We start from the raw sequence: 55881 nt of genomic DNA on the forward strand, positions 1-55881 counted from the left end.
CGGCAGACGGCATTCATTCGGGGGTAGCTGACCCAACCCGTTTCCGGGTCACAGGAGACTGCACGCATTTTGATAAGCCTTCCCGGCCCGGTCTGCGTCAATGTTCTCGTGCTCCTCTGCTACCTGCATCGCTGCATCATCAAGACGCATCGCCTATGTCATTCAATCCTGCGTCTTGCTTCCTTGCAATGAAGTGAGACTCTTGTCAAGGCGAATCATAATTCGTTTGCTCGATGATGTTAAGAAAAAAGTGCAAAAAAACTTGCACGCGAAGACCAGGCAATCTATCTCGCCTTCGCTTCGATACGACGCACGCATCGAGGCACGCAAGCGAGACGAAGTGCCGATGGAAATCCGCATCGCAACCACGCGCTCGCCGATGCCGGAGCACGTCGATGCAGCCTCCTGCTCGACGTGCATCGAGAGGCAAAGCCACACCGCTCACGACGTCATCGCGCATCGCGCGCGCGCCTGCGGAAGAGCGCTCCGCCGACTTGGCCTGTGCGCCGGAAACCCGCATGAATAAAGGCTTTGCGGCTGGCGATGGAATTCGCTCGACGCGCTCGCGTCGATGCCTGCGGCACCGTTCTCGCACGTCGTCGCAGCGCGCACACCGCGTGTGTCGGCACACACAGCGCACGGCTTTCGTCCCGTGCGCGATGCCACGAGGCGGAGCACGCCGGCCTGATGCCGGACCTGGCGCGAGCAAGCGACGCGCGTCGATGAGAGTGATGCATCCACGCAACGGTTTGCACCTCGTCGAACGAGACAGACACGACCGCGCGAGCATGCTCGCGCTCGCTGCCGATCGAGCGCGAGACAATTGGCAAGCTGCGACCCCGCGACAAGGGCAAGCGACAGGGCAAGCGACAGGGCAGGCGACAGAGCGGGCAACGCAGTCGCGATGTACCGGAACCGCGACGAGTCGATGCGCATGCCATCGCTTCGCTGCGATGGCGCGACGCGGATCACGGCGACGGGCGTGGCGCGCAGATGCCGTGCGCGGACTCCGGGTTTCGCCTGACAAGAGACACGGCAGCCCGCCCCCTCCTCTCCCTCCTCTCCCTCCTCTCCCTCCTCTCCCTCCTCTCCCTCCTCTCCCTCCTCTCCTCGCTCTCTTGCCAAGCTCGCGTCGTGCCGTGGGTGCCGCCGCTCGTGCGGTACCGATGCCCCGGCCGGCAGTCAACTCGCATCTGGGCGAAGCCATGCGACGCGCGCGAAGCCGCCACGGGTGAGCTCCGACGCGGGCGGGGACGCACCGGCGCAACAGCGGCCCCTCGCTTAGAGGGATGCCTCCAGTGCGCAACCGGCTCGGCTTTGCTGCACCACGAGAAGCCCGGAAGCCGCGCCGCACGGCCGTTCCGGGCCAGCGGGTGAAGACCGGGCAGTGCGTTTGCATACGGCGGCCCAGATTGCAGTCCTGCGCCCCCGCCAGTAGATTGGCGAGCGCACCCCTTCCCGCGCGCCTTGCCAGGCAGGCGAGGCCCGATGGAACGCGGCGCCGGGCCGCGCGCCGGCCATGCAACCAGAACAGGAGATCCCGATGCGTCATCACCCTTCCCATGGCATCACCCGCGGCATGCGCGCCGCGATGTTCGTCGCAGCGCTGCTCGGCAGCGCCGCCGCCTTTGCACAGTCCAACCCGGCCGGGATCTGGAAGACCATCGACGACAGCACCGGCAAGCCGCGTGGGCTGGTGGAGATCAGCGAGAAGGAAGGCGTCTACAGCGGCAAGGTGATCAAGAGCTTCGTCGAGGACGAGGTGAAGTCGAAGGTGTGCGACAAGTGCACCGACGCGCGCAAGGACCAGCCCATCATCGGCATGACGATCCTGACCGGCCTGCGCAAGTCCGGAGACAACGAATGGAGCGGCGGCGAGATCCTCGACCCGGAGAACGGCAAGGTCTACAAGAGCAAGATGTCGCTCGCCGACAATGGCAGCAAGCTGAACGTGCGCGGCTTCATCGGCATCAGCCTGCTCGGCCGCACCCAGACCTGGGTGCGCGAACGCTGAACGGGGCGCGGCCCGCCGATGCGCCCGCACGCCGCCGCATCGGCAGCGCCGGCCGGTCCGGCCTGGCCGTCCGGGCATTCAGCGGATTGACAGCTTCGCTGGGTAAGATCCCTCGGTCCCGCGCGCGAGCCGCTTCCTGCCCCTCCGGCAATCCTCGCGCGCGGTCATCCCAGAACAGTCCAAGGAGACCCTGATGCGCCTTTCCGCCACCGGCCGTGCCCTGGCCCTCGCCACCCCCATCTTCGCCGCCGCCTTCGTGCCGGGCACCACCGCCCACGCCAGCGATGCCTGGCCGGCGCACGTCGTGAAGTTCGTCGTGCCGTTCACACCCGGTGGCGCCAACGACCTGGTCGCACGCGCGGCGGCGGACGCGGTCAGCAAACGCCTCGGCCAGACCGTGATCATCGAGAACCGTCCGGGCGCCGGCGGCATCGTCGGCGCCGACTATGTCGCCAAGAGCAAGCCGGACGGCTACACCTTCCTGGTCGGCGCGGTCGGCACCGTGACCAACGAACTGATCCGCAGCAAGATGCCGTATGCCTCGGATGACCTGGTGCCGGTGTCGCTGATCGCCGTGAGCCCGTCGGTCATCGTCGCCGCACCGTCGCTGCCGGCCAACAACCTGAAGGAGCTGGTGGCCTACTCGAAGAAGCAGCCCGGCGGCGTCAACTTCGCCACCGCCGGCAGCGGCAGCACGCCCCACTTCGTCGAGGAGATGCTCAAGGAGAAGGGCGCGGCGCTGACGCCGGTGCCTTACAAGAGCGGTTCGGAGAGCATCACCGCAGTGATCGGCGGCCAGGTCGCGGCGACGTCCGAAGCCAGCGTGGTGGTACTCCCGCAGATCAAGGCCGGCAAGCTGAAGGCGCTCGGCGCAACCTGGGACAAGCGCATGAGCGCCGCGCCCAATATCCCGACCACCGCCGAGCAGGGCATGCCCGAGGTCCGCATCGGACACTGGGCTGGCATCTTCGCGCCCAAGGGGACCGATCCGGCCATCGTCAAGAAGCTGAATGCCGAGATGACTGCAGCCATGCAGACGCAGGAAACGCGGGAGCGCCTGCTGCCGAACGGTATCGAGCCGGCGGGCGGCTCGGTGGAGAGCTTCGTGGCGTTCATCAAATCCGAACGCGAGCGCCTCGGCCGCATTGCCAAGAATGCGAACATGAGCGCCGATTAATCCGCACCCGAAGCGGCCACAATATGTGGCCCTTGTCTGCACGAGGCCCGCTCCCGAGCGGGCCTTTTCTTTGCCAGCCCGGGCCTGGTGCGGCATGAGAGCAACTTATGGGCCACTTTCAAAAGCTGCACTCCCATTTTTGTATCGATATTGACGTCAAATGACCACATATAGATACATTCAAGCAAGAGCTATATTGTCTGTCTCGTCACCGCAACGCAAATTGCAACGAAAATCATTCGCATTTATATTGCGCTTCGCCGCTTTTGCATACTCCGCCGTTTCCGCCCGCAGCCCGGATCCGTGAGCGCCGCGGGATCGCGATGATCCCGTCGGTCTCGTTCATGGCCGGGCAGACGAGACCACCGACATGAACCGCCGCACACCGATCGCCACCGCGCTGCTCGCCCTCTTCGCCGCCCCCGTCGCCGTTCACGCCCAGCAGGACCCATCCACACGGCCGCCCCAAGCGGCGCAGGCCCAGCAGGCGCCCGCCGCAGCCGGTGGCACGCTGAAGGAAGTGGTCGTGCAGGGCAGCGGCAGCCGCGACGACTACAACGCCGTCCACAACAGCATCTCCAAGCTGCCCGAGGACCTGCACGACGTGCCGCAGTCGGTCACGGTGGTGAACCAGGCGCTGATGCAGGCACAGGGCGCGAGCTCGCTGGCCGACGCCCTGCGCAACGTGCCCGGCATCACCATCGGTGCCGCAGAAGGCGGCCAGATCGGCAACAACATCAACCTGAACGGCTTCACCGCCCGCACCGACATCTACCTGGACGGCTTCCGCGACCGCGGCCAGTACTATCGCGACACCTTCGCGCTGGAAGAAGTGGAAGTGCTGATGGGCCCCTCCTCGATGCTGTTCGGCCGCGGCTCCACCGGCGGCGTGATCAACCAGGTCAGCAAGAAGCCCTCGCTGAAGGCCGCCACCGAAGTCAGCGGCTCGGTCACCACCAACGGCCTGGTGCGCGCCACCGCCGACTACAACACGCCGACCTCGGACACCTCGGCCTTCCGCATCTCGGCCATGGCGCAGAACGGCAAACCCAGCACGCGCGACGAGATGACCGTGCAGGACTTCGGCATCGCCCCGTCCTGGCGCGCAGGCATCGGCACCTCGACCGAGATCACGCTGTCGGCACTGCTGCAGCACAATCACGACATGCCGGACTACGGCCTGCCGAACCTGAACGGACATCCGGTCAACGTCAATCGCAACGCCTTCTACGGCTATACCGATGACCGCACCAACCAGGACATCGCCTCGCTCAGCGCCGGCATCACCCACAAGATCTCGCCCAACCTGAAGCTGCGCAACCAGACGCAGTTCAACTATGTGGAGACGGATGCCCGCGAGACCGCGCCCAATGCGGTCGGCACGGTCGGCACGCGCGGCTTCACTGCACTGACCAGCAGTTCCCTGCCGCTGGACCGGCTGTTCGTGCGCCTGCAGAGCCACGACCGCAAGATCCGCGACTACTCGATCTTCAACCAGACCGAGCTGACCGCCAACTTCGACACCGGACCGGTCAAGCACACGCTGCTGCTCGGCACCGAGTTCGGCCACGACGGCTACAACAACCAGAACTACTACCGCGACGGCAGTTGCAACGGCGTGCCGCTGGTCAGCGGCACCACGGCCGCCACCACCGGCTACGCCGCCTGCGAGCCGCTGGCCAGTCCGGGCTACTCGGCCTCGCCGTCCAGCGTGGCCAGCACGCCCGGCAACCTGCAGGGCGGCTCGTCCAACACCATCGCGGCCTACGTCAACGACTCGATCGAGTTCAACAAGCACTGGAAGGCGGTGGCCGGCCTGCGCTACGACCGCTTCATCGCCAGCGTCACCAACTCGATCAACTCCGGCAACAGCGCGGGCGCGCCTTACTTCAGCACGGCGCTGGCCAACGCCCAGCAGACGGTCAACTTCACCAGCGTGCGCCTGGGCGGCATCTGGCAACCGACCGAGGCACAGTCCTACTATGTCTCCTACGGCACTTCGTTCAACCCGTCGCTGGAGCAACTGACCGCGACCGTCGGCCAGCAGAACCTCGATCCCGAGAAGAACAAGGCCTACGAGGTCGGCGGCAAGTGGGACCTGATGGGCGGCGACCTGTCGCTCAACTCGGCACTGTTCCAGATCACCAAGGACAATGCGCGCACGCAGATCGACTCCACCACCTACGCGCTGACCGGCACGATCCGCGTGCGTGGCTTCCGCGCCGGGGCCACCGGCCGCATCACCAGCAAATGGCAGGTGTTCGCCGGCTACACCTATCTCGACGCTCAGATCACCAATGGCATCGGCGCGGGTACCCAGGGCATGGTGCCGGCCAACACGCCCAAGCACACGGCGACGGTGTGGAGCAGTTACCGCGTGCTGCCCGACTGGGAGGTCGGCGGCGGCGCATACTATATGTCGCAGCGCTTCGCCAACAATACCGATACCGTGCAGGTGGGCGGCTACGTGCGCTGGGACGCCATGGTGGCGTACCACCAGCCGAAGTACGACGTGCGCCTGAACCTGTTCAATGTGTTCGACAAGAAGTATTACGATGCGCTGATCCCGTCGGACGGCGGGCGCGCGGTGCCAGGCACCGGCCGCACCGCCATGCTGTCCTTCGTCTACCGCATGTAAGCAAGCGCCGCGGCGGGCCGCCACGGCCCGTCCGGCGCCTGCCCGGCCCTCGAGGCCGGAACGCAGCAGAACCCGCGAGAATCCGCATGTTGCTCCGCATTCCCAAAGTGCTCGACGCCGAACAGCTGGCGGCGCTGCGCGGCCGGCTCGACCAGGCCGGCGCGGCCTGGGTCGATGGCCGTGTCTCGGCAGGCTACTCCGGCGCGCCGGTCAAATCCAACCAGCAGATCGACGAGCGCACGGAAGTGGCGCAGGACTGCCAGCGCCTGATCCTCGGCGTGCTCGAGCGGCACCCCTTGTTCATCAGCGCCACGCTGCCGAATATCGTCTACCCGCCGATGTTCAACCGCTACGGCGAGGGCATGACCTTCGGCCCGCACGTGGACGGCGGCGTGCGCATCCACCCGCACGACGGCCGCAAGCTGCGCACCGATATTTCCGCCACGCTGTTCCTGTCCGACGCGGCCAGCTACGACGGTGGCGAATTGCAGGTGGAGGACACCTACGGCATGCACAGCGTCAAGCTCGATGCCGGCGACCTGGTGGTCTACCCGGCCACGAGCCTGCACCAGGTCACGCCGGTCACACGCGGTGTGCGCGTGGCGAGCTTCTTCTGGATCCAGAGCCTGGTGCGCGACGACATGCAGCGCAGCCTGCTGTTCGACCTCGACAATGCCATCCAACGGCTCAATGCCAGCGATGCCGATGCGGTCGCCCGCCGCACCCTGGTGGGCTGCTACCACAACCTGCTGCGCCAGTGGAGCGAGACCTGAGCGAGACCCGGTCAAGGCCTGAGCGTCAGCGCCACGGCGTACCGGCCTGCGCCGGCGTCTAGCCGAGCTGTTCCGCCAGCGCCGCGCGCACCTGCCCGACCAGTGGCGCCTCGCCCGCGCGTGCCGGCAGCAGGAAGAACTCCGCCGGCGGCAAGGGCGGCAGGCGCAGACGCGCCTGCGTGCGCGCATCCAGCGTGGCGATGCCCGGTCCGATCGCCGAGGCATTGAGGCAGGACAGGCCGAGGCCGGCCGCCAGCGCCAGTTGCAGGCCGGCGACACCGGAAGCCGAGTGCATCACCACATACTCGAGCCGGCGCCGCCGCAACAACTGCACCACATACTGGTGCAGGGAGCAGGTGTCCGGCAGCAGCACCAGCGGCAAGGGCACGCCCAATGCCTCGCTATCGCCTGGCGCCGCGACCCAGGCCAGGGTGTCGCGCCGCAGCACCGTGCCCGCCCCGGCCTTGCCCGTGCGACGGCTGCCATCGCGCGGGCGGGCGCGCCCTTGCGCCGCCGGTGCCAGCCGCATCGACAAGCCGATGTCGAAGCTGCCGCCATCCACCTCGGCTTCGATCATCGCGCTTTTCATCACCGTCACGTGCAGCCGCAACTGCGGGTAGCGCTCGCGCAGGCCGCGCAGCATGGCCGCGATCTCGCCGGGCCGGAAGTAGTCGGTGACCGCCAGGCGCAGCTCGCCTTCCAGCCCCTGCCCGCGCAGGTCCTGCAGCGCCATCTCGCTGAGGGCGAGGATACGCCGTGCATGCTCGAGCAGGCGCCGGCCCGCCGGCGTGGGGACTGCGCCCTGCTTGCCGCGCGTCAGCAGCGGCACGCCGGCGCGCGCTTCCAGCTTGCGCAGCTGCTCGCTCACCGAGGACTGCGAAAGGTACAGCCTCGGTGCGGCAGCCGACAGGCTGCCTGCCTCCGCGACCGTGACGAAGGTACGCAACTGGTCGAGATCGAACCCACGCATCGCAGCCCCCATGATCCATATTCTCCGATAGATGTTATCGCATCTTCCCGCTTTTCCGATGGATATGGCCTCCCTAGAATGAACCCATCCCAACCCACTGCCCGCCAGCGGGCACGCCACCGGAGCCATCACCATGCCGCACATCGACCTGCAGATCTCGGGCACGCCGGACGCCACGCTCACGCGCCGCAGCGCAGCCACAGTGGCCGATCTCACCCAGCGCGTACTCGGCAAGAAGCCCGAGGTGATCGCCATCACGGTCCGCTACGTCGCGCACGCCGACTGGATCATCGGCGGCCGCTCTCTGGCGGAGCAGGACCGTAACGCCTTCCATCTCGACATCAGCGTGACCGACGAGACCAACACCAAGGCCGAGAAGGCCGAGTTCCTGCGCAAGGCGTTCGCGGCCCTGTCCGAGTTGATCGGCAAGGTCCATCCCTGCTCCTACATCCACGTCATCGACGCGCGCGCCGCGGCCTACGGCTACGGCGGGCTCACGCAGGAATACCGCCACCAGCACGGCTGACCCGGCGCGGCGCGCGATCTCGCATCCGACTACCATGTGGGAATGTGCGGCGTGGGCGCGGTGGGCGCGCACGCGCTGCACCGACCTGACAGGAAATCCGTATGCAGACAGTCATCCTGCCCGGAGGGGAGGCGGTGCCCGCGCTCGGCATGGGCACCTGGAACATGGGCGAAGACCCCGGCGCACGCACCGAAGAGCTCGCGGCACTGCGCCTCGGCCTGGACCTGGGCATGACCCTGATCGACACCGCCGAGATGTACGGCGAGGGCCGCTCCGAGCAACTGGTCGGCGAGGCCGTCGCCGGTCGCCGGGACGGCGTCTTCCTGGTCAGCAAGGTCTACCCGCACCACGCCGGCCGGCGCGAGGCGGTGGCCGCCTGCGAACGCAGCCTGCGGCGCCTGGGCACCGACCGCATCGATCTCTACCTGCTGCACTGGCGCGGCCAGGTACCGCTGGCCGAGACCATGGAAGCCTTCCTGGCGCTGCGCGCGGCCGGCAAGATCCGCCACTTCGGCGTCAGCAACCTGGGCCTGGACGATATGCAGGAACTATGGACAGTCCCGGGCGGACGGGACGTCGCCGCCAACCAGTTGCTGTACAACCTGAGTCGACGCGGCATCGAATGGGACCTGCTGCCCTGGCTGCGCGAGCATCAGGTGCCGCTGATGGCCTATTCCCCGCTGGAGCAGGCCCGGCTGCTGCGCCGCCCGGCGCTGGCGGGATTCGCGACGCGGCACGGGATCACCCCCGCGCAGGCGGCACTGGCATGGCTGCTGGCACGCCCGGGCGAGATCGCCATCCCGAAATCGGCCAATCGCGCGCGGGTGCGCGACAACGCCGGCGCGCTGGCGCTCCGGCTGGACGCGGCCCAACTGGCCGAACTCGATACCTTGTTCGTGCCGCCCGCCGGCCCGTCCGCGCTCGCCATGATTTAGAGGCCTGGCCTTGGGTATTGGGTCTTGAATACATGGACCAGCCCGGCGGGCACAGGGCTCCTCAGGGCTCTTCAGCGCGCGGTACGGGACCGCTCGCTCTCGATATAGCGCACCAGATAGGCACGCGTCTTGGCTTCGGTATCGCGGCCGACCTGGTTGGCGGCCTGGCGTGCCGAATCGCGGCCGTGCGAAGACACCATCTGTGCATCCAGGTAATCGCGGAAGGCGACGCGGACTGCCTCCAGCTGGGCGCGGCAGGCCTTCAGCGCATCGTCGGCCAGTGCCTGGGCCGTGCCGCTGCGCGGGAGTTCGGCATCCGCCTGCCGCCGGGCACAGTCGGTGTAGTCACCGCGCAACGCCTGCCAATGCGCATTGGCGGACTCATTGGCAGACTGTGGAGCCTGCCCATCGACCGGCGGGCGCGACGCGCAGGCGGTCGCCAGCAAGCCGGCGGCGAGGAGTATGGGAGCGAGTTTCATGCTCCATCGACCGGTGCACCGGGGCAGGGTTCCCTGACGGTACAAAGTCTTACCGATCAGGCCCGCGCCGCAGCGCGGCTGGCGCTACCCCACGGGCGTAGGACGCATCCGCGGCCAATTCCAGACACTGTCCTACAGCGCGCCGGCGCACGGCTTTGTAGACTGCGAAGGGCAGATCCGGCCACCGCGGCGGCCGCCCCCTGTCCTGGATCAAACCCAGCCGCCACCGCGGGAACCGGGCCGCGCGAAATGCTGGATACTGGAACACGTCGCGCTGTGTGGCGGCCCAGGCTCTCGCCATCGCTTCGGGACGCAGGCAGGCCCGGGGCCGGCAGCGTGCCGAAGACATGCAGGAATCAGCGGGGAGCGCGCCGGTGCGCTGGCGGCGGCGCGGCGTGGATTGTGGTTCCATCAACAGGAGAATGACAATGCAACGGAGATCGTTTCTGGCAATCGGCACCGGACTGGCGGTGGCGGCATCCGGCATGCTGCTCGGCGCCTGCACCACCACCTCGAACAGCGCGTCCACGGACAAGGTGGCCAAGCGCCGCGAGATCAATGCCGCCGTCGACGGCTCGCTCGACAAGCTGTATGGCAGCGTGAGCGGCTCGCGCGAACTGGCGGCACGCTCGCGCGGCATCCTGGTCTTCCCCAACGCGGTTTCCGCCGGCTTCATCGTCGGCGGCCAGTACGGCGACGGTGCCTTGCGCGTGGGCGGCAGCACGCGCGGCTACTACAACATCGTGGCCGGCTCGGTGGGCTGGCAGATCGGCGCGCAGTCCAAGGCCATCATCCTGATGTTCATGACCCAGGAGGCGCTCGACAAGTTCGTCGCCAGCCAGGGCTGGACCGCCGGCGTCGACGCCACGGTCGCGCTGGCCAAGGTCGGCGCCAACGGCGTGCTCGACACCAACACCGCGCAGCAGCCGGTGGTGGGCTTCGTCGTCACCAACGCCGGCCTGATGGCTGGCCTGAACCTCGAAGGCAGCAAGATCTCCAAGATGGACCTGTAGCCGGGCCTCCCTCCGGTCCCATGCGCGGGACGTTCGCGCGGCGCGGCAAGCACATTGCCGCGCCCGCCGCGCGAACGGATAGAATTCGTCCCTTTGGCCGAATTCTCTATGTGGTTCAAGAACCTGCAGTTGCACCGCCTGAGCGCGCCTTGGTCCCTCAGCGCGGATGACGTCGAAGCCTGCCTGTCGAAGCATGCCTTCTATCCGGGCACCAGCCTGGAGATGCAGACGCAGGGCTGGGCATCGCCGCGCGAGAACGGTGCCCTCGTGCACCAGGTGGGCAAGCAGATGCTGCTGACCATGCGCGCCGAGAAGAAGCTGCTGCCCGCCACCGTCGTCAACCAGGTGACCAAGGCGCGCGCCGCCGAGATCGAGGAACAGCAAGGCTTCAAGCCTGGCCGCAAACAGTTGCGCGAGCTCAAGGACCAGGTCACCGAGGAACTGCTGCCGCGTGCCTTCAGCATCCGGCGCGACACGCGCGTGTGGATCGATCCCGTCAACGGCTGGCTGGCCATCGACGCCGCCGCGCCGGCCAAGGCGGACGAAGTGCGCGGGCTGCTGTTCAAGGCCATCGACGGCCTGGCCATGCAGACCCTGCAGGTCAACCAGTCGCCGGTGGCCGCCATGACCGACTGGCTGGCGACCGACACCGCGCCCGCCGGCTTCTCGGTGGACCAGGAAATCGAGCTGCAATCGAGCAATGAGAGCAAGGCCACGGTGCGCTACGTGCGCCATCCGCTCGACCCGGAAGACCTGCGCCGCCATATCGCCGCCGGCAAGCGCTGCACGCGCCTGGCGATGACCTGGAACGACCGCGTTTCCTTCGTGCTGACCGAGTCGCTGGCGGTCAAGCGCGTGGCACCGCTGGACATCATCAAGGAACAGGCCGACAGCGGCGCCCAGGACGAGGACGAGCGTTTCGACGCCGACTTCACGCTGATGGCCGGCGAACTGTCCGGCCTGCTGGGCGACCTGGTCGGGGCACTGGGCGGCGAGCGCAGCGCCTGAAGTCTGACGCGCGCCGGGGCACCTGCCCCGGGGGTACTACTACGGGTAGTACCCCGGCCCGCGCTCCACGCGGTTGCTGCGCGGGCCGCCAGCCCTTTGCCCAGGCGGCCCGGCGGCAGCCGGCAGGCGGCCCATAGCCACCGCCATCGACACTAGGGATAGTGGCAGAACATCCAGACCAGACTACGGATAGTGTTTATTTCCGCTTTTTTCCTTTTCCGTACCGGACCCCGATGCTAGAATCCCGGCATCCACTTCACGAGGGAGCAGCAATGCGACAAGCCATGCCGTGGTCCCATCCGAGCGCCTGCCACGACCCTCGCCGAAGTGACACCGACACAGGCCGTAGCGGCTAGCACGCCGCACGGACCGCACCGCTGGCACAGGCCGGCGGATAACCGCAGCGACGGCCGCGCCAAGGCGCGCGACACCGTCCGCAACCGAAAAGCATCCACGGAGAGAATCGCCATGCTGAGCTGGGACGATGACGTTCAAGCCACCCCGCAGGCTGCCCCGCAGCCTGCCCCGCAACCCGCGCTGCAAGCGGCGCCGTCTAGCGCCGACCAGCTCGGCACGCTGCCGCCGGCCGCCACGCAGCCGGGTGGCATCCTGGGCGACAACCCGAACGCCGCCGCCGCGCAGAGCAAGCGCCGCGTCAATGCCGCCGACAAGCGCGTCATCAACGGTTCCACCGACGTCAACCAGCTGGTGCCCTTCAAGTACAAGTGGGCCTGGGAAAAGTACCTGGCCGGCTGCGCCAACCACTGGATGCCGCAGGAAATCAACATGTCGCGCGACATCGCGCTGTGGAAGGACCCCAACGGCCTGACCGAGGACGAGCGCCGCATCATCAAGCGCAACCTGGGCTTCTTCGTCACCGCCGACTCGCTGGCCGCCAACAACATCGTGCTGGGCACCTACCGCCAGATCACCGCGCCGGAATGCCGCCAGTACCTGCTGCGCCAGGCCTTCGAGGAGGCCATCCACACCCACGCCTACCAGTACATCGTGGAGTCGCTGGGCCTGGACGAGGCCGAGGTCTTCAACGCCTATCACGAGGTGGCGTCGATCCGCGACAAGGACGAGTTCCTGATCCCCTTCATCGACACGCTGACCGACCCGTCCTTCAAGACCGGCACGCCCGAGAACGACCAGAAGCTGCTGAAGTCGCTGATCGTGTTCGCCTGCATCATGGAAGGCCTGTTCTTCTACGTGGGCTTCACGCAGATCCTGGCGATGGGCCGCCAGAACAAGATGACCGGCGCCGCCGAGCAGTACCAGTACATCCTGCGCGACGAATCGCTGCACTGCAACTTCGGCATCGACCTGATCAACCAGATCAAGCTCGAGAATCCGCACCTGTGGACCGCCGAGTTCAAGGCCGAGATCACCGAGCTGTTCAAGAAGGCCGTCGACCTGGAATACCGCTACGCCGAGGACACCATGCCGCGCGGCGTGCTGGGCCTGAACGCGCCGATGTTCAAGGGCTACCTGCGCTTCATCTGCAACCGCCGCTGCCAGCAGATCGGCCTCGAAGCGCTCTTCCCGAACGAGGAGAACCCGTTCCCCTGGATGAGCGAGATGATCGACCTGAAGAAGGAGCGCAACTTCTTCGAAACGCGCGTGATCGAGTACCAGACCGGCGGCGCGCTGTCCTGGGACTGATCGGCACGGGTCCGGCGCCGCGCCGGACCGGAAGCCCGAACGAGGCGACGCCGTTGGCGTCGCCTTTTTTCTTGTGCCCGCACCGGCCGCTGCCGCCGTTCAGGCTCCCGCCTCCTGGCGGCGATAGGCGTGCGGCGGCTGGCCCACCAGACGCTGAAAATCGCGCGTGAAGTGCGCCTGGTCGTAGTAGCCGAGACTCTGCGCCAGTTGTGCCAGGTCGACCGCTTCGCCGCCCGCCAGCCGGTCGGCGGCTTCATGCAGCCGGTAGCGCCGGACCACCCACTTCGGGCTCACGCCCAGATAGTCGGCAAAGCACTGCTGCAGGGCCCGCACGCTCATGCCGGCCCGCTCCGCCAGCGCTTCCACCCGGGTCAGCAGCCCATCCCCGGCGGCCTGCGCCAGGATGGCCTGCAGGCTCTCCACGCGCGCATCCGGCGGCGGCAGGCGGGGCTGCAGGAAGTCCGCCGCGGCAGCGACCATGGCGGCATCGTCTCCGGCTTCGAGCACCGCGCGCTCGAAGCCGGCAGCCGCCTCGTCATCGAGACCGGCGAATACCGCCGGCAACGGCAGCACGCGGTCGGTGACGGTGTGCACGGGCCGGCCCAGCACGGCGCGGAAGGCGCCGGGACGGAATCGCAGGCCCAGCGCGCGGCCCCGGCCAGCCAAGGTGTAGTCGAAGGCGCCGCGCACCACGCCGAAGAGCGCAGTGCGGCCGGCGTCGAACACGAGATTGACGCAGGGATAGGGCAAGGTTCGCTGCGTGTAGGCAGGCTGGCCGCGCAGATCCCACTCCACCAGCCAGGCATGGTCGAGAAAGGCTGCCAGGCCGGCCGGCGGCTGGTAGCGCGCCAGGCGGAATTTGCGGCTGGCCGACGTTGGCGCGACAACGCCCTTGGGCCGTTCGGTCACGGGCCGCAGCGGCGTGCTCATGCGCGTTTTTCCAAGACCGGAAGGACGCGCACGCCTATAAAAACAATCCGGAGTTCTTCCCTCACCTCGTTCCTGCGGAGTCCGCGATGTCTACGAATCGTCATATTACGCTGTTCCACGCCCCTAACAGCCGCTCGGCCGGCGCGCGCATCCTGATCGAGGAACTCCAGGCCGAGCACACGCTGCAGGTACTCGACCTGAAGGCCATGCAGCAACGCGAACCGGCCTACCTGGCGCTCAACCCGATGGGCAAGGTGCCCGCGCTGCGCCACGGCGACAGCATCGTCACCGAGCAGGCCGCGATCTTCCTGTACCTCGCCGAACTCTACGCGGAGCGGGGCCTGTCGCCTGCGCCGGGGGATCCGCTGCGCGGCGCCTACCTGCGCTGGATGGTGTTCTACGGCTCCTGTTTCGAACCGGCCATGGTCGATCGCGCGATGCAGCGCGAAGCGGGCCCGGCCAGCATGTCGCCCTACGGCAGCTATGAGGCCGTGGTCGGCGCGATCGAACAGCAATTGCAGCCAGGTCCCTGGCTGCTCGGCGAACGCTTCACTGCGGCGGACGTGTTGTGGGGCAGCGCGCTCGGCAGGATCTGCGCTTTCAAGCTGATGCCGCGCTCGCCGGCGGTTGGCGCCTACCTGGAGCGCTTCCAGGCGCGGCCGGCCGTGCAGCGGGCGCAAGCGCTGGATGCGGAGCTGGCCGCAAAAGCCTGAGCAGGGCGGCCCCGTACCAGCCCTGGGACGCGCCTGCCACCCCGGCGACGCCCGGCTCAATGCGCGCGCGCCCCGCCGCCTGCGAGGCCGAACTCCACCGGAGAACGCGTATAGAAGATCTCCACCGGCTCCTCGGCAAGCCGCGCGAACAGGGCATCGGCCTCCGCCGCGGTCGCGATCAACGTGATCTGCTCCGGCCGGTCGGTCAGTTCGACGAAGTGCCAGCTGTGCAGCCGGTGATGGTGTCCGATGCCCTCGGCCGCCACCAGGTGCGTCGCGCCCTGCAGCTTGAGGTCGCGCATCACCTCCATCAGCCAGTGGGAAAGCTGCTTGCCGCGGTGCCGCCGGCTTTCGACCGTGTACAGGGTGATCTGATAGCCTTCCACGATATGCCCCCATGCCGCCGCGCGGCACGACGCAGGCGCGTGCCCGGCGCGGCTCCTGTTCCAGTCTAGGCGACCCCCGGCCGGCCGACGGCGGGGCCGCCGGCAACCCGAAACCCGGCGCACCAATGGAAACGGGCCGGTGCCGGGAAACCCCGGCACCGGCCCGTGCTGGCTGGGAGCACCGCCGCAGCCGTCCGGCTGCGGCGGGCCCGTGCCCTGCCCTACCGCCTTACTGGCAAGCCTCGCATTCCTCGAAGCCGGGGTCGCCCGGACGCATCGTGCATACCGCGCCCTCGGCCTCCGGCATGGCCGGGGCCGATGCCGCGGCGGCGTCCAGCGCGGAGCCGCCGTCGCTGCCCGACGACACGGCGTTCAGCGAGCCGCGCGTCACCGTGGACTTCTCCACGTGGGTGGCCGCCATGGTGCGCAGGTAGTAGGTGGTCTTCAGGCCGCGCAGCCAGGCATGCTTGTAGGTGTCGTCCAGCTTCTTGCCCGATGCGCCGGCCATGTAGATGTTCAGCGACTGGGCCTGGTCGATCCACTTCTGGCGACGGCTGGCCGCTTCCACCAGCCAGCTCGGCTCCACCTCGAAGGCCGTCGCATAGATATCGCGCAGGTCCTGCGGGATGCGGTCGATGCGGGCCAGCGAGCCGTCGAAGTACTTCAGGTCGGCGACCATCACCTCGTCCCACAGGCCGCGTGCCTTCAGGTCGCGCACCAGGTAGTCGTTGACCACGGTGAACTCGCCCGACAGGTTCGACTTGACGTACAGGTTCTGGAAGGTCGGCTCGATACAGGCCGACACGCCGATGATGTTCGAGATGGTGGCCGTCGGCGCGATCGCGATGCAGTTCGAGTTGCGCATGCCGTGCTGCTTGATGCGCGCGCGCAGGCTGTCCCAGTCCATGGTCGAGGACAGGTCCACGTCGAGGTAGCCGCCGCGCTCCTCGCCCAGCAGCTTGAGCGAGTCCTGCGGCAGGATGCCGCGATCCCACAGCGAGCCGTCGTAGCTGCTGTAGCGGCCGCGCTCTTCGGCCAGTTCGGTCGAGGCCTGGTACGCGTAGTAGCACACCGCTTCCATCGAGGTGTCGGCGAACTGCACCGCGGCGTCGCTGGCATAGGGCAAGCGCAGCACGTGCAGGCAGTCCTGGAAGCCCATGATGCCCATGCCGACCGGACGATGGCGCAGGTTGGAATTGCGCGCCTTGTCCACCGCGTAGTAGTTGATGTCGATCACGTTGTCGAGCATGCGCATCGCGGTGCGGATGGTCTTCTGCAGCTTGGCGTGGTCGAGCACGTAGCTGCCGTCGGCCTGCTGCTTCAGGTGCGCCACCAGGTTGACCGAGCCGAGGTTGCAGACCGCGATCTCGCTCTCATTGGTGTTCAGCGTGATCTCGGTGCACAGGTTGGAGCTGTGCACCACGCCCACGTGCTGCTGCGGGCTGCGGATGTTGCAGGGATCCTTGAAGGTGATCCACGGATGGCCGGTCTCGAACAGCATGCCCAGCATCTTGCGCCACAGCTGCACCGCCGGGATCTTCTTGAACAGCTTCAGCTCGCCGCTGGCGGCCTTGGCCTCGTAGCCCAGGTAGGCCTGCTCGAAGGCCTTGCCGACCTTGTCGTGCAGGTCCGGGCAGGTCGACGGCGAGAACAGCGTCCATTCCGCGTTCTCCATCACGCGCTTCATGAACAGGTCGGGAATCCAGTTCGCCGTGTTCATGTCGTGCGTGCGGCGGCGGTCGTCGCCGGTGTTCTTGCGCAGCTCGAGGAATTCCTCGATGTCGAGGTGCCACGTCTCCAGGTAGGCGCACACCGCGCCCTTGCGCTTGCCGCCCTGGTTGACCGCCACCGCGGTGTCGTTGACCACCTTCAGGAACGGCACCACGCCCTGCGACTTGCCGTTGGTGCCCTTGATGTGCGAGCCGAGCGCGCGCACATTGGTCCAGTCGTTGCCCAGGCCGCCGGCGAACTTCGACAGCAGCGCGTTCTCCTTCAGTGCCTCGTAGATGCCTTCCAGGTCGTCCGACACGGTGGTCAGGTAGCACGAGGACAGCTGCGAGCGCTGGGTGCCCGAGTTGAACAGCGTCGGCGTCGACGACATGAAGTCGAACGAGGACAGCAGCTGGTAGAACTCGATGGCACGCGCCTCGCGGTCGGCCTCGTTCAGCGCCAGGCCCATGGCCACGCGCATGAAGAAGGCCTGCGGCATCTCGATGCGCACTTCATCGATGTGCAGGAAGTAGCGGTCGTACAGCGTCTGCAGGCCGAGGTAGTTGAACTGGAAGTCGCGCGAGGCGTCGAGCGCCGCGCCCAGGCGGGCCAGGTCGAAGGTGGCCAGCTTCTCGTCGAGCAGTTCGGCCTGGATGCCGCGCGCGATGAACTTCGGGAAGTACTCGGCGTAGCGCGTCGCCATCTCGGCCTGGGTCACCTCGGCGCCGAGGATTTCCTTGCGGATGGTGTGCAGCAGGATGCGGGCGGTGACCTGGCTGTAGTCCGGGTCCTTCTCGATCAGGGTACGCGCGGCCAGGATGGCCGAGTCGTAGACCTGGCTCATCGGCACGCCGTCATACAGGTTCTTCAGCGTTTCCCGCAGGATCGGCTCGGCACTGACGCTCTGGCCGAGGCCGCTGCAGGCGTTGTCGATCAGCGCATGCAGCGCGGCCAGGTCCAGCGGCCTGCTCTGGCCGCCGTCGGTGACGTTGACCGTCACGCCGCCCTGCTGCACGCGGGCCACCGCCTGGGCGCTGGCCTGGGCGCGCTCCTGCGTGCGCTTCTCGCGGTAGAGCACGTAGGCACGGGCCACCTCGTGTTCGCCCGAGCGCATCAGCGCCAGCTCGACGTGGTCCTGCACATCCTCGATATGGAAGGTACCGCCGTTCGGACGGCTGCGCAGCAGCGCGCGCACCACGCCCTGCGTCAGCTGCTCGACCAGCTCGCGCACGCGCGCGGAAGCGGCGCCCTGCCCGCCGTTGACGGCGAGGAAGGCCTTGGTCATGGCCACCGTGATCTTGCTGGGCTCGAATGCCACCACGGCGCCGTTGCGCCGGATGATCTTGTGATCCTGGTAGCCGCTGTTAGCGGCGGCAGTCGACTGCTGGGGCGCTGCAGCGCCGGCGGGATTGGCCACGCCGGCTGTGATTTCGTTCTGGGCCGTCTGCATGAAGCACTCCTGTTTCCCGGGGTGAAAACGACAGAGTCCCCAGCAAATGCGCACTGAACAATCCCACCGCCGGCACGGGGCCGGAACGGCAAGCGGCTTGCTACATCTGCAGGGGACTCGAAAGACTGGACGCCCGGTGTCCCGGGCCGCCGGCCGCGCGATGCCTGCATCGCGACGGCTGCGTCCCCTGAGTCACATCCAGGCGAGCACGCTGCCCGACCACTAGATATAGTGGCCGGATCAGAAAACTGGACTAAGTATAGTGAAACGACACGCGTTGACCAGTCTTGACAACTTAGTTTTTGCCGAGCGGTGCCGGCCTTGCGCGCTGCCGCATGGCCGCCAGGCCGCATAGCGCAAGGCTTGGGCGCCGCATGGTGCGGGGGCGCATATTGTAGAGAAATTTTTTCGATTGGCCGACGGCAGCCGATAGCCACAAGCACCGTCAGGATTCACTTGCCAGCCGGCCTCACCGTGCGGTAAGGCAGCAGCGCCGGCGCCAGGCCAGCCTCGCCGGCCAGCCGGTCCCAGTCGAAGTGCGGGCCCGGATCGGTCTTCCGTCCGGGCGCGATGTCGCTGTGACCGGCCAGCGCGCCCACCGAGGGGTAGGCTGCCAGCAGCTCCCGCACCAGGGCGGCCACCGTGTCGTACTGGGCGGCCGTGAACGGCAGGTCGTCGCAGCCCTCGATCTCGATGCCGATGGAGAAATCGTTGCAACGCTCCCGGCCGAAGAAATCGGACAGGCCGGCATGCCAGGCGCGCGCATTGCAGGAGACGAACTGGATCAGCTCGCCATCGCGCGCAACCAGGAAGTGGGCCGACACGCGCACGTCGTGGATGGTGGCGAAGAAGGGATGGCGAGTGGCGTCGAGCCGGTTCTGGAAGAAGGCCTCGATGTCGCCGCTGCCGAACTGCCCGGGCGGCAGGCTGATGTTGTGCAGCACCACCAGCCCGACCGGCATGCCGGCGGGACGCTCGTCGAAATTCGGCGAGTCCACGCGGCGCGCCGCCGCCACCCAGCCGTCGGCGCCGGGACGCAATGCGGGCCGCAGGTACCTGGAACGCCGCTCAGCCATCGTGCCTCCCTGTGGCCAGCGGGTCGGTGCATCCCGATATCTCGGTGCCCTCGATGCCGTCCGCCGCATCTAGGGCCTCGCCCGCTTCCTCGCGCCCGTCGCCGCGGATGCCGAGTTGCTGGATGCGGTAGCGCAGCTGGCGGAAGCTCAGGCCCAGCAGCGGCGCCGCCGCCGTGCGGTTGAAGCCGGTCTGCTGCAGCGCCTGCAGGATCAGGCTGCGCTCCAGCGCCTCCAGCCGCGCCGGCAGGTCGATCGGGAAGACCACGGGCGCGCCGATCGCGCCGATCGCATCGTCGGCCAGCACGACCGACGCGGACGCGGTCGGCACCGGCACCGGCTCCGGTGCCGCCGGCAGTCCGGTGGGCAGGGCGACGGGCGCCAGCGCGGGCGCTGCCACCGGCGCCCACAGCGCGCCGCCCGGCCACGGCGCATAGTAGGCCGCGGGCGCGGCGGGCGGCGCCAGCAGGCCGGGGCGCTCCGTGCCTGCCTCCAGCGGCCCGAGATCGGCCACGTCGATGTGCTCGCCCTCGGCGAAGGCGTAGGCCCGCTCCAGCAGATTCTCCAATTCGCGCACGTTGCCGGGAAAGCGGTAGGCCGACAGCCGCTCGAGCGCCGCCGGCGACAGCCGCTTGGCGCGCGGGTCGCCGTAGCGGCCGGCCAGGTGGGCGAGAATGGCCCGCGCCAGCACCGGCACGTCTTCCGCGCGCTCGCGCAGCGTGGGCATGCGCAGTTCCAGCACGTTGAGGCGGTAGTAGAGATCCTGGCGGAACTGGCCCGCCGCCACCATGGCGGCCAGGTCCTTGTGGCTGGCGCAGACCACCCGCACGTCGACGAGATCCTCGCGGCTGGCGCCGATCTTGCGCACACGCCGCTCCTGCAGCGCACGCAGCAGCTTGACCTGCATCGCCAGCGGCAGGTCGGCCACCTCGTCGAGCATCAGCGTGCCGCCGTTGGCGGCATGGAAGAAGCCGCCGCGTTCGCTGTCGGCCCCGGTGAAGGCGCCCTTGACGTAGCCGAAGAACTCTGACTCCATCAGCGTCTCCGGAATGGCCCCGCAGTTGACTGCCACGAACGGATGCGCCGCGCGCGCGCTGATGGCGTGGATGGCGCGCGCGGCACGCTCCTTGCCGCTGCCGGATTCGCCGCTGATCACGATGGGCGCCATGCTGCGCGCCAGCCGGGCCAGCGCGCGCCGCACCTCCTGCATGGCCGCCGAATGGCCCGGCAGCAGGTCCGCGGCCCGGTTGGCGGCATCGCCCGCCGACACGTCCGCGCCGTCGCGCTGCTGCCGGCCGAGCGCGTTCAGGATCAGGTTGCGCAACTGCTCCAGCGAGACCGGCTTGGCGATGTAGTCGAAAGCACCGGCCTTCAGTGCCTCGACCGCATTGTCGGCGCTGCCGTAGGCCGTCAGCACGGCCACCGGCACGCGCTCGGGCGCGCTCGACAGCTGCCGCACGATCTCGATGCCGAGTCCGTCGCCCAGCCGCATGTCCGTCAGCACCAGGCTGTAGTGCCCGCGGGCCAGCTTTTCGCGCGCCTCGGCCAGCGAGCCGGCCAGCACCACGTCATGGCCCATGCGGCGGATCGAGATGTCGAGCAGTTCGCGCAGATCGGCTTCGTCGTCGATGACGAGGATGGGATCGGGGCCGGAAGGTCGGAACGGCATGGGCGGCGTGCGGTGGAGTGGGCGCTGGGTCGCGTGGTCGGTCTGGACGGGAGGCTCGGCCGGCCTCAGGTGCCGCCGGTCTCCGGCGTGTCGATGCGCAAGGTCAGCACGAAGGCCTTGGACGGCAGTGTATCGCGCGCGGCCGGCGCCAGCATCCCCGTGCGCTCGAGCAGCGCCTCCAGCGAAATGGTGCCGTAGCGCACCTGGGCATCGTTGGCGCCGCACAGCTCGCGCGCCATGAACAATCCCAGGCCGGTACCCTGGGCATTGCTGGTGAAGAAGGGCTCGAACAGGCTGCGCTGGTGCTCGCGCGAGACCTCGCTGCCATCGTTCCAGACGATCAGCTCGGCATGGTGCTGGTCCAGCGCATGCGCCAGCAGGCGGATCGCGCCGGGCCGGCGGCTGCAGTAGCGCCAGGCGTTGTCGAGCAGGTTGCCGACCACCTGTTGCAGCTGCGACGGCTCGAAGATGACCGGCCTGGCCACATCGACCGTCAGGCGGATGGCATTGGCATTGACTTCATGGCCGGGGCCCGCAGGCGGCGCCGCGCCGGCCACCGCCTCGGCGCGCGCCGAGCGCGAGCGCATCTCCGCGCGCCAGCGCGCCACGATTTCCGGCAGCGCCTTGTTCAGGTCCACGGCACTGCGCTCGGTACGCGGGCGGCGCGACATCTGCAGCACGTCCGAGACCACCTGGTCGAGCCGCCGCACGTTGTCGCTGATGATGCGCAGCAGGCGCGCGTCGACGTCGCCCTCGGCCCGCGCGCCGCGCCGTCCGGAGTCCGCCAGCAGCTCGCTGGCCTGGCTGATCGCCGCCAGCGGATTGCGGATCTGATGCGCCACGCTGGCCACCAGCCGTCCCATCGCGGCCAGCTTCTCCTGCTGGACCTGCTCGGCGATGCGCTCCCAGCTCTCGATATGCACCAGCACGGTGTCGCGCATCTCGCTGCGCAGCAGGGCTTCGTCCTCGGGACTCCAGGACATCGCCTCGTTCTGCGCGATGGCCAGGCGCAGGCGCGCAGCCGCCTCGGGCGACATCTCGTTCCAGGCCGCCGTGCGCATCGACGATGCCGAGCCCAGGGTGTGCGTCGACAGGGACGCGGCGAAGGTGGAGCGCAGGCCGGCCACGCCCGGCAGCAGGAAACGCAGGCGCAGGCGGGTGTGCAGGATGGGCCCGCCGCCCGAGGAAGGCCGCAGCGGCAGGGGCAGCAACTGCAGGATGCGCGGCGCGTCGTCGCGGCTGCGCAGCCAGTCGCGCAGCATTTCCGCCAGCGGCTGCAGCCGCGGGATGCGGCGCAGGTCGAACAGGATGGCTTCGCGCTGTGCGCCCGCCGCGCGCGGATCGCCGCCGCGCTCGGCGGGCTGCACGCCGAGCAGCACCACGGCGGCCGGATTGGCCGCTACCACGGCACCATTGGCGCGCAGCAGCATCACGCCGTCCTGCATGTCGTTGACCATCAGCCGGTTGACCAGCTGCTGCAGCCGCAGCTCGCGCTCGCGCGCCAGGGCCAGCTGCTCCTGTGCCAGCTGGCGGTTGGCCAGCAGGTACATCAGCAGCGCCGCGATCATGAACACCAGCCCGTAGAGGCCGGCGCCAAGCAGCGCGGGCGCGGTCTGGCGCGCCACCAGCGTCTGCATCATCGGCTCGCCCAGCACCGTCAGCGCCGACACCGCGGCGGCGAACAGCGCGAACGGCAGGCTGGTCAGCGCACCGGCCTCCAGCGCCGGCAGCAGGAAGATCATGGCCAGCCCGTCACCATGGCGCCCCAGGGCGTGGAACAGCAGCGCCAGCAGCAGCAGGTCGGCCAGCACCTGCAAGCGCACGCGGAAATGAAAGCGGCGGCGCCACAGCGCGGCGGCAGCCATCGCCAGCGCCAGCGCGAGGTAGGACAGCACCAGGCGCATCGGGCTGGCCCAGGTCCACGGCGCCTCCGGCAGGGCCTGCAGCATCTCGCCGCGCTGGGAGGGCAGCCAGATGTAGCCGAGCAGCAGCAGCCCGACGGCCAGACGCGTCCAGCAGAAGTAGTGCAGCAGGCGCCAGTGGAATTCCGGCGGCTCGGCCTGCTGCCAAGTCTGCAGCATGGCATGCAGCACGCCGGCTGGCGGCGCGGCGGGCTGCCGGGTCTTCATGCGGGCGGGCCGCTGTCGTCCGGCAGGTGGCTGCGCCGGCAATAGTGCAGGCCACGATAGGCGATCGCCTCGCTGCGCGGCAGATGCACCCCGCAGCTCGCGCACGGCACCATCGCCTCGCTGGCACTGCCGTCATCGGGGGAGGGCCTGGCCGAGCGCGCCGCCCGGCGCTCCGCGCGCAGGCGTTCCTCGGCGCGGTTGCGCAGCCACCAGAACATGCCCAGCACCACGGCCAGGAGAAGGAAGATGCGTGCCATGCCGGGCCTCAGACGCGATGCAGGATCACTTCGATGACGAAGCGGCTGCCGACGTAGGCCAGCAGCAGGATGCCGAAGGAGGCGATCACCCAGCGCAGCGCGGCGCGCCCGCGCCAGCCGTAGAAGCGCCGGCCGATCAGGATGCCGCAGAACATGCCCCAGGACAGCAGGGCGAAGACCGTCTTGTGGTCGAGCCGGAAGGCCCGCCCGAACAGTTGCTCGGAGAACAGCAGGCCCGAGGCAATGGTCAGCGTCAGCAGCACGAAGCCGGCGCCGATCAGGCGGAACAGCAGCTTCTCCAGCGTCAGCAGCGGCGGCAGCAGGTCCAGCCAGCGGCCGAGCCAGCGCGGCTCGCCCGCGCCCCCGCCCACCGGACGGTTGAAGCCGTGCAGGCGGCGCTCGGCCAGCAGCATCAGGAAAGCATGGAAGGCGGCCAGGGTGAACAGCCCATAAGCCACGTTGGCGATGATGAAATGCAGCTTGAACAGCGGCTTGGCCGCATAGCCGAGGATCTGCGAGCCGGGAAAGACCAGCGGCATCAGGCTGGCCAGCAGGGCCACCGGGATCACGATCAGGCCGAGCCCGGCCAGCGAGAAGAAGAAACTCTCGATCCAGTAGATGCCCACGCCCAGCCAGAGCATGGCCGACAGCGCGTAGGCGAAGCCGAACATCATGTGGTCGGCGGGAAAGATGGTCTCGTGCAGCAGCAGGCCGTGGCTGGCCAGGGCCCCCACCATCAGCAGGTGCCACCAGGGCGGCTGCGCCTCTCCCGCGCCGGATGCGCCCGCCATCAGCAGGGCCGAGCCGCCACCGCCCTGGGCCAGGGCGGCCAGCTGGGCATGACGCGCCGCCCAGCCGTGATAGGCCAGGCCGCAATAGAGAAGTGCCGTCAAGGCATACAGTACAATGGCCATTTGCACAGTTTACCCTAGCGCCCTGTACTGGTGGCGCCGCGGTAACGCCGCGCCCGGGCGCCAAACCTCCCCCTTTTCTGCCATGCTGGACAATCTCACTCAACGCTTGGCGCGGGTCGTCAAGACCATGCGCGGCGAGGCTCGCCTGACCGAGGCCAATACCGCCGAAATGCTGCGCGAAGTGCGCCTCGCCATGCTCGAGGCCGACGTCGCCCTGCCCGTCGTGCGCGAGTTCATCGCGCGCGTGAAGGAAAAGGCCATGGGCGAGGAGGTGGTCTCCAGCCTCACGCCGGGCCAGGCCCTGGTCGGGGTGGTGCAGCGCGAGCTGACCGCGGTGATCGGCGGCGAGGAAAGCCTGCAGGGCAAGAGCGCCGAACTGAACCTGGCAGTGCAGCCGCCCGCCATCATCCTGATGGCCGGCCTGCAGGGCGCGGGCAAGACCACCACGGTGGGCAAGCTGGCCAAGTGGCTCAAGGAGAACAAGAAGAAGAAGGTGCTGACGGTCTCCTGCGACGTCTACCGCCCCGCCGCGATCGCCCAGTTGAAGACGGTGTCCGAGCAGGTCGGCGCGGAGTTCTTCCCCTCCCAGCCGGACCAGAAACCGGTCGACATCGCACGCGCGGCGCTGGACTGGGCGCGCAAGCACTATGCCGACGTGCTGATCGTCGACACCGCCGGCCGCCTGGGCATCGACGAGGCGATGATGCAGGAGATCGCCGCGCTGCACGCCGAGCTCAAGCCCGCCGAGACCCTGTTCGTGGTCGATGCCATGCTGGGCCAGGACGCGGTCAATACCGCCAAGGCCTTCAATGACGCGCTGCCGCTGACCGGAGTGGTGCTGACCAAGCTCGACGGCGACGCACGCGGCGGCGCTGCGCTGTCGGTGCGCCACATCACCGGCAGGCCGATCAAGTTCGTCGGCGTCGGCGAGAAGCTCGACGGCCTGGAGCCCTTCTACCCCGATCGCATGGCCCAGCGGATCCTGGGCATGGGCGACATCCTCGCCCTGGTCGAGGAGGCGCAGCGCGGCGTCGACATGGAAGCGGCCGAGAAACTGGCCAAGAAGATCAAGAAGACCGGCGACTTCGACCTGGAAGACTTCAAGGCACAGATCGGCCAGATGAAGAAGATGGGTGGACTGGGCAGCCTGGTGGACAAGCTGCCGGCCCAGTTCGCGCAGCAGGCCCAGGGCGCCAACATGGACCAGGCCGAGAAGCAGGTGCGCCGCATGGAGGGCATCATCAACAGCATGACGCCCGCCGAGCGCGCCAAGCCGGACCTGATCAAGGCCAGCCGCAAGCGCCGTATCGCCGCCGGCGCCGGTGTGCCGGTGCAGGAAGTCAACCGGTTGCTCAACCAGTTCGATCAGATGCAGGGCATGATGAAGAAGCTCAAGGGCGGCGGCATGATGAAGCTGATGCGCTCGATGGGCGCCATGAAAGGCGGCATGAAAGGGTTGTTCAACCGCTGATTCCCTGCCCGCGCGGGGCCGCTCCCCGCGCACCGCCCCCACGCCCCCACGCCAAGAAACGAGATAGGAAGAACCATCATGATGACCGCCGAACAGGCCCGCGAACTGTGGGCCAATTCCGAGGAAATCGTCAGCGCAGAAGCCGTGCAGGCCTCACTCGACCGCATGGCAGCCGAGATCACCGCCAAGATCGGCGACACCTTCCCGCTGGTGCTGTCCGTGATGGGCGGCGCCGTGGTCTTCACCGGCATGCTGCTGCCCAAGCTGGCCTTCCCGCTGGAATTCGACTACATCCACCTGTCCCGCTACAACAACAAGACGGTGGGCGGGGAAATGCAATGGCGCGTGGCGCCGCGCGAATCGGTCAAGGACCGCGTGGTACTGGTGCTCGACGACATCCTCGACGAAGGCGAGACCATGGCGGCCATCCGCCAGCGCATCATGGACATGGGCGCGCGCGAGTTCCACGCCGCCGTGCTGTGCGAAAAGACGCTGGCCAAGGCCAAGCCCATGCATCCGGACTTCTGCGGCTTCACCGTGCCGGACCGCTATGTGTTCGGCTGCGGCATGGATGCCAAGGGCTACTGGCGCAATCTCGGCGCCATCAGGGCCTTGCGCTGAGGATAGGCCACAGCGAGGCGAGCAGCAGCAGCGCCATCGCCACATTGAAGACCCGCAGCACCCGCGGGTCGGCCAGCCAGCGGCGCAGCGCCGAGCCGAACACCGCCCACATGGCCACGCTGGGCAGGTTGATCACGGCGAAGATCCCCGACAGCAGCAGGACGTTGACCCACAGGTTGCCGTGCAGCACATAGGTGCTGCACGCGCCCACCGCCATCACCCAGGCCTTGGGATTCACCCACTGGAAGGCCGCCGCGCGCAGGAAGCCCATCGGCCGCGCCACGCTGCGTTCCTGCACGCCGCCGCCCGTCGCGAGCTTCCAGGCCAGCCATGTCAGGTACAGCGCAGCCGCCACGCGCAGGACCTGCCAGGTCCACGGCAATGCCGTGAACAGCGAGCCCAGGCCCAGGCCCACCAGGGCTACCATCAGCGAGAAGCCCAGGCTGATGCCGAGCAGGTGCGGAACCGTGCGGGCGAAGCCGAAGTTGACGCCGGAGGCCAGCACCATCGTATTGTTGGGACCGGGGGTGACCGAGGACACCAGCGCGAAGCCGCAGAAGGCGGCGAAGACGCCGGAGCCGGCAGCGAGCTGAAGCAGTGCCATGAGAGGACTCCGTCTTAGGGGCGAAAAGCAGGGGATGAAAACGACCTGCTCAGTCTAGCGACGGTTACCAGCACAGTACCGGTACACTTTTCCACAAATGTACCGGCATGGATATCGGATGCGACCGGGTTCGGCCTAGCTCCGCCAAGAGCGCACCGCCACGACGGTGGCCAGGCCCCACAAGGCCAATCCCGTGCAGCGGCCGACCGCAGTGGTCGAGCGGGCGAAACGCGAGGCCACGGCCGGGTGTCCGGCTCCGTACGCCACCAGCAGGTCCCAGCCGAACACGGCGCAGAACATCCAGGCCCCGTAGGCGGCCTGGATGGCCGGCGGCGTGTGCTGTGCGGCCAGCATGGCGAACAGGCTGGCATAGAACAGGGCGTTCTTGGGATTGAGCAGCGCCGACAGCAGGCCCGTGCCGAGCTGTGCAGCCCAGGCAACCGGGACCGTCGCCCCGCCCTGCCCCGGCTGCACCCCATCGGGCAGAGCGAAGCCGCCGCGCACGCGCAGGAAGCGCCAGCCCAGCCACACCAGGTAAGCGCAACCGGCCCATTGCAGGCCGTCCAGCCAAGCCTGGCTGGCCCGGCTGGCAGCCAGTCCGGCCAGCGCCAGCAGGATGAAGACCCCGTTGCCGAGGGCGATGCCCAGGCAGACCGCGGCCGTCCGGCGCGGGCCATGCAGCAGGCCGCTGCGCACCACCAGCAGGAAATCCGGGCCCGGGCTCAGCAGGGCCAGCAGGTGGGCGCCGGCCACCATGGCGAATTGCGGCGCGAGGCCGCCGGGCGCATTCAGCAGATCCATCTCCGTCCTCCATCGGAAGATGGCAGTGTCGGCCCGCCGCGCCGCGCCGTATTGAAGGAAATTGCGCGGCCGGGGACCGCGGGCGGAAGACTCAGGCGGCCGTCCAGACGGCCAGCTCGTAGCCGTCCGGGTCGGTGAAATGGAAGCGCCGGCCTCCCGGGAATTCGAATACCTCCTGGCTGATGCGCCCGCCGGCGGCCACGATGCGCTGCCGGGCATCAGCCAGGTCCTCGCTGTACAGGATGACCAGCGGCCCACCCGGCCGGACCGCCGCGCCGGTGGTGAAGCCACCGGTCAGCCGGCCATCGCTGAACTCGCAATAGGCCGGCCCATAGTCAGTGAAGGTCCAGCCGAACACCTCGCCGTAGAAACGCTTGCTGCGTGCGATGTCGCCCACGTTGAATTCGATGTTGTCGATCTGGCTGTCCTTGCCCCGGATTCCCATGGCTGCCTCCTGTGGAATGGAATGGATTGAATCAATCGGAAGTGCAGGCTACAGCATGAGGGCAGCGCGCGCCGCCGTCTTGAACGAAACGGCCAGCGGCGGGAACGGCACGTGCAGATCGCGCCGCCTCGCGGCTCCCCCCGCAGCGTTGCCGCTAGAGCGCCTGATCCGCCCGCAACTGCTGCCGCAGGCGCGCCGGCGTGATGCCGCAAAGCGCCTGAACCTCGCGGCCGAGGTGGGCCTGGTCGGCATAGCCCGCCTCGGCGGCGAGGACCGCCAGCGATGCCGCGCCCGGCAGCCCGCGCAGGCGGGCAAAGAAGCGCTGGAAGCGCAGGATACGTTCCAGCGTCTTGGTCCCGTAGCCGAAATGATCGTGGCATAGACGCCGCACGCTACGTTCGCTGAGATCCAGCCGCTTCCGTATCGCCAACGCGCGCGCGCCGTCCTCGACGGGCAGCCCGCACAGGCGGAACAGCTCGGCCGCGCGCGCCTCGGCCGGTGCCACGCGGCGGCTTGCCGCAAGCAGTTCCTGGTGGAAGGCGCGCGCCTGGCCAAGCGGATCCCTGGCTTCCTGCACGCGCGCCGCCATGTCCGCGGCGGCCCTCCCCCATAGATCCTCCAGGGCCACGGCGCGCCCGACCAGTTCCGACAGCGGCAGGCCGAGCCAGGCGCGCGCCGCGCCCGCACGAAAGCGGGCACCCAGCACGTGCGCGCCCGGCGCCAGGTCCGGGTGTGCAGCCGTCACATCCGGACCGACCACACGCAGCGCGCCATCGCGCCAGAGGACATCCACGCAGCCATCGGGCAGCACCGCCACCGCGCGGGCAGGCCCGGGCGGCAGCGTGCTGCTCCAGAGGCAGGAAAAATGCCCGCGCAGCGCCAGGTCCGGCGGCGCCTCGCGATAGCATCCGGTCACGCCGGCGATGCCCGGCTCGGCACCTGGCGTGGCTGGCTCGCCCCGGCGCGGCGGCAGCGCCACGGTCATGGCCGCATGTCGCGCGCGGCGGGCGCGGCGGGCGCGGCGGGCGCGGCGTCTGCCGCAGCGCCACGCCCGCCGCGCTGGTAGGCCAGCGGTGTCATCGCCACGCGCTGCTTGAAGGCTCGCTGGAAGTGGCTCTGGTCGGCGAATCCCAGTTGCAGCGCGACGTCGGCCAGGACACCGCCCGCGCGCAGCAGCCGGCGTGCCTGGTTGATGCGCTGGTCGAGCTGGTAGGCGTGCGGCGTCAGGCCGGTCCCGGCGCGGAAGGCGCGGATCAGGTGATATCGGCTCATGCCGGCTTCGCGCGCCAGTTCGGCCAGCGGCAGGCGCTCGGCGTGGCGCGCCTGCAGCAGCGCTTTCAGGTGCGCCAGCCGCGCGGCCGGCAGCATGGGGGCGGTCGGCGCCGGCTGGCGTGTCAAGGCGCCGCGGCCGGCAAGCAGGTCGCCGACCACGCCCACCAGGGCCGCCTCCTTGGTCTCGGCATCGGCCGGGGAGAACAGGATCCCGCCCAAGATGCGCAGCGCCCGGTAGCTGGCCGCCTCGCGCCGCACGTCGACTTCGTCCAGAGCGTCGATCGCGCCGCCGTGGGCGGCAATCTCCGCCAGCACGCCCCGCACCCAGCACGGTTCAAGGTGCAGCATCTGGTAGCTCCAGCGGCCATCCGGCAAAGGATTGCAGGCATGCACGCGCTCGGCGGGCACGACCACCACCGTACCGGGCGCCAGGTGCTCGACACCGCCGGTCCAGCGGAAAACACTGCCGCCGCCGTCAACCGCGCCGATCGACAGGGTCGGATGCGTATGCGGCAGGTAGGCGGCGCCGCCGTCGCCGGCGCACCGGTACTCGGCGAACGGGAGCGCGGCATCGAACCAGAGGCGCGCGGCCGGCCTGGCCGGACTCAAGGCAGGTTCCGGTACGGACGCTCGCGCAGCCATTTGGTTGCGATCCATTTCTCACCCGCTGTCACCGGCAGGCCCGCGTGCAGTGTCCGCTCGTCGAGACGTCCGTCCGGCAAGCGGTAGGCGAAGTAGACCGCATTGCCCTGCACCGGCGCCACCTCCAGGCCCAGGCGCGGAAAGGCCGTGGCGCCGCCGGCCGGCGGGCTGTTCAGGTAGATCACCAGGGTGGCGATGCGCTGGCCGCCGACGCGCAGCTGGCGCGCCTCGCCCGGCCGCTCCGGATGGAAATAGTCGTAGTGCGGCTGGTACTGGCCGCCGGGCTTGTAGTTGAGGATCTGCAGGCCTTCGCCATGCTCGGCCGGCACGCCCGTGAGCGCGGCGATACGCGCTTCGATGCGGGCGATCAGGGGGTGCTCGCCCACCTGGAACATGGCGCCCAAGCTGGTGCGCGCATCGATCAGGTTTTCGTCGCCGGTGTCGGGATTGACCACCGGCGAGCGCGCCAGCCGCCCGCGCGCCAGCGCCACCAGGGCGTCGCACTCGGCGGCATCCAGCAAACCCTGGTAGAGCGAAACGCGCGGCGCCTGCAGCGAGAACAGCAGCCGCGTGTCGTGGGCGCCATGCCGGTGCACGTTCTGCATGGCATCGCCCGCAGCCCCGGCCGCCGGCGCGGATGCGGCGGCGTCGCGCGCAGGTGCCACGGCGAGGGCCGCCAGCACGGTGGTGCGGGCGAAGCCGGCCTCGTAGCCGGACAGGCACATCGAGCGCACCAGGGCTTCGACACCGAAGCCGAGTGCAATGTGGCGCACCAGCCAGCGCTCCAGCTCCGGCGACGAGACCGTGTGGCCGGTGGCGCCGGCCGCATTGCCGGGCTGCGCGCTCATGACGGATTGGCGAGGCGCCGCGCAGAGAAGGGGTTGCCGGCGGGGCGCTCGGCCAGGCCGCCCGGCGCGGCGCGCGGCGCGGCAGGCGCCGGATCGCCGGCCACGGTGACCGAGACTTCGGAATACTGCCAGCGCTTCCACGCGGCCAGCACGGCATTCGGGTATTCAGGACGGCCGCGGCTGCCGTTGTAGCGGCCCAGGGCGAGGAACAGGTCGCCCTGCTCGCGGTCGAGGTAGTAACGCAGGATGGTGCAGCCGTAGCGCAGGTTGCTCTGCAGGTGGAACAGTTTGCGGGAATCGCTGTCGCCGATGCTGCGCGTCCAGAACGGCATCACCTGCATCAGGCCGCGCGCGCCGGCGGCACTGATGGCGTACTTGCGGAAATTGCTCTCGACCTGCATCAGGCCGAGCACCAGCGCCGGCTCCAGTCCCGCACGCTTGGCTTCGTAGTAAGCGGTCTCGATCAGCTCGACGCGCGTCTGCGATTCGGGGATGCGGCTCTCCAGCCGGCGCGACATCTCGTCCAGCCATTTCAGGTAGGCCAGCCGCTCCCCGCCGCTGGCGAAGACGGGCCGCACCGGGCGGCCGTCGGCGATGGCGGCGGCCAGCGCGCCGCGCACCGAGTCGGCGAGATCTTCTTCCTTCTGTGCGCCGGCGTGGGCGGCGGCTGCCGCCACCACCAGGAACAGGGCGCCGCCCGCGCGCGCCAGCCGCCCGGCGCCGAGCCGGGTAGCGGACAGGCTGGAAGCTGGGCGTGGCGCGCGCACCGTCAGCCGCGTCAGCCGGCGAGCAGGCCGCGTACGTGGCCGACCACGTCGGCCACCGCCACCGCGGTCGCCTGCGCGTCGCGCCGGCCCTGGTACTCGACCTTGCCCTCCTTCAGGCCGCGATCGCCCACCACCACGCGGTGCGGCACGCCGATCAGCTCCCAGTCGGCGAACATCACGCCGGGACGCTCGCCGCGGTCATCCAGGATCACGTCGACGCCGGCCGCGAGCAGCTCGGCATGGATGCGGTCGGCCTCGGCCTTGACCGCCTCGTTGCGGTCGTAGCCGACCGGGCACACCACCACCTCGAAGGGCGCGATGGCGGCCGGCCAGATGATGCCGCGCTCGTCGAAATTCTGCTCGATGGCGGCACCGAGGATACGCGTGACGCCGATGCCGTAGCAGCCCATCTGCATCGGCTGGGTCTTGCCGTTCTCGTCGAGGAAGTTGGCGTTCATGTCGACCGAGTAGCGCGTGCCGAGCATGAACACGTGGCCCACCTCGATGCCGCGGCAGATGGACAGGCGGCCCTTGCCGTCGGGCGAGGCGTCGCCCTCGACCACGTTGCGCAGGTCGGCCACCTGCGGCTCGGGCAGGTCGCGGCCCCAGTTGACGCCGGTGTAGTGGTAGTCGCGCTCGTTGGCGCCGCAGCAGAAATCGCTCATATTGGCGACGGTGCGGTCCACCACCAGCTTGACCGGCTTCCTGGTGCCCACCGGGCCCAGGTAGCCCGGCGGCGAACCGAAGGCGTCAACGATCTCGTTCTCGGTGGCGAAGCGGAAGTCGGCCAGGCCGGGCACCTTCGATGCCTTGATCTCGTTCAGCTCATGATCGCCGCGGATCAGCAGCAGCCAGACCTGCGTGCCGGCCTCGCCGTCGGTGGCCAGCACGATCGACTTGACGGTACGCTCCAGCGGGATGCCGAGGAACTCGGCCACGTGCTCGCACTTGGCCTTCTCCGGCGTCGACGCCTTCACCAGCGGCTCGGCGGCGGCAGCGCGGCTGGCCAGCAGCGGCAGCGCCTCGGCCGCCTCCATGTTGGCGGCGTAGTCGGAGTCCGGGCAGTAGACGATGGCGTCCTCGCCGGTGTCGGCGATCACGTGGAACTCATGCGAGCCCGAACCGCCGATGGCGCCGTTGTCGGCCGCCACCGCGCGGAATTCCAGGCCGAAGCGCTGGAAGATGCGCACGTAGGCGTCATACATCTTCTGGTACGAAGCCTTCATGCCGTCCAGGTCGCGGTCGAAGGAATAGGCGTCCTTCATGGTGAACTCGCGGCCGCGCATGATGCCGAAGCGCGGCCGGCGCTCGTCGCGGAACTTGGTCTGGATCTGGTAGAAGTTGATCGGCAGCTGCTTGTAGCTGCGGATCTCGCTGCGCGCGATGTCGGTCACGACCTCCTCCGAGGTCGGCTGCACGGCGAAATCGCGCTCGTGGCGATCCTTCAGGCGCAGCAGCTCCGGGCCCATCTTGTCCCAGCGGCCGGTCTCCTGCCACAGCTCGGCCGGCTGGATCACGGGCATCGACAACTCGACCGCGCCGGCCCGGTTCATCTCCTCGCGCACGATGTTCTCCACCTTGCGGATCACGCGCAGGCCGATCGGCATGTAGTTGTAGATGCCCGCGCCCAGCTTCTTGATCATGCCGGCGCGCATCATCAGCTTGTGCGAGACGATTTCCGCGTCGGAAGGGGCTTCCTTGAGGGTGGAAATGAAGAATTGCGAGGCTTTCATCCGTAGCTTTCTCTTAGGGTCCGGCCCCCCCGGCCGATTCCGGAGTGCCACCGCACCAAATCCTGTACGCACGCGCCTGAAACGACGCTTCCGCTGGGGAAAACCAGCACCTGCCCACTCAGGCCGTACCGCGCGCTTTATAATCGACGTAATTCTAAAGGATTCGAGGTGCAGTCATGCTCGATCGTGAAGGCTTTCGCCCGAACGTCGGCATTATCCTCATCAACGCACGGAACGAGGTGTTCTGGGGCAAACGTATCGGCGAACATTCGTGGCAGTTTCCTCAAGGCGGCATCAAATACGGCGAGACGCCGGAACAGGCGATGTACCGCGAACTGCATGAAGAGGTCGGACTGCTGCCCGAACATGTCCGAATCGTGGGTCGTACCCGCGACTGGCTGCGTTATGAGGTGCCGGACAAGTTCATCCGCCGCGAAATCCGCGGCCACTACCGGGGCCAGAAGCAGATCTGGTTCCTGCTGCGCATGGCCGCGCGGGATTGCGATATCCGCCTGCGCGCCACCGACCACCCCGAGTTCGACGCCTGGCGCTGGAGCCAGTACTGGGTGCCGCTCGAAGCGGTGATCGAGTTCAAGCGCGAGGTCTACCAGATGGCGCTGACGGAGCTGTCGCGCTTCCTGCAGCGTGGCCGCATGGCCGGCCCCTACGGTGGACACGGCCATCACCTCGGCCACCACGGCGGCCGCCACGGACAGGCGCGCCAGGAAAACGCGGGCCGCGGCAATCCGGGCCCGATCCAGCCGGCGCTGCCGGCAAACCCTGAACGGAGTACCGATGACTGAATTCGCCGGGCGCGGCCTTCGCCCGCGCCTGCGTGCCGCCTGCCTGCTGGCGGCCGCCGCCGCCTGCCTCGGACTGGCCGCGTGCAGCAGCACGCCCAGCAAGCCGCAGACCGCCAACGCTGAAGAGGAAGAGCTCCCCAACAAGAAAGGCGACCTGATCGACGACCTGTTCGGCGGCAAGCCGTTCAAGGAGGTCGAGGTCTCCCTGCCCGCGCTGCCCAGCGACGCCGACCTGATCCCCTTCGAATTCGGCCCGACCAACACCACGCTGAAGTTCGCGGTCGACGCCAAGTCGGTATTGGTCGGAGAAGACGGCGCCGTGCGCTACACCGTGGTGATCACCAGCGCCAGCGGCGTGCGCAATACCAGCTTCGAGGCGCTGCGCTGCGATACCTTCGAGCGCAAGCTGTACGCGACGCTGCCGCCCGGCGCCAAGGGCTGGGTGCGTAACCGCAGCGACGGCCGCGAGGGATGGATCCGCCTCAGCCAGAGCAGCCGCAACAACTACGCCGACGCACTGGGCCGCGACTACCTGTGCGACGGCCGCTCGGCCTACGGCAGCGCCAAGGACATCGTCAAGCGCCTGCGCAGCGACCAGCCGGCGCAGAACGGCTTCCGCTAGCGGCCCCTCGGCGGCCCCGCAGGGGCTGCCGATGAATCTGCGATCCAGGACACCAGGCGCGTCGCCGCGCCCGCGAGGCTGAGCCGCCCAGCCGGCGGCAGCCTTACATCAGGACCAGATTGTCCCGGTGGATGAGTTCGGGCTCGTTGACGTGCCCGAGCACGGCCTCGATCTCCGCGGAGGGCTTGCGCGCGATCAGGCGCGCCTCGGCGCTGGAGTAGTTGCTCATGCCGCGCGCCACCTCGCGCCCCGCCTGGTCGACACAGGCAACCACTTCGCCGCGCACGAACTCGCCCTGCACCTCGACCACGCCGATGGGCAGCAGCGAGGTGCCGCTGGCGGTCAGCTTGGCCACCGCGCCCGCGTCAATGACCAGGCGCCCGCGCAGCTGCAGGTGATCCGTCATCCATTGCTTGCGCGCGGTCAGCCGGCCGGTCGGCGCCAGCAGCTGGGTGCCGATGGCCTCGCCGGCCGCCAGCCGCTCCAGCACGCGGGGCTCCCGCCCCGAAGCGATCACGGTATGGGCGCCCGACTTGGCCGCGCGCTTGGCCGCCAGGATCTTGGTCAGCATGCCGCCGCGACCGATGGCCGTGCCGGCGCCGCCGGCCATGGCCTCCAGCTCGAGCGTACCGGCCAGCGCCTCGTGCACGAACTCGGCCGCCGGGTCCTTGCGCGGATCGGCCGTGTAGAGGCCACGCTGGTCGGTCAGGATCACCAGCGCGTCGCCTTCGATCAGGTTGGTCACCAGCGCGCCCAGCGTGTCGTTGTCGCCGAACTTGATCTCATCGGTGACGACGGTATCGTTCTCGTTGATGATCGGCACCACGCCGAGGCCGAGCAGGGTCACCAGCGTCGAGCGCGCATTCAGGTAGCGCTCGCGGTCGGCAAGGTCGGCGTGCGTCAGCAGTACCTGCGCGGTGCGGATGCCATGCAGCCCGAACTGGCTTTCGTAGACCTGCGCCAGGCCCATCTGGCCGACTGCGGCGGCCGCCTGCAACTCGTGGATCTCACTCGGACGCTTGCTCCAGCCCAGCCGCTGCATGCCTTCCGCGATGGCGCCAGAGCTGACCAGCACCACTTCCTTGCCACTGGCACGCAGGCTGGCGATCTGCGCCGCCCAACGGGCGATGGCGTCGTGGTCCAGGCCCTTGCCATCATTGGTCACCAGGCTGGATCCGACCTTGGCGACGATGCGCTTTGCCTGCGCGATGACCGATTGCATGGTGAGCTTCCTGTCTCGAGGAGTGGGGGACGCTGCCGCCGGGCAGGCGCCGGGGCGCCGCCCGTATTCCCCCGGAATGGTTATGTTGGTGGTGTCGTCGCCTGCGCCGCGCGGCCCGGCTCAGACCGGCCCGCCGCCGTCCCGCTCGACGTTGTGCAGGCGATCGTCGAGGCGGACGTCCGGCTCGGCCAGCGCGGCAGCTTCCTCGGCCTTGATCGCGGCCAGGTGGTCCTTGATCGCGTAGATCAGCTCACGGCAGCCTTCGCCGGTCAGCGCGGAGATGCGGAACACCGGCCCCTTCCACTTGTAGCGCTTGATGAAGTCCTTGGCGCGGGCCTCGCGCTCGTCTTCCGGCACCATGTCGAGCTTGTTCAGCACCAGCCAGCGCGGCTTCTCGTACAGCGTCGCATCGTACTTCTTCAGCTCGTTGACGATCGCGCGCGCCTCGGCGACCGGGTCGACCGCGTCGTCGAAGGGGGCCAGGTCGACGATATGCAGCAGCAGTCCGGTGCGCTGCAGGTGGCGCAGGAACTGGTGACCCAGGCCGGCGCCTTCGGCGGCCCCCTCGATCAGGCCGGGAATGTCGGCCACCACGAAGGACTGCTCATGGTCGACGCGCACCACGCCCAGGTTGGGGTGCAGCGTGGTGAAGGGATAGTCGGCGATCTTCGGGCGCGCGTTCGAGACGTGCGAGATGAAGGTCGACTTGCCGGCATTGGGCATGCCGAGCAGGCCGACGTCGGCCAGCACCTTCAGCTCCAGCTTGAGCATGCGGCGTTCGCCCGGCTTGCCGTCCACCTGCTGGCGCGGCGCGCGGTTGGTGCTGGACTTGAAGTGCAGGTTGCCCCAGCCGCCCATGCCGCCCTCGGCCAGGCAGACCTTCTGGCCATGCTCGGTCAGGTCCGCGACCAGTTCGCCGCTGTCGAGGTCGGTGATCAGGGTGCCCACCGGCATGCGCAGCGTGACGTCCTCGCCGGCCGCGCCATAGCAGTCCGAGCCGCGGCCGTTCTCGCCGTTGCGCGCCACGTGCTTCTTGGCGTAGCGGAAGTCGATCAGGGTATTGATGTTGCGGTCCGCCACGGCGAACACGCTGCCGCCGCGCCCGCCGTCACCGCCATCCGGACCGCCGAAGGGCACAAACTTCTCGCGCCGGAACGAGGCGCTGCCATTGCCGCCGTTGCCGGCGATGGCTTCGATGCGGGCTTCGTCGATGAACTTCATGATGGGTTTCCGTGGCTGGTGCGGGCCGCCCTGCCTTTCGGCACCAGGCGGCCACGGCGGATGGCGGACATCGGCAATATTGTCGCCAGAAAAGAAAAAGCCCCGCAAGCGTTGCGGGGCCTTCCTGCTGCAAAGGCGGAGATCAGGCTGCCGGAACGACGCTGACCTGCTGCTTCTTCGCAGCGCCCTTGACGGCGAACTGCACGTGGCCGTCAACCAGGGCGAAGAGGGTGTGGTCCTTGCCCACGCCGACGTTGTCGCCGGCATGCACGCGGGTACCGCGCTGGCGCACGATGATGCCGCCTGCATTGATGGCTTGGCCGCCAAACACCTTCACGCCGAGGCGCTTCGATTCGGAATCGCGGCCGTTCCGTGTAGAACCGCCGCCTTTTTTCTGTGCCATGACTTAACTCCTGTCGCTTTACCGGGTTACGTTCGAATTCGATGCAGACTGAGCCGATGCTCAGGCAACGATGGCTTCGATACGCAGTTCGGTGTAATTCTGACGATGGCCTTGACGCTTCTGGTAGTGCTTACGACGGCGCATCTTGAAGATCTTCACCTTGTCGTGACGACCTTGGGAGATAACGGTAGCTTTGACGGAAGCCCCGCTCACCAGCGGCGTACCAAACTTGATCTGGTCGCCTGCGCCCACTGCGAGCACCTGGTCGAGCGTGATTTCAGCGCCAATGTCAGCCGGTATCTGTTCTACTTTCAGTTTTTCGCCAGCAGCAACCTTGTATTGCTTGCCGCCGGTTTTTACGACCGCGTACATTGTCGAACCTCTCGATGTGTATAAAACGCCGAATGCCAGACCGGTGCCACTGCACCATGCCACTGTCATCGACAGGTCGAGGTGCCGGCCGGCTGGCCCGGTTATCTCCCGCCGGTGCACGATCGGCGCATGACCTGCGCACGAACCAGCCGCATCCTGGCGCGAGGCCAGGCTCCGCGCCGGACAGGACACGCTGCTCCGCCGTGACGGAGGTGGCGCGGCCGGCGCAGCTCGCGAAAGCTACCGGAGAGAACTGCGCATTCTATACGAGAATGAAGAAAAGCGCAAAGAAAACAGGTACATAGCCCGGCAGCGACGATCCACGCACATGGCGTCGCCGGCGAGGCTGTGCCGCTCAGGCCAGATCGGCCAGCAGGAAGCCGGCCAGCGCGGCGAAGGCGCACCACCAGGCGGCGCGGCGGGTGCGGCGGGTCGTGTCGCGGGACTTGTCCATGCGCCGATTATAGCCACGCCCGCCGACGCCCCTCGCACCCGCGCCGCCAGCGCCGCACAGCAACCGGGACACCCGCCTGGAGACGGACATACATACACGCCCATCGCATATAATCGTCCGGTTTTGCGCAACGGTGATCATCTTGTCCCAGTCTTCCGCCACTGCCCTGCTTGCCCCGGTCGCTGCCGACATGCGCGCCGTCGACGCAGTCATCCGCCGGCGCCTCGCCTCGGAAGTGCCCCTGATCGAACAGATCGGCGAATACATCATCGGCGCGGGCGGCAAGCGCCTGCGCCCGGTGATCCTGCTGCTGGTCGCGCGGGCCCTGGGCTACGATGGCCACCGCCACCATGACCTCGCCGCCGTGGTGGAGTTCATCCACACCGCCACCCTGCTGCACGACGACGTGGTCGACGAGTCGGAGCTGCGCCGCGGCCGCGAGACCGCCAACGCGGCCTTCGGCAATGCCGCTAGCGTGCTGGTAGGAGACTTCCTCTATTCGCGCGCCTTCCAGATGATGGTGGAGGCCGGCAGCATGCGCATCATGGAGATCCTCTCCAACGCCACCAACGTGATCGCCGAAGGTGAAGTGCTGCAACTGCTGAACATGCACGACCCGGACGTCACCGTCGAGCGCTACCTGAAGGTGATCCGCTACAAGACCGCCAAGCTGTTCGAAGCTTCGGCGCAGATCGGCGCGGTCCTGTCCGGCGCCGACGCGGCGCTGGAAGAGGCCGCCGCCGAATACGGCCGGCGCATCGGCACCGCCTTCCAGCTGATCGACGACATGCTCGACTACACGGCCAGCGCCGAGCAGATGGGCAAGAATGCCGGCGACGACCTGCGCGAAGGCAAGCCGACGCTGCCGCTGCTGCACCTGATCGAGCACGGCACGCCCGAGCAGCGCGCGCTCGCGCGCGAAGCTATCGTGCAGGGCGGCACCGAACACTTCGATGCCGTGTTCTCCGCCATCCACGACAGCGGCGCGCTGGAGGTCACCTTCCAGGCCGCGCAGCGCGAGGCCGCAGCGGCGGAAAAAGCGGCAATGCAATTTCCCCCTTCCCAACTGAAGGAAACGCTGATAGACTTATGTTCTTTCTCGCTGCAACGACAGTCGTAGCGCAGAAAAACAAGAAAACGGGGTGTAGCTTAGCCTGGTAGAGCGCTACGTTCGGGACGTAGAGGCCGGAGGTTCGAATCCTCTCACCCCGACCAGTTTCTGGTCATCGAGACCGCAAAAAGGCCGCACGACAGTGCGGCCTTTTTGTTTTCTGCGTCCGGCATTGCCATCCGTGTCCTGCGCGGCAGGCACGCCCCGCTACAGTCAATGCGGCACGGGATGCCCCCCCCACCCAAGCGGGGTTGCGCTGCTGTCGCGCAAATGCCGACGAGGACCGGCGGCTGCCTTTACAAAAAGTGACCCCGGCTGCAAACTGCCGCGGTCCAGGGCCCGCTCCCTGCCTCGCAGCCCTCGCGGGCCGTCCTGCCTCGCCATGACACTAGGTCTCGCTCTCGCGCAAAGCCGCCGCATCGCTCCGGCCCTTCTCGCCCAGCTCGAACAGGCCGCGCGGGAAAAGAAGTCGCAACTGATCGACGAGATCGTCGGCAGCGGCACCATGAGCGCGCGCGACCTCGCCACCTTCGCCGCCGACAAGTACCAGCTCCCGCTGCTCGACCTCAGCCAGTTCAACTTCGCCACGGTGCCGCCGGCCCTGGTCGGCAACCGCGAGTTCCACGCCCACCGGCTGCTGCCGCTGGGCCGGCGCGACAACCGGCTGGTCGTGGCAACCTCCGATCCGTCCAACCAGGCCGGCCTCGATGCCATCCGCCAGAAACTGAACCTGCCGGTCGACGCGGTCGTGGTCGAGCACGACAAGCTGCTGAAGCACGTGCGCTCGGCCGGCGAGGAAAGCAGTACGCTGCGCGCCGCCGGCCCGGTGGCGGCCGAGCACAAGCTGATCGAGTACGACCCGGTCGCCTCGGCGGGAGCCCAGCGCAACAAGGCGCCCAACGACATCGACGACGCACCGGTCGTGCGCTTCCTGCACAAGCTGTTGACCGAGGCCTTCCACCGGGGTGCATCCGACCTGCACTTCGAGCCGTTCGAGACCTTCTACCGCGTGCGCTTCCGCGTCGACGGCGTGCTGCTGGAGGTGGCCCGCCCCCCGCTGGACATCCGCGACAAGATCGCCACCCGCATCAAGGTGCTGTCGCGCCTGGACATCTCCGAGAAACGCGTGCCGCAGGACGGCCGCATGAAGCTGCTGATCGCGCTGCCGAAGGAAAAGGACAAGGACGGCAAGGACAGCAAGGAGACGGTCGAGAAGGCCATCGATTTCCGTGTGTCGACGCTGCCGACACTGTTCGGCGAGAAGATCGTCATGCGGATCCTCGACTCCTCGACCGACAAGCTCGACATCGACCGGCTCGGCTACGAGCCCGCGCAGAAGGCGCTGCTGCTCGAGACCATCAAGCGCCCCTACGGCATGATCCTGGTCACCGGCCCGACCGGCAGCGGCAAGACGGTCTCGCTCTATACCTTCCTCAACCTGCTCAACCAGGGCGACATCAATATCTCGACGGCCGAGGATCCCGCCGAAATCCAGCTGCCCGGCATCAACCAGGTCAACGTCAACGAGAAGGCCGGCCTGACCTTCGCCGCCGCGCTGCGCTCCTTCCTGCGCCAGGACCCGGACGTCATCATGGTGGGCGAGATCCGCGACCTGGAGACCGCGGACATCGCCATCAAGGCCGCCCAGACCGGCCATCTGGTGCTGTCCACGCTGCATACCAACGATGCGCCGACCACGCTGACGCGGCTGATGAACATGGGCGTGGCGCCGTTCAACATCGCCTCCAGCGTGCTGCTGATCACCGCCCAGCGGCTGGCGCGCCGGCTCTGCAACTGCAAGCGGCCGGGCGCCCTGGCGCGCGACGTGCTGCTTGACGCCGGCTTCCAAGAGAGCGAACTCGACGGCAGCTGGCAGCCTTACCACCCGGCCGGCTGCGAGCGCTGCAGCGGCAGCGGCTACAAGGGGCGTTGCGGCATCTACCAGGTGATGCCCATCTCCGAGGCGATGCAGCAGATCATCCTGTCTCACGGTACGGCGCTGCAGATCGCCGAGCAGGCGCGCCGCGACGGCGTGCTATCGTTGCGGGAAGCCGGCCTGCTGAAGGTGAAGCAAGGCGTCACCTCGCTGGAAGAAGTGCTGGCGACGACCAATATGTAAAACAAAAGCAATCAGTCGGGGGTCAATCATGGCAACGCGTGCACCAGCCGCGGCGGCCCGCACGGCAGCGCCGTCGCGGAGCAAGCCGGGGCGCAAGGCGGCGACGCAGTACATCTTCGAGTGGGAAGGCAAGGACCGCAAGGGCAAGACCTTCACCGGGGAACAGCGCGCGGAGGACCAGGCCGAAGTCAATGCCATGCTGCGCAAGCAGGGCCTGACGGTGGTCAAGATGAAGCGCCGCCGCGCGGCGCGCGGTCGCAAGATCACCGAGAAGGACATCGCCTACTTCACGCGCCAGCTGTCCACCATGCTCAAGGCAGGCGTGCCGCTGCTGCAGTCGATCGACATCATCGCGCGCGGCCATGCCAACCCGAACTTCACCCAGCTGCTGGCGCAGATCCGCTTCGACATCGAGGCCGGCAGCAGCATGGCGCAGGCCTTCCGGCGCCATCCGCGCTACTTCGACACGCTCTACTGCAACCTGATCGACGCCGGCGAACAGGGCGGCATCCTGGATGCGCTGCTCGAACGACTGTCGATGTACATGGAGAAGACGATCGCGCTGAAAAGCCAGATCAAGTCGGCCATGATCTACCCGATCGCGGTGCTGACCGTGGCCTTCGCCGTCACCGTGATCCTGATGCTGTTCGTGATCCCTGCCTTCAAGGGCGTGTTCGCCAGCTTCGGCGCCAACCTGCCGGCGCCGACGCTGTTCGTGATCGCCATCTCCGACTTCTTCGTGGCCTACTGGTACATCGTCATCGGCGTGCCGGTGGCGGCCATCGCACTGTACCTGCGCGCCTTGCGCAAGTCGGAGAAGGTGCAGCGCGCCACCGACCGCGCGCTGCTGAAGATGCCCATCTTCGGCAGCCTGTTCCGCAAGGCGGTGATCGCGCGCTGGACGCGCACCCTGGCCACCATGTTCGCCGCGGGCACGCCGCTGGTGGAGTCGATGGAGTCGGTGGCGGGCGCGGCCGGCAACTGGGTCTACCACGACGCCACGCGCGAGGTCGAACAGGCGGTGCGCATCGGCACCAGCCTGACCAACGCCATGCAGGCCACCCACGTGTTCGACAATATGGTGCTGCAGATGACGCAGATCGGCGAGGAATCGGGCGCGCTGGACAATATGCTGCTGAAGGTGGCCGAATTCTACGAGCGCGAGGTCGACGACGCGGTCGCGGCCATCTCCAGCCTGATCGAGCCGCTGATCATCGTGATCCTCGGGGTACTGATCGGCGGCATGGTGATTGCCATGTACCTGCCGATCTTCAAGCTGGGACAGGTGGTCTGAAGCATGGTGTCCGCATTCTCGCCGCAAGGCGCCTTCACCATCGCCACGCTGGCCGCCCTGCCCGGCTGGTTCCTGATGCTGGCGGCCGGCCTGCTGGGCCTGGCGGTCGGCAGCTTCCTCAACGTGGTGATCCACCGCCTGCCGCGCATGATGGAGCACGACGAGGCGAACTACATCGCCGAGCTGCGCGGCGAGCCGCTGCCCCATCCGTCGCGCTACAACCTGGCGGTGCCGGGATCGGCATGCCCGCACTGCGGGCACACGCTGGCGCCATGGGAGAACATCCCCGTGCTCAGCTACCTGCTGCTGCGGGGGCGCTGTTCGGCCTGCCACGCACCGATCGGGGCGCGCTATCCGCTGGTGGAACTCGCCAGCGGGGTGCTGAGCGTGCTGGCCGCCTGGCACTTCGGGCCGACCTGGCAGGGCCTGGCGGCGCTGGTCCTGGTGTGGACGCTGCTGGCGCTGACCATGATCGACGCCGATACCCAGCTGCTGCCCGACCAGCTGACCCAGCCGCTGCTGTGGCTCGGCCTGCTGCTCAACCTGGCGGGCGTGTTCGCCTCGCTGGCCGACGCCGTGATCGGCGCGGCAGCCGGCTACCTGCTGCTGTGGAGCGTCTACTGGCTCTTCAAGCTGGTGCGCGGCAAGGAGGGCATGGGCTACGGCGACTTCAAGCTGATGGCGGCGCTCGGTGCCTGGTTCGGCTGGCAGGCGCTGCCCGCGCTGGTGCTGCTGTCCTCCGTGGTCGGCCTGCTGTTCGGCCTCGTCCGCATCGCACTGCGCCGGCAGCATCGCGACACGCCCTTCCCCTTCGGTCCGTTCATCGCCGGAGCGGGCCTGCTGGTACTGTTCCTGGGGGCCGGCGCGCTGCCGCTCGCGCTGGGCGTGCCGGGCTAGACTCACTGCCACGGGCCCCTTGCTCGGCATACACAGTACACACCGCACATCACCATGCTAGAAATCGGACTGACCGGAGGCATCGGCTCTGGCAAGACCCGCGTGGCCGACCTGTTCGCCGCGCGCGGCGCTGCGATCATCGATACCGACCTGCTCGCCCACGAGATCACGGCGCCGCATGGGCTGGCCATCCCCGCCCTGGTCGAGGCCTTCGGGCCGCAGTGCCTGCGCCCGGACGGCGCCATGGACCGCGACGCGATGCGCGCGCTGGTCTTTGCCGACCCGGCGGCGAAAGCGCGCCTGGAAGCCATCACCCACCCGCTGATCCGCCAGCTCACCGAGAGCCGCGCCGCTGCCGTGCGCGCCGGCGGCCGCCATCCCTACCTGATCTATGTGGTGCCGCTGCTGGTCGAGTCGGGAAGCTGGCGCCAGCGGGTCGGGCGCGTCCTGGTGGTCGATTGCAGCGAAGCGACCCAGGTGGCTCGGGTGATGTCCCGCAACGGCTTCACCCGGCCCCAGGTGGAAGCCATCATGGCGCGGCAGGCCACGCGTGCGCAGCGCCTGGCGCAGGCGGACGACGTGATCGACAACGAGGGCCGGCCCGAGGCGCTTGCGCCGCAAGTCGAGCGGCTGGACCGGCTGTACCGCTCGCAAGCGGCGGCGGCACCGCTCCATACGGCCGACTGAAACAGTCGTCCCCCCTGGGGCAGCCTGCATTGTCGCGCAGCGCGGACTCGCATAGAATGCGCTGATCATGGCAGGCAAGGGCCGGCCAGCCGCCGGTACCTGTACCGGATAGACCGGCGCCGGGAATGTTCCCCGCGCCGAATGGTTTTCCACGCGGGCGCCGCGCCGCAAACGGCACGCCAGCCCGCGCGCTGCACGGACATTCCCTTGATTCTGTACGAATATCCTTTCAACGAACGCATCAGGACACTTCTGCGCCTGGAAGACCTGTTCGATCGCCTGGATTTCTTCCTCGCCCAGGATCATGCGCTGCAGCACCACGTCGCCCTGACCACGGTATTCGAAATCATCGACGTAGCCGGCAGGGCCGACCTGAAGACCGACCTGATCAAGGAACTCGAGCGCCAGCGCCAGGCGCTGTCGTCGCTGCGCAGCAATCCGCAGATCGACCAGAAGGCGCTCGACGCAGTGATCGGCGAGATCGAGCAGGCCATGGCGCTGCTGAACCAGACCGTGGGCAAGGCCGGCCAGTTGCTGGTCGACAATGAGTGGCTGACCAGTATCCGCAGCCGCGCCATCATCCCCGGCGGCACCTGCGAGTTCGACCTGCCCGCCTACTATGCCTGGCAGCAACGCCCGGCCGAAGACCGGCGCATCGATGTGGCCAAGTGGGCACGCCCGCTGATGCCGTTGCGGCAGGGCACGACCACTGTGCTGCGCCTGCTGCGCGAATCCAGCCAGAGCGGCAAGGTGATCGCCACCGGCGGGAGCTACCAGCAGATGCTGTCCGGACGCAGCTACCAGCTGATGCAGGTGCTGCTGGATGAATCGCTGCTCGCCTTCATTCCCGAAATGAGCGCCAACAAGTACATGCTGTGGGTGCGCTTCACGCAACAGGACGGGGACCTGAGGCCCAAGTCGGTCGACGCGGACATCCCCTTCCTGCTCAAGCTCTGCAATTTCTGACCACGGCGTCATGCGCCGCCCTGCCCTGCAGGGAGCGGCCGCGACGCACCATCCTGTCGTACACGACTCACAAGACACACCACCATGCCGACCATCGTCAAATGCCCCACTTGCGGCAAGGATGTGGCCTGGGTGCCGGAAAGCCGCTTCCGCCCGTTCTGCTCCGAACGCTGCAAGCAGATCGACCTGGGCGCCTGGGCTGCGGAGAAATATGTGATCGGGGGTAAGCCCGAGGAAACGCCGTCGCCGGACCTGCCGGACGACCAGGACCGCTAGGCACCGCAGTGGCCGCCTGGGGCGTGAATCGGCGCCCTGCTCAGCCGGCCTCGGCGGCCAGCCAGTCCACCACCGGGATGGTCGCCGGCAGCAGCGGGCCGACCGACACCGGCGCCTGCTGCCAGGCGAAGGCCTGGCCCTCGCGGCCGTGGGGCTCGCCGCGCCAGCCGACCACCTTGCAGAAATGCAGCCGCACATAGGCGTGCGGATAGTCGTGCTCGAGTACCTTCCAGCGCTCGCAGCGGGTCACGTCGAGGCCGAGTTCCTCGTGCAGTTCGCGGGCCAGCGCCGCCTCGACCGATTCGCCAGGCTCCAGCTTGCCGCCCGGAAACTCCCAGTAGCCCTCGTAGGGCTTGCCGGCAGGGCGTTGCGCCAGCAGGAAGCTGCCGTCGGGGCGCATCAGCACCCCGACCGCCACTTCGGTCACCTTGCGCACGCCGTCCGGCGCGATGTCCGTCCCAGCACCCATCACTGCGCCTCGTCGACGGCACGGCGGCCGTGCTTGCCGCCCCAGTCGCGCGCGAACTGCCAGGCCACGCGGCCCGAACGCGAGCCGCGTTCCAGTGCCCACACCAGCGCATCGCCGCGCGCCGCGGCGATATCTTCGTCGCTGCAGCCGAAGTGCTTGAGCCAGTGGCCGACGATGGCCAGGTACTCGTCCTGCTTGGGCGGGTAGAACGACAGCCACAGGCCGAAACGCTCGGACAGCGAAATCTTCTCTTCGACCACCTCGCCCGGATGGATCTCGCCATCCGCGGTATGCCGGTAGCTTTCGTTGTCCTTCATGTACTCCGGCAGCAGGTGGCGCCGGTTCGAGGTGGCGTAGATCAGCACATTGTCCGACTGCGCGGCCACCGAGCCATCCAGCGCCGACTTCAGCGACTTGTAGCCCGACTCGCCTTCCTCGAAAGAGAGATCGTCGCAGAAGATGACGAAGCGCTCGGGACGCTGCGACAGCAGTTCGACGATGTCGCCGAGGTCACCGAGATCGTCCTTGTCCACCTCGACCAGGCGCAGGCCGTCGGCCACGAAGGCGTTCAGGCAAGCCTTGATCAGCGAGGACTTGCCGGTACCGCGCGCGCCGGTCAGCAGTACGTTGTTGGCCGGCAGGCGACCCACGAACTGGCGCGTATTGGCGACGATCGCGTCCTTCTGGCGCTCGATGTTCTTCAGGTCGTCCAGGTGGATCGGCGGCAGCTGGCGGATAGCCTGCAGATAGCCGATCTTGCCGAACAGGCTCTCCCTTTTGCGCCAACGGAACGCTACCGCCTCTTTCCAGTCCGCCTCGCCTAGCTGCGGCGGCAGCCATTGTTCGAGTCGGGACAGGAAGTGATCGAGGCGTGTGGCGAGGTCTGACATGGCAGCGTGGATTCCGTTGGCAGTGGAGGGCGGGGCTCAGGAACGGTAGTCGGCGTTGATCGAAACGTAGTCGTGCGACAGGTCGCAGGTCCAGACAGTCGCGCTGGCATCGCCGCGGCCGAGCGCGATGCGCACGGTGATCTCCGCCTGCTTCATCACGCGCTGGCCGTCTTCTTCGCGGTATTCCGGATGACGGCCGCCATCGCGGGCGACCCAGACGTCGTCCAGCCACAGGTTGACGCGATCGACGTCCAGGTCGTCCACGCCAGCGTAGCCGACTGCGGCCAGGATGCGGCCCAGGTTGGGATCGGAGGCATAGAAGGCCGTCTTCACCAGCGGCGAGTGCGCCACTGCATAGGCGATCTGGCGGCATTCGGCGACGTTCGCACCGCCTTCGACGCGGATCGTCATCAATTTGGTGGCGCCTTCGCCGTCGCGCACGATCATCTGCGCCAGTTCCTGCGCCAGCGAGGTGACCGCTTCGCGGAGCGCCTCGAAGGCCGCGCCGTCGGCGCGCTCCACGGCGACGCCGGCCTTGCCGGTGGCAACCAGCACGAAGGAGTCGTTGGTCGAGGTGTCGCCGTCGATGGTGATGCTGTTGAATGAATGGTCAGCCGCATACGACACCAGGGCCTGCAGCACCGGCTGCGCGACGGCGGCGTCCATGGCGATGAAGCCCAGCATGGTGGCCATGTTCGGGCGGATCATGCCGGCGCCCTTGCTGATGCCGGACAGCGTGACCGTCTTGCCGTCGATCTGCACCGTGCGCGAAGCCGCCTTGGGCTGGGTGTCGGTGGTCATGATCGATTCGGCCGCGGCCAGCCAGTTGTCGGCGCGCGCGTTGGCGATGGCGGCCGGCAGCCCCGCGACCAGGCGGTCGACCGGCAGCGGCTCGAGGATCACCCCGGTCGAGAAGGGCAGCACCTGTTCCGGCGCGATGCCCAGTGCCTTGGCCAGCGCTTCGCAGGTGGCGCGGGCATTGGCCAGGCCGGGCTCGCCGGTACCGGCGTTGGCATTGCCGGTATTGACCACGATCGCACGGATGCCCTTGCCGGCGGCAAGGTGCTCACGGCAGACCTGCACCGGTGCCGCGCAGAAGCGGTTGCGGGTGAACACGCCGGCCGCGGTGCTGCCCTCGGCCACGCGCGCGACCAGCACGTCCTTGCGGTTGGCCTTGCGGATGCCCGCCTCGGCCCAGCCCAGCTCGAAGCCGGCTACGGGTTTCAGGTCTTCCGCGCGGGGCAGCGGCAGGTTGACGGCCATGATGTTTCCTCTGTGTGCTGTGATGCTCGATGTGTCGAATGCGGCGGCACGCGCCCGCGCCCCGCCCTCCTGCTGCCGGGCCGCGGCCGCATCGGCGCGGCAGCGATACGGCCCGCCTGACGAATATGCCCGCTTGCGCGGGCATATCGGTCCTGCCGTGCGCCTGGCTTCAGCTCAGCTTGCCATGGCACTGCTTGTACTTCTTGCCCGAGCCGCAGGGGCAGGGATCGTTGCGGCCCACCTTCGGCTGGCCGGCGGCCGCTGCCGCGGCCCCGGCGGCAATCGCCGAGCGCGCCGGCTGTCCGTCCTCGAGCGGCTCGCCGCCTTCGCCCAGCTCTTCGTGCTTGAACTGCAGGTTCTCCAGGTGGGACAGGCCCTCCTCGATCTGCTCCGATGCCTGTTCCAGCTCTTCGGGCGACTGGATCTGCACGTTGAAGATCACGCGCGTGACCTCGTTCTTGATCACGTCCAGCAGGCGGCCGAACAGTTCGAACGATTCGCGCTTGTATTCCTGCTTGGGATCCTTCTGTGCGTAGCCGCGCAGGTGGATGCCCTGGCGCAGATGATCCAGCGCCGCCAGGTGCTCGCGCCAGTGCGTGTCGATGCTCTGCAGCATGACCGAGCGCTCGAAGCCGGCGAAGGCCTCGCGGCCGACCTGCGCGACCTTGCCGTCGTAGCGCTCGTTGGCGGCGCCCATCACCATGGTCAGCAGCTGCTCGTCCTCGATGCTCTGCGCGGCTTCGATGGTCTTCGCCAGCGGCAGCTCCAGCCCCCAGTCATCGCGCAGCCGCGTCTCGAGGCCGCTGATGTCCCATTGTTCTTCCATGGTGTCGGCCGGCACGTGCTCGTGGAACAGCTCCTCCAGCACGCTCTCGCGCAGGTTCCGCACCATCTCGCCGACATCCTGCGCCTCGAGCACCTCGTTGCGCAGCTTGTAGATTTCCTTGCGCTGGTCGTTGGCGACGTCATCGTACTGCAGCAGCTGCTTGCGGATGTCGAAGTTGCGGCCTTCCACCTTGCGCTGCGCCGATTCGATCGAACGGGTCACGATGCCGGCCTCGATCGGTTCGCCTTCGGGCATCTTCAGTCGTTCCATGATCGCGCGCACGCGATCACCGGCGAAGATGCGCAGCAGCTGGTCATCCAGCGACAGGTAGAAGCGCGAGGAGCCCGGATCGCCCTGGCGGCCGGCACGGCCGCGCAGCTGGTTGTCGATACGGCGCGACTCGTGGCGCTCGGTGCCGACGATGTGCAGGCCGCCGGAAGCCTTGACCTGCTCGTGCAGCGACTTCCACTCGTCCTTCAGCTTGGCGATGCGCGCCGCCTTTTCGTCGTCCGACAGACCGGCGTCCGCCTCGATGAAGCCGGACTGCTTCTCCACATTGCCGCCCAGCACGATGTCGGTACCGCGGCCGGCCATGTTGGTGGCGATGGTGATCATCTTGGGCCGGCCCGCCTGTGCGACGATCTCAGCCTCGCGCGCGTGCTGCTTGGCGTTGAGCACCTGGTGCGGCAGCTTTTCCTTGTTCAGCAGGTCCGACAGGTACTCCGAGGTCTCGATCGAGGTGGTACCCACCAGCACCGGCTGGCCACGCTCGTAGCAGTCGCGGATGTCGCGCACCACCGCGTCGTAGCGCTCCTTGGAGGTCTTGTAGATCTGGTCCTGCAGATCCTTGCGCTGGGCAGGGCGGTTGGTCGGGATCACCACCACTTCCAGGCCGTAGATCTCCTGGAATTCGTAGGCTTCCGTGTCGGCCGTGCCGGTCATGCCGGCCAGCTTCTCATACATGCGGAAGTAGTTCTGGAAGGTGATGGTGGCCAGCGTCTGGTTTTCCTGCTGGATGGTCACGCCTTCCTTGGCCTCGACCGCCTGGTGCAGGCCATCGGACCAACGGCGGCCGGTCATCAGGCGGCCGGTGAATTCGTCGACGATGATGACCTCGTCGTTCTGCACCACGTAGTGCTGGTCGCGGTGGAACAGGCTGTAGGCGCGCAGCGCGGCGTACAGGTGGTGCATCAGCGTGATGTTCTGCGGCGCGTAGAGCGACTCGCCCTCGCCGATCAGGCCCATCTCGGACATGATGCGCTCGGCCTTCTCGTGCCCGGACTCGGTCAGGTAGACCTGGTGGCCCTTCTCGTCGACATAGTAGTCGCCCGGCTTCTCCACCCCGGTGCCGTCGGCCTTCTCCTCGCCGATCTGGCGTTCCAGCAGCTTGGGAATGCCGTTCATGCGCTGGTACAGGTCGGTATGGTTCTCCGCCTGGCCCGAGATGATCAGCGGCGTGCGCGCCTCGTCGATCAGGATCGAGTCCACTTCGTCGACGATGGCGTAGTGCAGCGGGCGCTGCACGCGCTGCGACGGGTCGTAGACCATGTTGTCGCGCAGGTAGTCGAAGCCGAACTCGTTGTTGGTGCCGTAAGTGATGTCGGCGTTGTAGGCCGACTGCTTCTGGTCGTGCGGCATCTGCGACAGGTTCACGCCCACCGACAGACCGAGGAAGTTATACAGGCGCCCCATCCACTCCGCGTCGCGCTGGGCCAGGTAATCGTTGACCGTGACCACGTGCACGCCCTTGCCGGTGATGGCGTTCAGGTAGACCGCCAGCGTGGCGGTCAGGGTCTTGCCCTCGCCGGTGCGCATTTCGGCGATCTTGTTGTCGTTGAGCACCATGCCGCCGATCAGCTGCATGTCGAAGTGACGCATCTTCATCACGCGCTTGCTGGCCTCGCGGCACACCGCGAAGGCTTCGGGCAGCAACGCCTGCAGCGACTCGCCGGCGGCGTGGCGCTGGCGGAAAGTCTCCGTCATGCCCCGCAGCGCCTCGTCCGACAGCTTCTCGAACTGGGGCTCCAGCGCATTGATCTGCGCGACGGTCCGGCGATATTGTTTGATCAGCCGCTCGTTGCGGCTGCCGAAGACTTTCTTCAGGAGGCCCGTGATCATCGATTGCTTTCACCTGCGCGGAACCGGCCTGGCCGCCGGCACGACGGCTGGACCGGGGGGTTGGCCGCGCGAGGATATGGAGAGTTGGCGCAAAACGCCGAGTTTATCATGCGCGCGTGGCAATTCCTGGGCAGCCGGCGGCCCGCGCGCCCAGGCCGCCACAGGTGCGCCGCCGGGGGCCGCGGCCCTTGCCGGGACGGCCCCGCGGCGCCTGCCGCTGCGGTGTCCCGATGCACAAATCCGTTGAGCAAATCCGCCGATAAGCCGCGCGATGCGTCGTCACGAATGTTCGCAAGGCCCTAGCCGGGTTGCGCTTCGTTGCTGGCCTCGCACGTCTTCTCGGGTCTTCTCGGGTCTTCTCGTCAGACCGAGTGATGCCACGAACTGAAGAATCAGGACACTAGCTCAGATCGGGGCGCGCCGCCAGGGTTCAAGTGCACCCGCGCCCGTCCCGCCCGCGCCTGGCGAACTGCCGCTCGCGCTAGAATGTACGCATGCGCCTGTTCACCCACCACGCCCTCAAGACACCCGCCGCCAAGCCGCTCCACGACTGGCTGGACAAGGCCGGCCCCGTCTCGGTGCTGATGCGGACCGCACGTGAACTGGCCGACCTGGAGGGCGAGGTGCTGGCGCTGCTCCCCCCCGGCCTGCGGGCCGGCATCGCCGTGGCCGGCGTCAAACGGGACAACCGTGGCAATCCGCAGGAGCAGGCCCTGTTGCTGCTGGCCGCCCACGGCGCGGCCGCGGCGCGGGTACGCCAGATCGTGCCGACGCTGCTGACGCGGCTGCAGGAACGCGGCTCGGCCATCACCACCATCCGCGTGCGGGTCCAGCCCGAGGTCGGGCGCCGCGATGAGTGGGACGCTCCGCCGGTCGCACGGCCGCGCACCGGCCGCATGTCGGCCGCGGGGCTGGCCAGCCTCGGCGAGCTGGCCGGTCAGTTGCCGGCATCGCCGCTGCGCGATGCGCTGCAGACCTTGCTGTCGCATCATCGCTGATCCGCTGCCGGTCCACCGCGCGGCATCGAACCGCCGGCGCCGCCCGCCAGCAAAAAAGGCCGATCGCAGGATCGGCCTTTGTCTTTTGCGAGTTCTGTGTACCGGGACCCGCCCGGCACACGCTTCAGCCGAAGGCCGGCTGCGCCTGCGGCAGGAAGGCGTGCGGCGCATCCTCCACACGATCGAAGGTGACGATCTCGTAGGCCTCCTGGTCCGCCAGCAAGGCCCGCAGCAGCTGGTTGTTCATGCCGTGGCCGGACTTGTGCGCTACATAGGCGCCAATCACCGGATGGCCCACCACGTACAGGTCACCGATCGCATCGAGGATCTTGTGGCGCACGAACTCGTCGCCGTAGCGCAGCTCCTCGTTGTTGAGCATGCGATGTTCGTCCAGCACGATGGCGTTGTCCAGGCTGCCGCCGCGCGCCAGGCCCATCTCGCGCAGGGCCTCGAACTCGTGGGCGAAGCCGAAGGTGCGCGCGCGCGCGATCTCGCGCACGTAGCTGGTATCGGCGAAATCGATGGAGAAGGTCTGACCGGTCTTGTCGACCGCCGGGTGGCGGAAGTCGATGGTGAAGCTCAGCTTGAAGCCAAAATAGGGCTCCAGCCGGGCCAGCTTGTCGCCTTCGCGCACTTCCACCGGCTTCTTGACCCGGATGAAGCGCTTGGCCGCCGGCTGCTCTTCGATGCCGGCCGACTGCAGCAGGAACACGAAGGAGGAGGCGCTGCCGTCCAGGATCGGGATCTCTTCGGCATCGACGTCGACATAGAGGTTGTCGATGCCCAGGCCGGCGCAGGCCGACATCAGGTGCTCGACCGTGGAAACGCGCACACCATCCTTCTGCAGCACCGAGGCCAGGCGCGTGTCGCCGATCGCCATGGCCGAAGCGGGGATTTCCACCGGCTCGGGCAGATCGACGCGGGTGAACACGATGCCGACATCGGCGGCAGCGGGTCTCAGCGTCAGCGTGACCTTGCGCCCCGAGTGCAAACCGATGCCGACCGTCTTCACCAGGGATTTGATGGTGCGCTGTTTGAGCATGACGGCCTCAGTTATTATTAAAATCTATCAACTATTTGATTCAATAAGTAATCTTACCACTGCTTCGCCTCCCGCGCTGCACCATTTTGTTTCGTCGTGTTAGGCGGCTCGGACATGTAGCATATCAGGCACACTCATGTCCTGACCGCCCCGCCGGTGTCTTACCCGCGCAACGCCTCCAGCATGGCCTCAGCGCTGCTGACACGGAACTCGCCCGGTGCTTCCACCTGGAGCACCTTGACCACGCCGTCATCGATCAGCATCGCGTAGCGCTTCGAGCGCACGCCCATGCCGCGCGCATCCAGGTCCTGGTCCAGGCCCAGCGCCCGCGTCCAGTGCGCACTGCCGTCGCCCATCATGCGGACCTTGCCGCCGACCTGTTGCTCACGGCCCCAGGCACCCATCACGAAGGCGTCGTTGACAGACACGCACCAGACCTCGTCGACACCGGCCGCACGCAAGGCCTCGGCCTGCGCCACATAGCCGGGCACGTGCTTGGCCGAACAAGTCGGCGTGAACGCACCCGGGAGTCCGAATACGAGGATCTTGCGGCCGCGCACCAGATCGGACACGGCAAAGGCATTGGGACCGAGGCTGCAGCCTTCGCGCTCGGCGTCCAGGAATTCGGTCAGGGTCGCGTCGGGTACGCGGTCTCCGATGGCAATCATGCGCTCAACTCTGTTCATCAATGTGTGGATCGGAATTGCCGGCGCGACGAGACGGAAAACGGGCGCGCACGACAGCTTTGTCGTGAAGCGACAGTCTGCATCATAGTAGGTCGCTGCTGGCCGCGCTCAAAGCAGCAAGGACGGCATCCCACCTGCGGCGCGGAGCGCATACGCAGGCAATGTGCAGGTCCGGAATGCGCCGCGCGCCGCACCTCTCGGTGCGGCGCGCGGACAGCGGCCCATCCCGGCCAGGAAGGCGGGAAACCGGATCCGGGGAGGCGGCCGTGGCACGCCTGTCCCGGCGACGGGATGGCTCAGGAGGCAGGCTTCAGCACAAGCGGGTGCCGCCGCGCTGGCGAGGCGGGCCAGTACGATCCGGGCCAGGCACGGGCGAGGGAGCGCCTGCGTGCATCGCCGCATCGGATCGCTGGCCAGCCGGCCGGCTGGCGAGCATGCCGCCCTGCCGGGCCGGCTCAGTCAGCCTGCTTGCGCAGGAAGGCCGGGATGTCGTAGGTGTCGACGCCCTTTTCCTGCAGCGCCGCCACGTGAGCCGACGCCGACTCGCGCGAGCTGCGCCACACCGCCGGCGTGTCGAGGCCGCTGTAGTCGGGCGTCTGCGTCACGGTCGGGGCGATGCTGGCCATCATCTGCACCGGCATGTTGTCGGTACCGGTCTTCAGCAGCGTCATCGGCTGCTGCTTCTTCGCCGAGCGGCCCAGGCCGGTCGCCACCACGGTCACGCGCAGTGCGTCGCCCATGGAGTCGTCGTACACCGTGCCGAAGATCACCGTGGCATCTTCCGCCGCGTAGCTGCGGATGGTGTTCATGACTTCCTTGGTCTCCGACAGCTTCAGCGAATGGCTGGCGGTGATGTTGACCAGCACGCCGCGCGCGCCCGACAGGTCCACGCCTTCCAGCAGCGGGCTGGCGACGGCCTGCTCGGCGGCCAGGCGGGCGCGGTCCACGCCGGACACGGTGGCCGTGCCCATCATGGCCTTGCCCTGCTCGCCCATGACCGTCTTGACGTCCTCGAAGTCGACGTTGACCAGGCCATCGACATTGATGATCTCGGCAATGCCGGCCACGGCGTTGTGCAGCACGTCGTCGGCGCACTGGAAGCACTTGTCCATCTCGGCGTCGTCGCCCATCACTTCGAACAGCTTCTCGTTGAGCACGACGATCAGCGAGTCAACGCAGGCCTCGAGCTCGCCCGAGCCGGCTTCGGCGACCTTGGCGCGGCGGGCACCTTCGAACTCGAACGGCTTGCTGACGACACCCACGGTCAGGATGCCCATTTCCTTCGCCACCTGCGCCACGATCGGTGCGGCGCCGGTACCGGTGCCGCCGCCCATGCCGGCAGTGATGAAGACCATGTGCGCGCCGCGCAGGGCATCGGCGATCTGATCGCGCGCCTGCTCGGCGCAGTTGCGGCCGACCTCAGGCTTGGCGCCGGCGCCGAGACCGCTGTTGCCGAGCTGCAGCACGCGCTCCGCCGACGAGCGCTTGAGCGCCTGGGCATCGGTATTC

51 protein-coding genes and 1 tRNA gene (1 of these 52 cut by a window edge) are annotated in these 55881 nt (G+C 68.0%); 23 read left to right on the forward strand and 29 right to left on the reverse strand.

Annotation, left to right across the window (positions count from 1 at the left end; genetic code table 11):
- The first annotated feature begins 1543 nt into the window (after positions 1-1543).
- From BKK81_RS17295 to BKK81_RS17310, 4 genes are all read left to right on the forward strand, one after another.
- Positions 1544-2014 carry a DUF2147 domain-containing protein gene (locus tag BKK81_RS17295; protein WP_071015496.1) on the forward strand — a complete coding sequence of 157 codons (471 nt, stop codon included), beginning with the start codon at positions 1544-1546 and terminating at the stop codon, positions 2012-2014.
- Positions 2015-2207: 193 nt separating this feature from the next.
- Positions 2208-3191 carry a Bug family tripartite tricarboxylate transporter substrate binding protein gene (locus tag BKK81_RS17300; RefSeq protein ID WP_071015498.1) on the forward strand — a complete coding sequence of 328 codons (984 nt, stop codon included), beginning with the start codon at positions 2208-2210 and terminating at the stop codon, positions 3189-3191.
- Positions 3192-3561: 370 nt separating this feature from the next.
- A complete protein-coding gene (locus BKK81_RS17305; protein ID WP_071015500.1) occupies positions 3562-5829 on the forward strand; it encodes a TonB-dependent receptor in 2268 nt (755 codons plus the stop codon).
- 86 nt (positions 5830-5915) lie between these two features.
- On the forward strand, positions 5916-6602 hold the full coding sequence (locus BKK81_RS17310) for a Fe2+-dependent dioxygenase (protein ID WP_071015502.1): 687 nt from the start codon (positions 5916-5918) through the stop codon (positions 6600-6602).
- 58 nt (positions 6603-6660) lie between these two features.
- On the opposite strand, the gene BKK81_RS17315 is transcribed toward BKK81_RS17310, so the two are convergent.
- On the reverse strand, positions 6661-7572 hold the full coding sequence (locus tag BKK81_RS17315; protein WP_071015504.1) for a LysR family transcriptional regulator: 912 nt from the start codon (positions 7570-7572) through the stop codon (positions 6661-6663).
- A 133-nt stretch (positions 7573-7705) separates the two neighbouring features.
- Here BKK81_RS17315 and BKK81_RS17320 point away from each other — a divergent pair, with 133 nt between their 5' ends.
- Complete coding sequence (locus BKK81_RS17320; RefSeq protein ID WP_071015506.1) at positions 7706-8098, forward strand: tautomerase family protein; 393 nt, start codon at positions 7706-7708, stop codon at positions 8096-8098.
- A gap of 101 nt (positions 8099-8199) precedes the next feature.
- Positions 8200-9033: an aldo/keto reductase gene (locus BKK81_RS17325; RefSeq protein WP_071015508.1), complete on the forward strand. Its 834-nt coding sequence runs from the start codon at positions 8200-8202 to the stop codon at positions 9031-9033.
- A 71-nt stretch (positions 9034-9104) separates the two neighbouring features.
- Here the strand turns inward: BKK81_RS17325 and BKK81_RS17330 are convergent, their stop codons facing one another.
- Positions 9105-9512: a hypothetical protein gene (locus BKK81_RS17330; protein ID WP_071015510.1), complete on the reverse strand. Its 408-nt coding sequence runs from the start codon at positions 9510-9512 to the stop codon at positions 9105-9107.
- A 428-nt stretch (positions 9513-9940) separates the two neighbouring features.
- On the opposite strand from BKK81_RS17330, the gene BKK81_RS17335 reads away from it, so the two are divergent.
- The 3 genes from BKK81_RS17335 to BKK81_RS17345 all read left to right on the forward strand — a co-directional run bounded on the left by BKK81_RS17335 (position 9941) and on the right by BKK81_RS17345 (position 13198).
- Positions 9941-10525: a BPSL1445 family SYLF domain-containing lipoprotein gene (locus BKK81_RS17335; protein WP_071015512.1), complete on the forward strand. Its 585-nt coding sequence runs from the start codon at positions 9941-9943 to the stop codon at positions 10523-10525.
- Between the two features lie 108 nt (positions 10526-10633).
- Positions 10634-11533: a recombination-associated protein RdgC gene (locus BKK81_RS17340; RefSeq protein ID WP_071015514.1), complete on the forward strand. Its 900-nt coding sequence runs from the start codon at positions 10634-10636 to the stop codon at positions 11531-11533.
- Between the two features lie 468 nt (positions 11534-12001).
- Positions 12002-13198 carry a ribonucleotide-diphosphate reductase subunit beta gene (locus BKK81_RS17345; protein WP_071015516.1) on the forward strand — a complete coding sequence of 399 codons (1197 nt, stop codon included), beginning with the start codon at positions 12002-12004 and terminating at the stop codon, positions 13196-13198.
- 99 nt (positions 13199-13297) lie between these two features.
- Here BKK81_RS17345 and BKK81_RS17350 read toward each other — a convergent pair whose 3' ends face one another.
- The gene (locus tag BKK81_RS17350; protein WP_071015518.1) at positions 13298-14128 is read right to left on the reverse strand and encodes an AraC family transcriptional regulator; all 831 of its coding nucleotides are present in this window, start codon (positions 14126-14128) and stop codon (positions 13298-13300) included.
- 86 nt (positions 14129-14214) lie between these two features.
- Between BKK81_RS17350 and BKK81_RS17355 the strand changes: the two genes are divergently transcribed.
- A complete protein-coding gene (locus tag BKK81_RS17355; protein ID WP_071015519.1) occupies positions 14215-14841 on the forward strand; it encodes a glutathione S-transferase family protein in 627 nt (208 codons plus the stop codon).
- 56 nt (positions 14842-14897) lie between these two features.
- On the opposite strand, the gene BKK81_RS17360 is transcribed toward BKK81_RS17355, so the two are convergent.
- From BKK81_RS17360 to BKK81_RS17390, 7 genes are all read right to left on the reverse strand, one after another.
- The gene (locus BKK81_RS17360) at positions 14898-15227 is read right to left on the reverse strand and encodes a DUF190 domain-containing protein (protein ID WP_071015521.1); all 330 of its coding nucleotides are present in this window, start codon (positions 15225-15227) and stop codon (positions 14898-14900) included.
- Positions 15228-15456: 229 nt separating this feature from the next.
- Positions 15457-18387, reverse strand: coding sequence for a ribonucleoside-diphosphate reductase subunit alpha (locus BKK81_RS17365; protein ID WP_071015523.1), 2931 nt, complete (start codon positions 18385-18387; stop codon positions 15457-15459).
- Between the two features lie 452 nt (positions 18388-18839).
- On the reverse strand, positions 18840-19463 hold the full coding sequence (gene ampD / locus BKK81_RS17370) for a 1,6-anhydro-N-acetylmuramyl-L-alanine amidase AmpD (protein ID WP_071015525.1): 624 nt from the start codon (positions 19461-19463) through the stop codon (positions 18840-18842).
- A complete protein-coding gene (locus BKK81_RS17375; protein ID WP_071015527.1) occupies positions 19456-21129 on the reverse strand; it encodes a sigma-54-dependent transcriptional regulator in 1674 nt (557 codons plus the stop codon). The genes ampD and BKK81_RS17375 overlap by 8 nt, the downstream gene beginning before the upstream one ends.
- Before the next feature lie 65 nt (positions 21130-21194).
- Positions 21195-23258, reverse strand: a complete 2064-nt coding sequence (locus tag BKK81_RS17380) for a sensor histidine kinase (protein WP_071015529.1) — start codon at positions 23256-23258, stop codon at positions 21195-21197.
- Entirely contained in the window at positions 23255-23515 is a 261-nt protein-coding gene (locus tag BKK81_RS17385) for a PP0621 family protein (protein ID WP_071015531.1), read from the reverse strand. The genes BKK81_RS17380 and BKK81_RS17385 overlap by 4 nt, the downstream gene beginning before the upstream one ends.
- 8 nt (positions 23516-23523) lie before the next feature.
- On the reverse strand, positions 23524-24429 hold the full coding sequence (locus BKK81_RS17390) for a cytochrome C assembly family protein (RefSeq protein WP_071015533.1): 906 nt from the start codon (positions 24427-24429) through the stop codon (positions 23524-23526).
- 82 nt (positions 24430-24511) lie between these two features.
- Between BKK81_RS17390 and ffh the strand changes: the two genes are divergently transcribed.
- Positions 24512-25900 (forward strand): signal recognition particle protein, encoded by a 1389-nt coding sequence (gene ffh / locus BKK81_RS17395; RefSeq protein WP_071015535.1) that lies wholly within the window; start codon positions 24512-24514, stop codon positions 25898-25900.
- Between the two features lie 78 nt (positions 25901-25978).
- Positions 25979-26521, forward strand: coding sequence for a hypoxanthine-guanine phosphoribosyltransferase (locus BKK81_RS17400; RefSeq protein WP_071015537.1), 543 nt, complete (start codon positions 25979-25981; stop codon positions 26519-26521).
- Here the strand turns inward: BKK81_RS17400 and BKK81_RS17405 are convergent.
- The 8 genes from BKK81_RS17405 to BKK81_RS17440 form a co-directional block, all read right to left on the reverse strand.
- Positions 26505-27125, reverse strand: a complete 621-nt coding sequence (locus BKK81_RS17405; protein WP_071015540.1) for a LysE family translocator — start codon at positions 27123-27125, stop codon at positions 26505-26507. The genes BKK81_RS17400 and BKK81_RS17405 overlap by 17 nt on opposite strands.
- Before the next feature lie 135 nt (positions 27126-27260).
- The gene (locus BKK81_RS17410; RefSeq protein ID WP_071015542.1) at positions 27261-27926 is read right to left on the reverse strand and encodes a LysE family translocator; all 666 of its coding nucleotides are present in this window, start codon (positions 27924-27926) and stop codon (positions 27261-27263) included.
- 91 nt (positions 27927-28017) lie between these two features.
- On the reverse strand, positions 28018-28371 hold the full coding sequence (locus BKK81_RS17415) for a VOC family protein (protein ID WP_071015544.1): 354 nt from the start codon (positions 28369-28371) through the stop codon (positions 28018-28020).
- Positions 28372-28525: 154 nt separating this feature from the next.
- Positions 28526-29356: a helix-turn-helix domain-containing protein gene (locus BKK81_RS17420; RefSeq protein WP_083384149.1), complete on the reverse strand. Its 831-nt coding sequence runs from the start codon at positions 29354-29356 to the stop codon at positions 28526-28528.
- Positions 29353-30252: a helix-turn-helix transcriptional regulator gene (locus BKK81_RS17425; protein WP_071015546.1), complete on the reverse strand. Its 900-nt coding sequence runs from the start codon at positions 30250-30252 to the stop codon at positions 29353-29355. The genes BKK81_RS17420 and BKK81_RS17425 overlap by 4 nt, the downstream gene beginning before the upstream one ends.
- On the reverse strand, positions 30249-31133 hold the full coding sequence (locus BKK81_RS17430; RefSeq protein WP_071015548.1) for a 2OG-Fe(II) oxygenase: 885 nt from the start codon (positions 31131-31133) through the stop codon (positions 30249-30251). The genes BKK81_RS17425 and BKK81_RS17430 overlap by 4 nt, the downstream gene beginning before the upstream one ends.
- Entirely contained in the window at positions 31130-31843 is a 714-nt protein-coding gene (locus tag BKK81_RS17435) for a lytic transglycosylase domain-containing protein (RefSeq protein ID WP_071016591.1), read from the reverse strand. The genes BKK81_RS17430 and BKK81_RS17435 overlap by 4 nt, the downstream gene beginning before the upstream one ends.
- Before the next feature lie 68 nt (positions 31844-31911).
- Positions 31912-33633, reverse strand: coding sequence for a proline--tRNA ligase (locus tag BKK81_RS17440; protein ID WP_071015550.1), 1722 nt, complete (start codon positions 33631-33633; stop codon positions 31912-31914).
- Positions 33634-33809: 176 nt separating this feature from the next.
- Between BKK81_RS17440 and BKK81_RS17445 the strand changes: the two genes are divergently transcribed.
- Positions 33810-34436, forward strand: coding sequence for an RNA pyrophosphohydrolase (locus tag BKK81_RS17445; protein WP_071015552.1), 627 nt, complete (start codon positions 33810-33812; stop codon positions 34434-34436).
- Positions 34429-35058 carry a CNP1-like family protein gene (locus tag BKK81_RS17450; RefSeq protein WP_071015554.1) on the forward strand — a complete coding sequence of 210 codons (630 nt, stop codon included), beginning with the start codon at positions 34429-34431 and terminating at the stop codon, positions 35056-35058. Before BKK81_RS17445 ends, BKK81_RS17450 begins: the two co-directional genes overlap by 8 nt.
- A gap of 103 nt (positions 35059-35161) precedes the next feature.
- Here the strand turns inward: BKK81_RS17450 and proB are convergent, their stop codons facing one another.
- From proB to rplU, 4 genes are all read right to left on the reverse strand, one after another.
- Positions 35162-36280: a glutamate 5-kinase gene (proB, locus tag BKK81_RS17455; RefSeq protein WP_071015556.1), complete on the reverse strand. Its 1119-nt coding sequence runs from the start codon at positions 36278-36280 to the stop codon at positions 35162-35164.
- A gap of 120 nt (positions 36281-36400) precedes the next feature.
- Positions 36401-37501, reverse strand: a complete 1101-nt coding sequence (obgE, locus tag BKK81_RS17460; RefSeq protein ID WP_071015558.1) for a GTPase ObgE — start codon at positions 37499-37501, stop codon at positions 36401-36403.
- A 142-nt stretch (positions 37502-37643) separates the two neighbouring features.
- The gene (rpmA, locus tag BKK81_RS17465; protein ID WP_071015560.1) at positions 37644-37904 is read right to left on the reverse strand and encodes a 50S ribosomal protein L27; all 261 of its coding nucleotides are present in this window, start codon (positions 37902-37904) and stop codon (positions 37644-37646) included.
- A 60-nt stretch (positions 37905-37964) separates the two neighbouring features.
- Positions 37965-38276, reverse strand: coding sequence for a 50S ribosomal protein L21 (gene rplU / locus BKK81_RS17470; RefSeq protein ID WP_006576525.1), 312 nt, complete (start codon positions 38274-38276; stop codon positions 37965-37967).
- A 644-nt stretch (positions 38277-38920) separates the two neighbouring features.
- Here rplU and ispB point away from each other — a divergent pair.
- The 8 genes from ispB to BKK81_RS17510 all read left to right on the forward strand — a co-directional run bounded on the left by ispB (position 38921) and on the right by BKK81_RS17510 (position 46080).
- Entirely contained in the window at positions 38921-39850 is a 930-nt protein-coding gene (gene ispB, locus BKK81_RS17475; RefSeq protein WP_071015561.1) for an octaprenyl diphosphate synthase, read from the forward strand.
- An 18-nt stretch (positions 39851-39868) separates the two neighbouring features.
- Positions 39869-39945 (forward strand) — tRNA-Pro (locus BKK81_RS17480).
- A gap of 278 nt (positions 39946-40223) precedes the next feature.
- Entirely contained in the window at positions 40224-41960 is a 1737-nt protein-coding gene (pilB, locus tag BKK81_RS17485) for a type IV-A pilus assembly ATPase PilB (RefSeq protein ID WP_071015563.1), read from the forward strand.
- 28 nt (positions 41961-41988) lie between these two features.
- Entirely contained in the window at positions 41989-43254 is a 1266-nt protein-coding gene (locus tag BKK81_RS17490) for a type II secretion system F family protein (RefSeq protein WP_071015565.1), read from the forward strand.
- A gap of 3 nt (positions 43255-43257) precedes the next feature.
- Positions 43258-44151: a prepilin peptidase gene (locus BKK81_RS17495; RefSeq protein ID WP_071015568.1), complete on the forward strand. Its 894-nt coding sequence runs from the start codon at positions 43258-43260 to the stop codon at positions 44149-44151.
- A 54-nt stretch (positions 44152-44205) separates the two neighbouring features.
- On the forward strand, positions 44206-44838 hold the full coding sequence (gene coaE / locus BKK81_RS17500; RefSeq protein ID WP_071015570.1) for a dephospho-CoA kinase: 633 nt from the start codon (positions 44206-44208) through the stop codon (positions 44836-44838).
- 207 nt (positions 44839-45045) lie between these two features.
- Entirely contained in the window at positions 45046-45804 is a 759-nt protein-coding gene (gene zapD, locus BKK81_RS17505; protein WP_071016592.1) for a cell division protein ZapD, read from the forward strand.
- An 84-nt stretch (positions 45805-45888) separates the two neighbouring features.
- Complete coding sequence (locus BKK81_RS17510) at positions 45889-46080, forward strand: DNA gyrase inhibitor YacG (protein ID WP_071015571.1); 192 nt, start codon at positions 45889-45891, stop codon at positions 46078-46080.
- 40 nt (positions 46081-46120) lie between these two features.
- Here the strand turns inward: BKK81_RS17510 and BKK81_RS17515 are convergent, their stop codons facing one another.
- From BKK81_RS17515 to secA, 4 genes are all read right to left on the reverse strand, one after another.
- The gene (locus BKK81_RS17515) at positions 46121-46549 is read right to left on the reverse strand and encodes an NUDIX domain-containing protein (protein ID WP_071015573.1); all 429 of its coding nucleotides are present in this window, start codon (positions 46547-46549) and stop codon (positions 46121-46123) included.
- Positions 46549-47439 carry an ATP-binding protein gene (locus tag BKK81_RS17520; protein WP_071015574.1) on the reverse strand — a complete coding sequence of 297 codons (891 nt, stop codon included), beginning with the start codon at positions 47437-47439 and terminating at the stop codon, positions 46549-46551. The genes BKK81_RS17515 and BKK81_RS17520 overlap by 1 nt, the downstream gene beginning before the upstream one ends.
- 36 nt (positions 47440-47475) lie before the next feature.
- Entirely contained in the window at positions 47476-48702 is a 1227-nt protein-coding gene (argJ, locus tag BKK81_RS17525) for a bifunctional glutamate N-acetyltransferase/amino-acid acetyltransferase ArgJ (RefSeq protein WP_071015576.1), read from the reverse strand.
- A 169-nt stretch (positions 48703-48871) separates the two neighbouring features.
- On the reverse strand, positions 48872-51646 hold the full coding sequence (gene secA, locus BKK81_RS17530) for a preprotein translocase subunit SecA (RefSeq protein WP_071015578.1): 2775 nt from the start codon (positions 51644-51646) through the stop codon (positions 48872-48874).
- Positions 51647-52140: 494 nt separating this feature from the next.
- On the opposite strand from secA, the gene BKK81_RS17535 reads away from it, so the two are divergent.
- Positions 52141-52644 (forward strand): DciA family protein, encoded by a 504-nt coding sequence (locus BKK81_RS17535; protein ID WP_071015580.1) that lies wholly within the window; start codon positions 52141-52143, stop codon positions 52642-52644.
- 124 nt (positions 52645-52768) lie between these two features.
- Here BKK81_RS17535 and lpxC read toward each other — a convergent pair whose 3' ends face one another.
- The 3 genes from lpxC to ftsZ all read right to left on the reverse strand — a co-directional run.
- Positions 52769-53686, reverse strand: a complete 918-nt coding sequence (gene lpxC, locus BKK81_RS17540) for a UDP-3-O-acyl-N-acetylglucosamine deacetylase (RefSeq protein WP_071015581.1) — start codon at positions 53684-53686, stop codon at positions 52769-52771.
- A gap of 161 nt (positions 53687-53847) precedes the next feature.
- Positions 53848-54354 (reverse strand): peroxiredoxin, encoded by a 507-nt coding sequence (locus tag BKK81_RS17545; RefSeq protein WP_071015583.1) that lies wholly within the window; start codon positions 54352-54354, stop codon positions 53848-53850.
- A 473-nt stretch (positions 54355-54827) separates the two neighbouring features.
- Positions 54828-55881 carry the 3' portion of a cell division protein FtsZ gene (ftsZ, locus tag BKK81_RS17550; protein ID WP_071015585.1) on the reverse strand. Its footprint extends 134 nt past the window's final position, so 1054 of the gene's 1188 nt are visible here — the last part of the coding sequence; the start codon falls outside the window, past its right edge — the gene reads right to left on this strand; the stop codon is at positions 54828-54830.

It is taken from the genome of Cupriavidus sp. USMAHM13, assembly GCF_001854285.1.
GTDB classification, from domain to species: Bacteria; Pseudomonadota; Gammaproteobacteria; order Burkholderiales; family Burkholderiaceae; genus Cupriavidus; species Cupriavidus malaysiensis.

What these genes read in the sequence shown, in the direction of transcription:
- BKK81_RS17310 (WP_071015502.1), top strand. Translation starts at nt 5,916, where the DNA reads ATGTTGCTCCGCATTCCCAAAGTGCTCGACGCCGAACAGCTGGCGGCG.
- BKK81_RS17545 (WP_071015583.1), bottom strand. Translation starts at nt 54,354, where the DNA reads ATGATTGCCATCGGAGACCGCGTACCCGACGCGACCCTGACCGAATTC.
- rplU (WP_006576525.1), bottom strand. Translation starts at nt 38,276, where the DNA reads ATGTACGCGGTCGTAAAAACCGGCGGCAAGCAATACAAGGTTGCTGCT.
- BKK81_RS17355 (WP_071015519.1), top strand. Translation starts at nt 14,215, where the DNA reads ATGTCTACGAATCGTCATATTACGCTGTTCCACGCCCCTAACAGCCGC.
- BKK81_RS17315 (WP_071015504.1), bottom strand. Translation starts at nt 7,572, where the DNA reads ATGCGTGGGTTCGATCTCGACCAGTTGCGTACCTTCGTCACGGTCGCG.
- BKK81_RS17490 (WP_071015565.1), top strand. Translation starts at nt 41,989, where the DNA reads ATGGCAACGCGTGCACCAGCCGCGGCGGCCCGCACGGCAGCGCCGTCG.
- BKK81_RS17515 (WP_071015573.1), bottom strand. Translation starts at nt 46,549, where the DNA reads ATGGGTGCTGGGACGGACATCGCGCCGGACGGCGTGCGCAAGGTGACC.
- secA (WP_071015578.1), bottom strand. Translation starts at nt 51,646, where the DNA reads ATGATCACGGGCCTCCTGAAGAAAGTCTTCGGCAGCCGCAACGAGCGG.
- BKK81_RS17440 (WP_071015550.1), bottom strand. Translation starts at nt 33,633, where the DNA reads ATGAAAGCCTCGCAATTCTTCATTTCCACCCTCAAGGAAGCCCCTTCC.
- ispB (WP_071015561.1), top strand. Translation starts at nt 38,921, where the DNA reads ATGCGCGCCGTCGACGCAGTCATCCGCCGGCGCCTCGCCTCGGAAGTG.
- rpmA (WP_071015560.1), bottom strand. Translation starts at nt 37,904, where the DNA reads ATGGCACAGAAAAAAGGCGGCGGTTCTACACGGAACGGCCGCGATTCC.
- proB (WP_071015556.1), bottom strand. Translation starts at nt 36,280, where the DNA reads ATGCAATCGGTCATCGCGCAGGCAAAGCGCATCGTCGCCAAGGTCGGA.
- BKK81_RS17375 (WP_071015527.1), bottom strand. Translation starts at nt 21,129, where the DNA reads ATGCCGTTCCGACCTTCCGGCCCCGATCCCATCCTCGTCATCGACGAC.
- obgE (WP_071015558.1), bottom strand. Translation starts at nt 37,501, where the DNA reads ATGAAGTTCATCGACGAAGCCCGCATCGAAGCCATCGCCGGCAACGGC.
- ffh (WP_071015535.1), top strand. Translation starts at nt 24,512, where the DNA reads ATGCTGGACAATCTCACTCAACGCTTGGCGCGGGTCGTCAAGACCATG.
- BKK81_RS17520 (WP_071015574.1), bottom strand. Translation starts at nt 47,439, where the DNA reads ATGTCAGACCTCGCCACACGCCTCGATCACTTCCTGTCCCGACTCGAA.
- coaE (WP_071015570.1), top strand. Translation starts at nt 44,206, where the DNA reads ATGCTAGAAATCGGACTGACCGGAGGCATCGGCTCTGGCAAGACCCGC.
- BKK81_RS17300 (WP_071015498.1), top strand. Translation starts at nt 2,208, where the DNA reads ATGCGCCTTTCCGCCACCGGCCGTGCCCTGGCCCTCGCCACCCCCATC.
- BKK81_RS17295 (WP_071015496.1), top strand. Translation starts at nt 1,544, where the DNA reads ATGCGTCATCACCCTTCCCATGGCATCACCCGCGGCATGCGCGCCGCG.
- BKK81_RS17510 (WP_071015571.1), top strand. Translation starts at nt 45,889, where the DNA reads ATGCCGACCATCGTCAAATGCCCCACTTGCGGCAAGGATGTGGCCTGG.
- BKK81_RS17495 (WP_071015568.1), top strand. Translation starts at nt 43,258, where the DNA reads ATGGTGTCCGCATTCTCGCCGCAAGGCGCCTTCACCATCGCCACGCTG.
- BKK81_RS17325 (WP_071015508.1), top strand. Translation starts at nt 8,200, where the DNA reads ATGCAGACAGTCATCCTGCCCGGAGGGGAGGCGGTGCCCGCGCTCGGC.
- BKK81_RS17345 (WP_071015516.1), top strand. Translation starts at nt 12,002, where the DNA reads ATGCTGAGCTGGGACGATGACGTTCAAGCCACCCCGCAGGCTGCCCCG.
- lpxC (WP_071015581.1), bottom strand. Translation starts at nt 53,686, where the DNA reads ATGCTCAAACAGCGCACCATCAAATCCCTGGTGAAGACGGTCGGCATC.
- BKK81_RS17445 (WP_071015552.1), top strand. Translation starts at nt 33,810, where the DNA reads ATGCTCGATCGTGAAGGCTTTCGCCCGAACGTCGGCATTATCCTCATC.
- pilB (WP_071015563.1), top strand. Translation starts at nt 40,224, where the DNA reads ATGACACTAGGTCTCGCTCTCGCGCAAAGCCGCCGCATCGCTCCGGCC.
- BKK81_RS17305 (WP_071015500.1), top strand. Translation starts at nt 3,562, where the DNA reads ATGAACCGCCGCACACCGATCGCCACCGCGCTGCTCGCCCTCTTCGCC.
- argJ (WP_071015576.1), bottom strand. Translation starts at nt 48,702, where the DNA reads ATGGCCGTCAACCTGCCGCTGCCCCGCGCGGAAGACCTGAAACCCGTA.
- BKK81_RS17430 (WP_071015548.1), bottom strand. Translation starts at nt 31,133, where the DNA reads ATGAGCGCGCAGCCCGGCAATGCGGCCGGCGCCACCGGCCACACGGTC.
- BKK81_RS17420 (WP_083384149.1), bottom strand. Translation starts at nt 29,356, where the DNA reads ATGACCGTGGCGCTGCCGCCGCGCCGGGGCGAGCCAGCCACGCCAGGT.
- BKK81_RS17365 (WP_071015523.1), bottom strand. Translation starts at nt 18,387, where the DNA reads ATGCAGACGGCCCAGAACGAAATCACAGCCGGCGTGGCCAATCCCGCC.
- BKK81_RS17405 (WP_071015540.1), bottom strand. Translation starts at nt 27,125, where the DNA reads ATGGCACTGCTTCAGCTCGCTGCCGGCTCCGGCGTCTTCGCCGCCTTC.
- BKK81_RS17340 (WP_071015514.1), top strand. Translation starts at nt 10,634, where the DNA reads ATGTGGTTCAAGAACCTGCAGTTGCACCGCCTGAGCGCGCCTTGGTCC.
- BKK81_RS17415 (WP_071015544.1), bottom strand. Translation starts at nt 28,371, where the DNA reads ATGGGAATCCGGGGCAAGGACAGCCAGATCGACAACATCGAATTCAAC.
- ampD (WP_071015525.1), bottom strand. Translation starts at nt 19,463, where the DNA reads ATGGCTGAGCGGCGTTCCAGGTACCTGCGGCCCGCATTGCGTCCCGGC.
- BKK81_RS17450 (WP_071015554.1), top strand. Translation starts at nt 34,429, where the DNA reads ATGACTGAATTCGCCGGGCGCGGCCTTCGCCCGCGCCTGCGTGCCGCC.
- BKK81_RS17535 (WP_071015580.1), top strand. Translation starts at nt 52,141, where the DNA reads ATGCGCCTGTTCACCCACCACGCCCTCAAGACACCCGCCGCCAAGCCG.
- BKK81_RS17400 (WP_071015537.1), top strand. Translation starts at nt 25,979, where the DNA reads ATGATGACCGCCGAACAGGCCCGCGAACTGTGGGCCAATTCCGAGGAA.
- BKK81_RS17390 (WP_071015533.1), bottom strand. Translation starts at nt 24,429, where the DNA reads ATGGCCATTGTACTGTATGCCTTGACGGCACTTCTCTATTGCGGCCTG.
- BKK81_RS17335 (WP_071015512.1), top strand. Translation starts at nt 9,941, where the DNA reads ATGCAACGGAGATCGTTTCTGGCAATCGGCACCGGACTGGCGGTGGCG.
- BKK81_RS17385 (WP_071015531.1), bottom strand. Translation starts at nt 23,515, where the DNA reads ATGGCACGCATCTTCCTTCTCCTGGCCGTGGTGCTGGGCATGTTCTGG.
- BKK81_RS17330 (WP_071015510.1), bottom strand. Translation starts at nt 9,512, where the DNA reads ATGAAACTCGCTCCCATACTCCTCGCCGCCGGCTTGCTGGCGACCGCC.
- BKK81_RS17410 (WP_071015542.1), bottom strand. Translation starts at nt 27,926, where the DNA reads ATGGATCTGCTGAATGCGCCCGGCGGCCTCGCGCCGCAATTCGCCATG.
- BKK81_RS17380 (WP_071015529.1), bottom strand. Translation starts at nt 23,258, where the DNA reads ATGAAGACCCGGCAGCCCGCCGCGCCGCCAGCCGGCGTGCTGCATGCC.
- BKK81_RS17320 (WP_071015506.1), top strand. Translation starts at nt 7,706, where the DNA reads ATGCCGCACATCGACCTGCAGATCTCGGGCACGCCGGACGCCACGCTC.
- BKK81_RS17350 (WP_071015518.1), bottom strand. Translation starts at nt 14,128, where the DNA reads ATGAGCACGCCGCTGCGGCCCGTGACCGAACGGCCCAAGGGCGTTGTC.